The organism is Paenibacillus ilasis (assembly GCF_043195395.1).
Lineage (GTDB): Bacteria > Bacillota > Bacilli > Paenibacillales > Paenibacillaceae > Paenibacillus_AQ > Paenibacillus_AQ lautus.
In genome coordinates this window covers 170564-216452 of the sequence record NZ_JBHDJG010000001.1, presented here as the reverse complement: position 1 = coordinate 216452, position 45889 = coordinate 170564, and the positions used below count along the sequence as shown (strand labels likewise).

Below are 45889 nucleotides of genomic sequence, written 5' to 3'. Positions count from 1 at the left end.
TTCCCGGTTTCAAAGGCGAACGCCAGGTCTCCTCCACCGATACATCCTCTTTTTTTTCTGGGGTTCGGCCTCCAATCTTTCCCACAAAGAGAGCCATCCCTCTTCTCAGGGATGGCTTTTCGGGGGCTGGACGGGGAGGGGCTAAGCTGACCCGTTCAACATGGTCAGCTAGCCAGATTTATGGCCGGGCATGCTGTGAATCCCCTTTTGGTCTCACGGGCTTCCCGGCTTGGAGGGACAGCTGGTGCCCCGGTGCCGTCCCGCTTAATCAAGATTGTCGGCCTCTGTTCTAGGGAGGATGTATCCGCTCCGGTCGCTGTTGAAACCAGGAAAACAGGATGATATTTTTGCGGTATTTTCCCGGTTTCAAAGGCGAACGCCAGGTCTCCTCCACCGATACATCCTCTTTTCTTGGGCTCGGCCTCCAATCTTTCCACCCACGAAAAGAATGCCATCCCTTTCGTCTGGGATGGATTTTTGGGGGCTGGGCGGGGGAGAGGCTTAGCTGACCCGTTCGACACGGTCAGCGTGCTGGCCTATGGCCGCACAAGCTGTAAAGTCCCCTTGGAACTCACAGGCTTGCCAGCTCAAATTGAGGGGCTGTTGGTGCCCAGAACAGCCCCTCTTAATCATCCCTGTCGGCCTCCTCTCCTCCACCCGGATTGCCGGACAAGCTGTGAATCCCTTTGGGACTCACAGGCTTGCCGGCTTGGCTTCTTCGTCTCGTGTTGCAGCTCTCCTATCATCTCTGACAAATAACGCGCCGCAGGCCCTCTAAAGCGCAGCCGAGCCACTTACACGAAAAAAAGATCATGCCCACATCTATGAGCATGATCTTTTTTCTACTATATAAACACTACTCTTTTATCGTAACCGTCACGGGAGAGTATTCGGCAATCACGGTTTGTCCATGCACGGATACGCTGCCCTGCGGCGTAAGGTCTTTTTCGGTCATGATGCCCAAGGCGATGGTGAATTTGTTGAACTTGATCGGGATGTTCTTCTCCCGGCGGATCTCTTCACCGTTCACATAGAAGATGGCTTCGTCATCAGCACGGTTATACGTGATTTTGTACGTGTTGAATTCCCGCGGTGTGAAGTGTGTATCTTCCTCTTTGAAAATGCAGAAGTAACGAGTCTTGTCCGATTCCGGCACCTGCACGCCCGGAAACGGCAGGACGGCATACACGCTGGCGTATTTGTCATTCGAAGCAAAAAAGTCCAGTGCTGCGCCCGTACTGAAATCCAGCAGGTTCAAAGATACGTAGCCGTCATACAGATCGCCGGGAACCGTACCTTGGGTGCGTGCCCGAATTTGAAGCTCGAAGGTCACCTCGCCGGATTCCGGCACTTCCACCTCTTCATTGGAGTAGTACATATGCTTGGCATTATCAAGAATTTGGATTTGATCATTCTGGCGGGTGAGCGGCGCGCGCACGTACAGGATGCCGTTGCGGACGATTACGACCGCATTCGGCTCGCGATATTCCCAGAATGAACCGTCCGGCAGCGGGAAACCGCCGATCTTCCAAGTCCCGCTCTCGGACAGGATAGAGTGAAAATCACCAAAAACGCGTTGTTGTTCCATCTAATTCCCCTTCTTCCTTACAAAGTCTGAATGATTCCCTGGATAATCAATGATAGGATCAGCACGCCGCCGCAGCGCATAGTGGTCATCGTTGACGCACCCATCAGCGGTAAATACGCTTCGGAACGATTGCTGTCCTTCAGTCTTCCATAGACAAGATACAACGGAATAATCGTAAGCAGTGCAATCAATGCGTAAGGCGGGAGCGCCCCGGCCAACACGCAGGCTATCAAGGATAAGCAGGCCAACAGCAGCAGGACCCGCGAGAAGCTCAGCGCTCTTTTTTCACCCCATACCACAACCAAGGTCTTCTTCCCGGCCTGACGGTCTGCCTGCCAATGCAAAAAGTGATGATTGAACAAAATCAGCGTTGTCAGAAGCCCGATAGGCAGTGACAGCAGCAGCGCCCGGACATCCATATGTGAGGTTTGAACGTAGTATGCGCCCATCACCGGCAAAATACCAAAGGATAGCAAAATCGCAATCTCGCTGAAACCTTTGCCGCGATATCCGAATTGAATCGGCGGTGCGACATAGAAATAAGCGATCAACCCGCCAAGTCCGCCGAAGACGAAAGCCCACCAGCCACTGATCAAACTAAGGATAATTCCGCTCAGCGCAGCAATCCCGAACAGCGTCCAGGTAACGATCTCGAATTTACGGAGCGACCAGACGCCCTTCGTCAGAAAACCGGAGTTCGTGGAGATCGCATCCACATGCTCCTGTGCTTCCGTATCCGTTCCATTCTTATAATCCCACAAATCGTTCACCATATTGGAGAACAGATGGGCAGCGCCGCTCCCGATCAAGGTCAATAAAAAAAGGCCTATATGAAATTCACCTGTCCATACATAAGCCCCGAGTGCTCCCAAAGCAACCGGAATCAGCATAACGGGAATCACTTTGATTCGGGAAGCTTTTTTAAACTGTTCAAGGGCATCCACTTTGGTTATGCTCCTTTCTATAATACAGAATAGAACGCCTGCAGACAGCTACAGACGTTAACGTTGTGAAACATGGAACTTGTTTAAATAAGAATATCATAATTGTCGAACTTTGTAATCCGTTTGTTAGAACTTGGCTATGCAGCCATTATACCGATGAGCGTTCGATCAGCTTGAAGGCAAGCTCCTTGCGAATCGGCTCTTTCTGCTCCCCTTGAATATGCGCATACAACATCTTGAAGGCCTCGGAACCCATATCAAACAGTCGGTTATCAATCGTGGTGAGACCCAGCATTTTGCCGATCGGCTGGTTATCGAAACCGATGACCGCGAGCTCTTGCGGAATGGAGAGTCCTCTCTTCTCGGCTTCATAGATCAAACCGGCGGCCACATGGTCACCCGTTACCAATAAACTGCTTGGGCGTTCCTCCATAGCAGACAGCCGATCCATAATCGCCGCACCGTCTTCCAGATCGATACAACCATCCAAAATCCATTCCTGGCGGTAAGGCTCTCCAATCTCCTTAAGCACTTCTTCATATGCCACTTGGCGTGCTCTCGTGCTCGGACTGTCCAGTCTTCCCACCGTGAAGCCGATGCGTCGATGTCCCCGCTCTATCAAATATTGCATGGCACTGCGAAATGCCTCCGCATGGTTTATATATATGGAAGAAAATAATCGTTCGCCCGCATCCTGACAGCATACAATCGGTCCATAAGCGCAATAGGCTTCGATCTGTTTCGGAGTCACGGCCGACGATAAAATAATGATGCCGTCAATCTCCCGGTTACGCAGCATCTCCAGCACTTCCACTTCCTTATCCGGCACATAACCGGTTTGGCACAGGACCAGGCGATAGCTAGCGGCAAGCGCTTCTTGGCCGGCTCCCTCCATCAGCAAGGAGAAGTAGGCATGATTAATAAACGGCAGCATGATGGCAATATTCATTGTTTTACCTGTAATCAGATGAACTGCATTCATATTCCGGGCGTATTTCAGCTGTTTCATGGTATCCAACACGCGTGTCCGCTTATCTTCTCTGACATAAGGGTGGTTATTCAGTACCCGGGATACCGTCGATACCGACACGCCTGCAAGCTTGGCAATCTCTTTAATATTAGCCACAATCCATCAAGCCCCCTTCATCCACTGGTTCCTTCCTGATACTATCATGAATGCTTTCCCTATTCAAAGGGAGGCAACCCGGCAGCAGAAGGCTAATGTCAGCGTGTACGCAATACCTATGTCATCCTTTTTTTTGGTACGATTAATCTATCATCCCTACGGAGGTATCGGCATGTCTAAACTGTTCAAGATACTTGGCGTTATATGGCTCATCGGCGGTTTTATCGGAGGAGTCATCGTTCATATCATAATGGAAGGCAATTGGTTAACCGGTATCGCTTGGCTGATTAGCGGCGCTATCTCAGGCGCGCTGTTCTATACGGTAGGTGAAATCCATGAAATCGTGTGGGAAAATAATGCCCTGCTCCGGGAAGTACTGCACCGTCTTCCTGAGCAGCCTGGCGACAAAAAACCGCCCCTTGGAAATTCCAGGGCTAATCTCAGCGCACTGAAGAATTATAAGATGAACGCTAAAGATGAACAACGATAAAAAGAGACTTGATCTGGTATGCTTTTCATACTTTACACTGAGGTTGGGTGGAAACCTTCATTCATTGTCAGCGTGACCGTAAGGGCGTGATGGCAAGGGCAAGGCTTCTGCCTTTTTATCATGATTCGCGAAACTTGGACCTTGTCCATTACGTTATCCTTGTCAAAAGGAGCTGATGGATAATGGAGACGTTTGGCAGAGGCTGCCTGTACATTATTATTGGCATGGTTGGATTGTTACTGCTTGCCGTACTATTGGGGACGACGATTACGCTCCCTTGGTTTATCTTCATTCCGCTTATCATTATCGCCTTTGCTGTAGCTGCATCCAAGAGCAAGCACAAGGATGATGATTAAGTGAAACCGCGGGTAAGTCGCCGGATGCTAGAGAGGTTGTTAACGCGTTGTTTTCTGATCCATATGCGAGTTAGACCGATCAGCCCGATGATCTAGCCACTGTACACCAAAAAGACTCCCTTGAAGGGAGTCTTTATCATTCCAGATGATTCCGATCACTCTTTATCTTATCGATTTATTTCGAGATATTCTTAAATGCCTCTGTTTGCTGCTTAATGCCAACCTCCGTGGCAAATCGTTCGATGCTGGATGCTCCGAAGAATCCTTCCACGCCCTTGGTTCTGGACAATACATATGCCGCATCCTCAGGTTCGGCAATGGGACCGCCATGGCACAGTATCATAATGTCCGGGTTGACGGCTTTACCGGCATCACAGATTGCCTGAATCTTTTCAACGCAATCATCAAGTGTCAATGCGGTTTTCGCACCTATGGTGCCTTTCGTGGTAAGACCCATATGAGCAACCAGGACATCGGCTCCGGCTTCGGCCATCTTCTTCGCCTGATCGACGTCAAACACATACGGCGTTGTCACCAAATCCAACTCATGCGCCTTCCGGATCATCTCGACCTCAAGATCATAACCCATCCCCGTCTCTTCCAGATTCGCCCGGAATACGCCGTCAATCAAGCCCACCGTCGGAAAGTTCTGCACACCCGCAAAGCCTTGCTCCTTCAGCTGCTTCAGAAAAATATCCATGATCCGGAACGGATCCGTGCCGCAAACACCTGCCAACACCGGCGTATGCTTCACGACCGGCAGTACCTCATTCCCCATATCCACCACAATCTGGTTCGCATCTCCGTACGCCATCAATCCGGCGAGCGAGCCGCGCCCAGCCATCCGGTAACGGCCCGAATTGTATATAATGATCAGATCTACGCCACCGGCTTCGGCGCTCTTGGCCGATATGCCCGTTCCTGCTCCCGCGCCCAATAGTACTTTACCGGCTGCTACCTCCGATTTTAATTTCGCCAACACTTCCGCTCTTGTTGTCATTGCCATGATCTTTTCCTCCTTCAGTGTGATGCTTAATTGTGTTGCCTGTGCCAAACTCACTGCTGTTTCATCAGTTCCATCAGCTTATCGGCCGCAGCCACGGCAAAGGCTTGATCATTAATGTCCGTATTCATTTCGATCAACTCAACGGTTTTACGGTCTATGCGTTGTCTTAACGTATCAAACAGCTTCTCATCCTCTTCCGGTCCATGGAATGCTTCACCTTCTACATCGAGCATCGATACGCCCTTCAATGGGAGCATAAGCACCGTAGGACCTTGCGAACCATTCAGCTTCTCTGCCATCTTCTCGCCAAGCTGCCGGTTCTCCTCCACCGTGGTCCTCATCAGCGTAACCGAGGGGTTATGCTTGTACAGATTCCGTTCCCGAAAAGCCTCCGGCACGGTATCATAAGGGCCAAAGTTGACCATATCCAGCGCTCCCGTAGATACGACCTGCGGCACCTTGCAGCGACCGGCTGCTTCCAGCCGATGCGGACCAGCTGCCAAAACGCCGCCCACCAGCTCATCGCACCATTCCGTTGTCGTCAAATCCAGCACACCGTCTATATATCCGGCCTCAATGAGGCTTTCCATCGTTTGCCCGCCCGTACCTGTTGCGTGAAATACAAGCACTTCGTACCCGTGCGACTCCAGATGCGCCCTGGCATAATCGATGCAAGGGGTCGTGACCCCAAACATCGTTGCTGCAACCAGCGGCTTCTTATCCATCGGGGGCGCCGATTCGAACTGAACCATACCGGCAATCGCATGCGCCGCGTTCGTAAATATTTTGGTTGAAAACGAGTTCAGTCCGGATACATCCACGATGGACGGGAACATGATGATATCACTTGTCCCCACATAAGGAGCCGTATTGCCGGATGCGACCGTGGACACCATCAGTTTCGGAACGCCGATCGGCAATGCCCTCATGCCGGCTGTGACGATCGAAGTACCTCCAGTACCTCCGAATGACAGCATGGCGTCGAATTTGCCCTCTGCATACAGCTTTGGTACGATTTTTTCCATTCCTTGAGCCAATACCTCAGTCCCTGCGGAACGGTCCTTCCGAGCCGCGATCTCGCGTATATCCACACCAGCTGCCGCTGCAACCTCGATGTTGGATACATCCGGCGTGAACATCGGCTCGAACACACCGCTATGAATCGTAAACGTCTTTAATCCCAAGCCCTCGATAACGGATTTAACGTATGAAAACTCGGCACCCTTCGAATCAAATGTCCCCGCAATAGCTACCGTCTTCACCGTGCAGACCTCCTCCAAATCTCATCTCAGGATCGCTTGCACCCGTCCTGACAGGTCCGGCATAGGATCCCTACAAGACCATAATACAGCGCTTTCAAATAAAAAGGATCGTATCGATGTACGATCTTTATGTATATTTGTCTTTCATATGCTGACGATAGGATTGGGGGGAAGTTCCCGCGTATTTTTTGAAGGTTTTGCTGAAATGAACATAGTCAGGGTAGCCTACCAGCTCCGCTATTCTGCCCAGAGACAGCTTGCTGCGCTTCATGATTTCCTGCGCTTTGTGAATCCTGTATTTGGCTATATATTCCGGAAAGCTGCATCCCACTTCCCTGTTAAAAAGTGCGCTCAGATGCGTTCGTGAAACATGAATTCGCTCTGCCAGCTCGGTCATTGAAATCGGGCCCGCGTAATTCTCGGCAACATACTCCCTTACAAAAGCAACATAATCCATCGGCTCTTCGAGCCGCGTCAGCTTCTCCATCAGCTGCCGATCCTGCTCCAGATGGCCCGTTGCCTTAAAACGAAACGTTGCATCCACAATGGCTTCTTCCGTCGGCGTTCGTTCAAAGCTCGAGCCACCCACGTAGCCCATGGCTGACGTGTTGTCATACATATACTGAACATCGATCGGCGTATGGACCGGACCGCCATACACCAGCTTGATCGGCCGCCTGCCCGAGTCGTCACATACTTCAAATATGTCTCTTGCGATTTCCGCCCCCTTCTCCAGCGACCATGCTTTCGTGGTTCCCATCAACCCACCTGCCGTGACGCCCAAATGGGCGCAGATGATATCGGCTCCCGCATCCAGCATCCACTTCGTCTGCTCCGGAGTAAAAACAAAAGCCATCGTAAACATATCTTGCTCATGAGCGGCCCGGACGGCCTCCACCTCCTGCAGATAGGTGATGCCCTCTTCCTCCAAGGCTTCACGGAACTGTCCATCAATCAGTCCCACGGTCGGATAGTTGATAATGCCGGCAAAACCGCTGCCGCGGATGATTGCCAAGTAATCGGGAAGCTGAATGGTTGGATCTGTCCCGCATATGCCGAAGATTACCGGTATGTCACGGACCACCGACAGAATCTCCCGCGAGCCGAATTCCATCACCATTTCATTGCAGTTCGCATAGGGCATGAAACCCGCCAAGGAGCCGAGCCCCATCTGCCGAAATCGGCCCGAATTCAGGGCCAGTATCAGATCGGCACCGCCCCTAACCGCATATTTTGCCGAGATTCCTGCCCCTGCCGCAACGCCAATCAATCGCTCCTGCGTCTGTATTCCTTTATGTAATCGGTCTAAAATTTGTTCTCTGGTCGTTATCAAAGCTATTGGTCCCCTTATCTTCAATCTGACCGTCATGTATCATCGTTTCCTTATATCGCTAAACCTATTATAAATGAATATCAATAGAGACGTTTAGTGTAACTGTCCTGCATTCCTCGGGTAACGGACTCCTCCGTCACGCTATCCTGATTCACATGATCCGCTATGATCTTGGACGGATTCGGCAGCTGTTCGCTTGGTATCCATGAATCGGGATTCCATGCTTGCGAACGCATGAAAGCTTTTGCGCAGTGGATGTAGCATTCTTCGACCCGTACCCCGATGCCAAGCCATGGCCGTTTGCCCTGTACGCTGAGCTGATCCAAAATGTCTTCGTCCCTAACCAAGACGGCGCTGCCGTTGACACGCAAGGTCTCTTTCAAACCCGGTATGACAAACACGAGGCCGACTTTCGGGTTGGACAAGATATTCCGCAGCGAATCAAACCGTCGATTGCCCGGCCGTTCCGGAATGACCAAACAGGATTCATCCATCACATGCACAAAGCCCGCCGCATCTCCCCTGGGCGAAACATCGCAGTAACCGGATGCGTCCGAAGTAGCCATAAATAGCAACGAACTCTTGGAAATGAAGTCTTTACAATGATGATCCAATCGATCAATCGCTTTATGTTTGACCACGTGATTGGACTCGCCGAACAGGTCGCGAAGCTCCTCCTCCGATGTAATGACGGACTGAAAAGGACTTTTTGTCATCATAATCACCCTCCTATTAACTACCTCTTATACCTCTGTTATAACATTCTTTTCCGCTTTTCACTGTAACGAAAAGAAGCTCCCCGCAAGTTTAACAAACCTACGAGAAGCTTCCTCCATTCTTATAAGAAGATAAGCAGCAATATGCCAACAATAAAGCAATAATAAGCGAAATATTTCAGATTCCCGCGCGCCATGATATTCATGAACCATTTCATCGCAAAATAGGTACAGATCAGTGTTGCGATAAATGCGATCAGATAGGGAATGAACAGCGATGAAAAATCGGGATCCGATGCGATATCCGACACGCCCAGCACCATGCCTCCGAGGCTTATCGGGATGTACAGCATAAAGGAAAACCGAAGCGCCGTCTCCTGCTTCATCCCCACAGCGATTGACGTAATGACGGTCGAACCGGATCGGCTGATACCCGGGATCAGCGCAACCGCCTGGGCCAAACCTACGATAATTGCGTCCTTGAATGACAGGTCATTGTCCAGCTTGCGGCCGCGAAGGTTCCGAATCAGCCAAAGGGCGACCCCCGTAAACAGCAGCGCAATGCCAACCGTACGTACGGAAGCGAATATTTCTTCAATCTGATCTTTAAACAACAGACCAATAATGACGGCCGGAATAGTACCTACAATAATATACAGAATGAACATGAAGTCGGACTTATACTCCGGTTTTCGTGTGCGTAAATAACTTAGGCCGTTCACGATCAATCTCTGCAAATCCTTGCGATAGATAAACGCAATCGCAATCAATGAGGCCGCATTAGTCAGCATTTCGAACGACAGCCCATTCTGCTCCATGCCCATAAGTCTCTGGGCGACAATCAAATGACCGCTGGAGGATACCGGAATCGGCTCCGTCACCCCTTGCACAATCCCCAGCAGCAGGTACTTCAACCACAAGATGAAATCTTCCATTACTCTCCTACTCTCTTTACAACATTGATATGGCTTATAAAAAATACTAGTCTATCATAGCCCAAAAAAATAGCAACAATCAAACCACGCGCGGCCAAAAAAGGTATGTAAACAAGAGAAGCCCCTCTAACCACGGAATTAGAGGGGCTCCTAATCTATTGTTAAGAGGTGATTCCATCATAAGATATGTAGCTTAATGAAACCTTAAAGCTTCATTAGAGGGACATAAAAAGTGGTGAGTACCCCATTGATCACTGTGGTCACACATCGGTGCGGCTTATCCTTCACATCATCAGGATGAATATGATACTGGAATTCATTTACCTGATCCTGCAAATCGTCCAGATGGGAATCGCTAAAGAGCTCTACCTTCAATGTTTTTAAGCATGTAAGCACCCCCATTTCAAACTTCGACATAAAACGGGAGTTTCCCTGTTGGAGTTAAGTACACGGACATTTCATACCATAACATAAACTGATCTTTTATCGTCTGTTTTCCTCATACACAGGCAAGCGGAACCTAAATTATGGTATATTGTTGGAGTCGACGTTCGATTTTAATGGAATTATCATATAAACTTTTTGGTGGTGGAACAGAATTATGCAAGTCCAACGCAAACGAATCATCGGGATGACTGCCATACTGATGTTACTTTCAGCCGTTCTCTTCTACGCCATAATCTATGTGATGGAACGCCCAGGTGGACTATCCGATCGACGCATGTCACGAGCGCTGGAGCTTAACAGTATCCTTCATATCCCCCTCGGGAAGACCCCGGATAACGCGGTTGAACAGTTTAGAGGCCCATCGTCCATGTATGTCATTCACCGAGAACCCGTGAGAGGAGGTACTCTGTTATTTATGAAACGGCCTTACCAAGCGGGAAGCCATCATTTGCAGGTAGAATATGTACGAAAAACATGGATCGGTTGGAAATGGGTTTGGGGCGGCGGTTATGGAATCGGCGAATCTTCACAATCCGTAACGGCGTTAAATTACATGGGCCTTCCTGAATTAGACCATATCTCTACCCCTTTTCCCATGGTGTTCGGGGATATCCTGGACCCCTCGATAAAAAAAGTAAAAGTCAAGATCAGGGGCGAAGGTAGTTTTAACGCTAAACTGACTTCAGCTGAACCTGGAAGAATGATCTGGTTCGTGTTTGTGCCGTCGCCAGCTTCCATACCTTTTGATATTGAGGGTTATAATGAAGAAGGGACTCTCATCGCTCGCAAAACGATAACCGATCCGCGAGACAGCGGCTCGGTCCATTTAGAAATGGATTTGAAGTTAATCCGGTAAAATGAAGGGTGAAAGTTCTACAATTGCACCTTTTGCCGACTCGTCCGAGTCTGGCTGCAAATCCTCTTTAGGCACAGATGCACGAACCACCAGCACGTTGGCCGAAATGATGCTTCCCTTATATTGTGCATAGATCTTGGTTATTCCCCGCTTATGTCCGATCAGGTTTCCTTCCTCATCCACCTCGGCTATATCCGGATGATCACTGGTGAATGTGGTTTGCCTTGTGATGTCGATTTCGTTTTGGTTGATATAGTTACGCAATATGACCCTCAAGTCAAGCATCGTGCCTTCCGCAAGCGAATACTCGTAAGAATCGAGTTTGATATAGCCAGAGACAGGATCGAATTCGTCCGTGTCTTCCGGGAACACGGTAACGTTCAATCTGGCCGCGAAACCTTCATATGTTGCTTCGACATAGGTGCTCCCCGGCTCATGCCCCGTAATCCGGCCCAAGGCGTCGATTTCCACGATGGCGCTGTCCGCCGACACATAATCAGCGGTGCTGGACAAATCGCTCTTTGTGCCGTCGGAATAAACCGCTTGAAGCACGGTGGAGACGTTTGTACCTGCTTTCAATTGCTTATCCTTTTCCGTAAACGAGATGCCCGTCAGCGTACGTTCGTCAGGCGGTATGTTCACTAAAGGCGACAGCTTCATCAGCTGGAACTTAGTCACGTCCCCCCGCTTAACGGTTCCCGGAAAAATAAATCCGCCATCAGGAGTTACCGCTGCACTTCCGACGTTGTTGATGGGAGGGCCCTTAAATAATTCCCTACTGATCAACTCGCCGTTCCCATCGACGCTCAGCACATCATATTGATTTTTGTAATCCAGACTGTTTTGAGAAATATGTTGTCCCAGCATGGCATAGCCGTCTTTGGTGCGGACAAGACGTTTGAAGTATTCGGAATTCGTCCCGTCTCGATATGTTTTTTCCCATTGTACCTGTCCGTTCAGGTCCGTCTTGGTCAGTACGTTCACATGATTACGGTTGACCCTTTTTCCACTGCCAATGACATAACCACCATCTTCCGAAGCCGTCATGGAAAATGCAGACCATCTGCTATCCTGCTCTTTGAATTGTTTCGACCAGACCTCTTTGCCTTGATCATCGATTTTGACCATCAGCATCGCATCCAGGTCTCCCGATTCATATTCCGCCCGGCCTACGCTGCCAACGGCCATATACCCTCCGTCATTGGCCGGAATCATATCGTTGAACGCCACGCTGTCCGCGTAATTGTATGTGTTATACCACAACGTGTTGCCGTTTTTATCAATCTTTAAAATATAGGCTTTTTCATAGGCAACCCAGCCTACGGACCCACTCCCGGCTATAAAAAAATCGCCGTCCTCCGTTTCGACAATTGCAGTCGGGGTACTATGAATTGTATCATCCTGTACCTTCTCCCATAATACATTGCCCGATGAATCCAGTCTGATTATATACAGCTGACCAACAATCGGTACGTCTTCTGAATTCGTGTTACCGGCTACGAGATATCCGCCGTCCTTCGTCTCAATGACCCGGTATGCCATACTATTCGTAGTAGGATACATAGGCTTCTGTTCCCATTCAACCTGGCCCTCTGCATCAAGCTTTAAAATGTAAGCCTTTTGATACTTTCCAGCCTCGAAGATACCTCCAACGGCTATATAGCCGCCATCAGAAGTCGGGATCACTTCATTCCCTGCGGAGTTACTCCCGTAATCCCTGGACCATTCGACAGTTGACTGCACCGAATCGGCAGCCGCGTGGCTAAATCCGGGCATTAACCCAAACATCAGCAGCAATCCGGCAAAACACGCAATCCATAATCGTGAATATTTTCTAGACACAATCCTACCCCCATTAGCAAATGATATTTGTCAATATTTTCAATTCCCTATTATTATTCATTCGATCCTCTGGAATTGGTATCCAACAAACTTCATAATTCTCTGATGCAATGGGGCTGTTTTCCATATATGGATAAACATAAGAAATCAGGACACTTTCACTATTCGGAAGGCAAAAGTAAACCTTTCGGTTTACGAATTGCCCGGGTATCGGACAAGGATTAGGCGGTCACTATTCTTAAGTCCTAAAAAAGGATTATTAAGGTTTATTATGGGCACCATAATGTCGGTACCTGCCCATACATTTTAATACTGAAAGGAGGTCAACAACTTTGAAGAAAATCTGTATGTCTTTTCTTGCTGCGTTGAGCATTGCTTTAATGCTGGTTGTCCCTGTTTCCGCCGAAAACAATAACATGAATGCAAACGACATGAACACAAACAACGTAAACGCAAGAAGCTATAACACCAACGCAGCAAACAATGATAATGACACAGACTGGGGTTGGCTTGGATTAATCGGCTTAGCCGGTCTTGTTGGTCTAAGACGCCGTACCCCGGAGCGCCATTAATTAAAGCGAAGAACCGAGGAAACGAAGGTAAAGTCCTGCTCAATTAGAGCAGGACTTTTTTTCTCTGTAGTTCCCTTTATCTCTCATAACATTTACTCCCCATTCTCCATGTTCACTTCTCTTTACTGAAACCTCCATTTTGTCACTGCGTATGTATCATCAAGGGGCTGATTTACATGTTTTGGATTTTTTTGGGAGTCGTTATCATTATACTTTGCCGATATAACTTCAAAAATCCGGATTCCGATTGGGTTCGATGGGGGAAAAAATTACCGGACGACTACGAACAGGATGATCATGATTTATTAAAAACCCAGGTTGGTGCATCAATAGGTGGATTTTTTGGTGGTATATTGATTCTAATGGGGCTATCGACTCTGGTGCAGGGAGGTAACGCTATGCCATGGGGCACACTTTTTCTTTTTGCTATCGTCTTAATAGGCATTGGCATTCTTGCCAGAAAGTATCCGACATTCGGATGGAGAATGAATGAGGGATGGAAAGTCAAAGGAGATTCTGAACCAAGCGATACTTACATTGATTTAGTGAAATTCGGTGGATTAATTTCCATTTGCTTGGGATCGATATTTTTTGTGCTTGGAATGATGACTTTATTGCTTTGATATTTAATGCAGCGATCTTATCCGCCTTTTTCGCTTGGAACCGAGTCATAACGGATTCAAAGTCAGATTATACCCTTAAGCGTTGTTTACCCGGATAGAGGAACGCGAGATGGAGGACGTTGTCGGTAAACTGAAGGATAGCATGTATGACATGTACACGTGTTCAAATAAATTATAGTAAGTTTTACCCCCCTTTGATATACTGACATTATTACTTTAGTCATGGGTGCGTGATCAGTCAAATGTGGGATAAAGAACTGAAAATAGCCATACAGAAGAAGCAAAATGTGACGATATACCTTATTGATGGCGCAGTATTACAAGGCATACCTGATGCTTGTACAGATCGCTTAGAGATGCGGAGTGTTTATGGGCCAGTCTGGGTACCATTCGAGGAAATAAAACATGTGAGTCGATTAATACGACTAGACGTAGAAAAGAAACTACTTGGGCATAGCTAGTAGTTTCTTTTTGCTATCTATAAATGAAATGTACTTGGGTACCCCTCCAAATAGTTACCTCCCCAGCTTCCTGCTCCTCGATTGTCAGATGGATATATGATAGGCCAGCAGGGATTTTCTTACCGATGCCTTCAGTTATTCTTTTTTAAGGATAGTCAAGTTGGCATATATTTGTAAATCACTTCTCAGTAATTGTCGCTGTCTTGGTTCTATTATCCCAAGATAATTCATCCCCTCATATATACATCTATACATTGTGGCTTTATACAAGAAAAGAGACCCCGAGAGGTCTCTTTTTCATTGATATGACAGGCTTTTGGGGCCTTACTTACATCATGCCGCCCATTCCACCCATGCCGCCCATGTCAGGCATAGCTGGTTTTTCTGGTTCTGGCTTGTCAGCGATAACCGCTTCAGTTGTCAGGAACATAGCCGCAACGGAAGCTGCGTTTTGAAGAGCGGAACGCGTTACTTTCGCAGGGTCAACGATACCTGCTTCGAACATGTTCACCCAAGTGTCTGTAGCGGCGTTGTAGCCGATACCGATCTCTTCTTTTTTCAGACGCTCAACGATAACAGAACCTTCTTTACCAGCGTTTGCTGCAATCGTGCGGATTGGCTCTTCCAGAGCGCGCAGAACGATGTTCACGCCTGTTTTCTCGTCGCCTTCTACTTGCACACCAGCAACAGCGTTGTATACGTTAACGAGCGCTGTACCACCACCGGATACCATACCTTCTTCAACCGCAGCGCGGGTTGCGTTCAGGGCATCTTCGATGCGCAGTTTGCGTTCTTTCAATTCCGTTTCCGTAGCCGCGCCGACTTTGATAACCGCTACGCCGCCAGCCAATTTAGCCAGACGCTCTTGCAGTTTTTCTTTGTCGAAATCGGAAGTGGTCTCTTCCAATTGGTTGCGGATTTGCTTCACGCGAGCTTCGATGTCTTCTTTGTTGCCAGCACCATCCACGATGATGGTGTTCTCTTTGGTTACGCGCACTTGACGAGCAGTACCCAATTGATCGATGGAAGCTGTTTTCAGGTCGAGACCGAGCTCTTCCGTAATCACTTGGCCGCCAGTCAATGCAGCGATATCTTGCAGCATGGCTTTACGACGGTCACCGAAGCCAGGAGCTTTAACAGCGACAGCGTTAAACGTACCGCGCAGTTTGTTCACGATCAGCATCGCTTGCGCTTCGCCTTCGATGTCTTCCGCAATCAGAACGAGCGGTTTGCCTTGCTGTACGATTTTTTCAAGGATCGGCAGGATCTCTTGCGTGTTGGTTACTTTTTTATCAGTGATCAGGATGTATGGATTCTCAAGAACAGCTTCCATCTTATCCGTATCGGTAATCATGTATGGAGAGATGTAGCCGCGGTCGAATTGCATACCTTCTACAACTTCCAGCTCTGTCAAGAAGCCGCGGGATTCTTCAACGGTGATGACGCCGTCTTTGCCCACTTTATCCATAGCTTCTGCAATCAGTTGACCTACTTCTTCGTCAGCTGCGGATACGGAAGCGACTTGAGCGATTTCCTGGTGGTTTTTAACTTCTTTCGCGATGTTTTGAAGCTCAGCCACAGCTGCTTTAACCGCTTTGTCGATACCCTTACGGATGATCATTGGGTTAGCGCCAGCTGTTACGTTCTTCAGACCTTCACGGATCATAGCTTGTGCCAGAACCGTTGCTGTTGTTGTACCGTCACCGGCAACATCGTTGGTTTTGGTAGCTACTTCTTTAACAAGCTGAGCACCCATGTTCTCGAATGCATCTTCCAGCTCGATTTCTTTAGCGATGGTTACACCGTCATTCGTGATGAGCGGGCTTCCGAATTTCTTCTCAAGAACCACGTTACGGCCTTTCGGTCCGAGTGTTACTTTAACTGCATTTGCCAAAGCGTCTACACCGCGAAGCATTGCGCGACGGGCGTCTTCACTGAACTTAATGTCTTTTGCCATGGTATTACATACCTCCCTAGTGGATTATGAAATAGTGAACCAAAGATATATTCAGGCGTTCATTAGCCTAAGATCGCGTGGATGTCGCTTTCTTTCATAATCAAATATTCTTTACCTTCGTATTTGATTTCTGTTCCAGCGTATTTGGAGAAAATGACGCGGTCGCCTTCTTTAACTTCCAAAGGTACACGTGCGCCGTCTTTCAGGGAGCCACTGCCTACAGCAATAACTTTACCTTCTTGCGGCTTTTCTTTAGCAGAGTCAGGAAGTACAATCCCGAATGCCGTAGTTTCTTCTTGTTCGATCGGTTCTACCAATACGCGTTCACCTAAAGGTCTGATCATGAAAAAATAGCCTCCTTTAAATATGTTGTGATGCTTTTTTCAAAGCTTTATGTATTAGCACTCGACAACCCTCAGTGCTAACAACCAATTTTATGATACTCAAGTTGTCTTAAAATTTCAAGTCCTTTGCATGATTTTTTGATCATTTTTTTGCAATTGGGACTCTGATCGGGGTTGTCCCTAAACCCCCTTCTCCATTGTATCCATGGCCAGCCAAAATATGCCTGATTCGTAAGGTACAACTGTACGGCTGAAAACCAACTAACCCTCCCCTTTCGTCAAACCTTGAATAACTGCGGTCCGCCTGTACCCCATGCTGCAACCAGTGCGTTCCGAAACAAAGCATCCAGCCTTTGATCCAGATCCATATCTTGATGCTTCTTATCCTTGACCAGCAGCTCATATCCGTTCAATTTCTCTTCGATGAATGCGTTAATAATAGGAAGCTTCGGTTCAACATCCATCTCTTCACCCGAACGTTTGCGAAGAAGCAATTGATTGATCTCCTGTTTCAGTGCACTTCCCTGATCTAATAGGCGATCCGTAAGCAGCTCGAATTCCATGGGAGGCATCTCGTTATAGGTCTGAATCCAGTCGCATGCCAGAATCGGACGCAGTACGTAGAAATACTTTTTGATCTTAACGTCTCCCCCTTGCAAATACATCCGGTAATTGCCCTTGGCCATGTTCAGGTAGTGGTGCATGCAAGATTTAGGCGAGAAGGCAAGCGGTGATATGCTGCGGATTTGCTGGGCGATGCCAAGCGTCTCCTTATACTTGATGGGGGACTCCAACCACTCGAGCAGGGGAGGATTCGACTTACGAAAAAGCCCCAGTGCTTTTTTCAAATCCCAACCGCTCATATCCAGCCTGTCGCTGATCGGCCGCTCAATCACATCTCGCTTGTCGAATATGGATAAATACCAGTCCACGGGTCTGATGTAGATAAACCTTACGTCATAATCGCTGTCCATCGACGGGAAGCCCCAGGCCCTGCTGCCTGACTCGCAGGCATACAGGATAAGAACCCCTTCCTCCCGCTCAATCAGATCAAGTTCTTGCTGAATTGTCGATTTCATTTCCTGCGTTATATTCATATCCGAAATCTCTCCTTTACGTATGTGCCGTGTGATTTCCGATATTCTTATTGTCTTCCAAGCGTTCCTATTTCAACAGGGCGAAAGTATGGCGATAACAAAAGTTGTTACAATATCCTTCCTTTATGCGGTTCCATATCCTTGCTACAATAGTTACAGACAGGATCACGTACGATCTAATATATGATTTGAGGGAGGCGCCATGGCTCGGGAAAGCTTCGATAAAGAAATCCAGTTCCTTCGCATTCTGGCGCTGGCCGGAGGAGCATACAACCGGCAACAACTGGCCGATCGCCTTGGTATTTCGGTACATACCTATGATAAAACGCTCAGAAATTTAAAAAACATGATCGAAACCCTTCAGCCGCAGCTCTCAGACGAACAAAGCGCCACCTTGTCCGAGGGACTGCGCTATTCTTACCACGAAACCGCGGATCCGCTCCTGCTGCTGCTGTTCCGCGGCAAATCGCTTAAGGCCTCGGAAAGCTTAAGGCTGTCCATGATCCTCACCCAGCTGCAGCATCAGCAGTTAACCGCGAAAGAACTGATCGACCTATGCGGCGATCACTTCCCTGACGGGGAATCCCTCCCCGATGAGAAGACCATACGCGGGGATCTCAAATACCTGGAGGAAGTCGGAGTCATCGTGAAGACAGGTGCAGAACGGCCTTACCGGTATAAGGGAGCCCGTGATCTGATCGATTCATTGTCGGATGACGAGCTCCTTGATCTGTACGATTATGTCGACGTCATGTCGAACACGCAACTCCCATCCGTGCAGGGGTATATGCTGCGAGACAACTTAAAAAGGGCCTTGCGCAATCGTGACATCACTGCACACTCGGCCCCGGCCTATATTTATAAATATCATTACCCTTCACGCATATTGGATGAGGCGCATCTGCACACCATTTTTCAGGCCATCACCAAAAGAGCAAAGCTACGTTTCCTATATTTATCGCCCAAAAGCACTTCACGCTATGCTTCCCAAAATACGAATCCGCTGTTCCACAGGGAGTCTACAGGGCTTCGGGAAACGGTGCTGCCGCTGCGCGTAATCTATGACCATCAATACGGCCGTTGGTATCTGATCGGTCATAACGGCAGGCAAGGTCTCATGAAGTTTCGCATGGAGGGATTGACTCAGATCGAAGAAGGCGAAGCGGTTGAAGAGGAAGTCTTCCAACAGCGATTGGAGGAAGTACTGGCCGAATTCGAACACAGCTGGGTTACCGATACCGGTAGTCCCACCAAGGTCGTGGCCAGATTCTATAACCCGGAGGACAGCAAAGTGAACTTCGTCCTGAATCGAGTCAAGACACAGGGACAATGGGGGACTATTACCATGGAATCCGACGTTTCATTTCTATATGAAATCGAAGTGAACGGCACTAGTGAAATTAAGCCCTGGCTCCGGAGCTTTGGCTCCAGCTGCGAGGTGCTCAAGCCCCGCTCCCTTCGCCTGGAGTTCATCAAGGAATGGAAGGAGATTGCCGCTTATTATGAGCCAGAATCCGTTCGAGAAAATTTTTAATTATCAGATTATGACGCGACTTGAGGAAACCGACTCGATTGCCATAACGGCACAAGAACGGGGATGGCTCAAGATGATGCTGGTGCACCCTGAGGCAGCTAACGCCTTTACACCTAAAACCTTGAAGCGACTCGAACAAATCCTTCACATGGAGCATAGCGGTGCCGAGATGAAGGAGATTATCCTGGAGAAGGCCAAGGGACAAGAACGAAGCGTATACCATCCCCATCTTCGAACACTGCGAAGAATGATCATGCAGGATCAAGGCTTTCGCTTAAGCTACCGCACAAAGCTTGGAGAAACGCGCAGCAATCAGTCCGGCTTCCCGTACAAATTAGAGTATTCCATGATCAAACGGGAATGGATGCTGATCTGGTACAGCAAGAACCGTAGAGGGCTTATGTACACGAAGCTCGAACATATTCTATATATCCAAGGGACTTCACTCCCGTCTTTTCGAATCGACCGCATTAAGGAACGGCTGCAGAAGCTGATAGAAAATCGGGAGAAGCAAGCCCTCATTGAAATCCATCGACGATACCATGCGGAATTGTCACGGATCCTATACGCCTTCTCCTGTTTTGACAAAACCGTGCATTATGATGAAAAGTCCGACACCTACCGCATTAAGGTCTGTTATTTGGAGGATGAGTGCGACTTTCTGCTCTCCCGTATTCGCTTTCTCGGACTGCGGGTGAAAGTCGTGGAAGGAAGCACGCTGCAGGCCCGGATGCAAGAAACCGCAGCGCTGGCTCTGGGGAGATATGTTCAAGATGAAGGTTAAGACGTTATGAAATGTTTCCCTTGAAGAACGAGAACGGATGCAATGATGAAGTTGATTTCTACCCATTCGATCCTTGAACAAAAAAACAACCCGCAAACCATACTCCGTGGAGTGAGGTTATGCGGGTTGTTCTTATTCTCATGCGATCCTATTTTGCAAAACGATTATAATCTCTGTTAATCCTCTTCGTCTACCCGTACGTACCGGTTGTCCCGTTCCATATCCGCCTCTAATTGCTTGCGGTAGATCACGGAAGACAGGAACACGCTGAATTCGTAGAGAAGCAGCAGCGGAATCGTGACCAGGAAATCGGATATGAAGTCCGGCGGCGTAATGACAACCGCAATGAATACAAGAGCGAAATAAGCCACTTTGCGCATCTTACGAAGCCGCAGCGGGTTCAGAATGCGAATTCTCGTTAAGAACATCACCACAAGCGGCAGCTCAAACAGCAAAGCCAGCGGCAATACGAGATTGAACATAAAATTCAAATAATTTGTAATTCCGTACGTTTCCTGGAGCCCCATGCCCTGCGTAATCGCCGTCGTGAACGACAGTGTCATCGGAAACACGATGTAGTATCCGAATGCAATCCCCACGATGAACAGAAGAAATGCATAAGGCACATAACGAATGGCCGCTTTCTGCTCTTCTTTGCGAAGTCCCGGCTTAACGAACGCCCACAACTGATAGAAGATCAGCGGAACGGAAATGACGAGTGAGAAAATGGCAGCGATTTTCATGTAGATCCCGATACCATCCCAGAAGGAGAAGGCATGCAGTTCAAAGTTCTTGGCTTCTTCGGCCGCCGTCAAATAGTGATAGATCGGGTCCGCAACAAACAGCCCCCCGATCAGTCCTGCTACGAATACCACGAGCACGATTATAATTCGTTTGCGAAGCTCGCCCAAATGCTCCACAAGCGCCATATCTTTCACTTGCTCCGACATGTTAACCACCACCCTATATGTGACCCTGACAAAACAAAATCCCTCCCGAAGGAAGGGACTTCAAACCTTGCATTATTCCGGAAGACGCTTGTCTTCAACCTTGGTTGGTTCAGCAGCAACGGCTTGCTGGGGAGCCTCTTCTTTCTTCTTCGCCGGCGCATCGTCAGCAATAATCTCGCGGGCACCGTCCTTAAACTCCCGGAATGTTCTTCCGACCGCGCGTCCCAGTTCAGGAAGCTTGTTCGGTCCGAACAAGAGCAGCGCCAAAATGACGAGTAAAATAATACCCGGCACTCCAATTGTACTCATATCGATTCTCCTCCTCGTCCTGCTCAATGCCTTCAAAAGGACTTCAGGATGATCTAAATCCATCATGCCTTGCACTACAACAGGTGTTAACTAATGACCATAATCCGACTACAGCAGTTGAAACAAGCTCATATATCGCCATCATACCATAATGTAAATCACATATACAGTCTAGAAACGTGACAGATTATTTACATAATTATCTAATAGGATATCACTTAGAGCTGCTCGCGATACTGGCCCGTTACCATCAGCAGTGCCTCCGGAAGCTGATCCATGACCGCAGCCAGATTCTCGTGCACGCCTTTTGGCGAGCCCGGGAGATTGACAATCAAGGTGCGGCCGCGGACGCCGCATACGCCCCGAAACAGCATCGCGCTCCGATTCTTCTGCATGACGGTAGCGCGCATCGCTTCCACAATGCCGGGCACTTCGCGTTCGATGACCCGCTTGGTTGCCTCCGGGGTAACATCCCGGACCGCCAGCTCCGTTCCGCCTGTCGTGAGGACGAGATCCACTTGATAATAATCCGTCAGCTCGATCAATGCCGCGATAATTTCATCCGGCTCGTCCGGTACGATCCGGTATTCAATAATTTCTCCGCTCAGCTCTTCCTCCACCAATTCCCGGATCACTTGAGCGCTCGTATCCTCGCGTTCCCCCCGCGAACCTTTATCGCTCGCCGTCAGGATCGCCGTTTTCCACACCATCTGCCCTCTCTCCTTCCCACTCGTCCGATTCTCCTGTCTCTATTCAATGCTATGTTGTTTCTTGTATGTAATCCCCGCTCTTCCCACCGGTTTTGCTTACCAGGTAGGTAGGGCCGATGACCATGTCTTTTTGCAAGGCTTTGCACATGTCATAGACCGTCAGCGCAGCGGCGGAAGCTGCGGTCAAGGCTTCCATTTCAACGCCGGTTTTGCCTGTGGTCTTCACAGTCGTTTCTATATATAACTCATCTCTAGCATTATCGCTGAACTCCACATTCACGCCGGTCAACGGCAGCGGATGACACATCGGAATCCAGTTCGACGTATTCTTGGCAGCCATAATGGCCGCAACCTGTGCTACGGCGAGCACATCTCCTTTGCCGATCTTCCCCTCCTGGATGCGAATCAGCGTATCCGGATGCATACGGACCGTGGTCTTCGCTACCGCTGTCCGGGCCGTTACATCTTTATCACTAACATCCACCATGCGTGCTCTGCCTTGGCCATTAAAATGGCTCAATTCCATCTCTTATCCCTCCGCTGCAGTTCCGGCCTTCACGGTATGTCCCAGTTCCGTAACCAAACCGTCCAGTACCCTATCATGTTCTTCCATGGGAACATGCTCCAAGACCTGAACCTCGTAACCGATTCCCACCCACAAGGGCTTCACGATCTGACGAGAGTTGTCTTGTGCTCCCTGGTTAAGCCTGTCCGACAGCCGGTCATAATAACCGCCTCCGTACCCAAGCCTTCCGCCCTTTCTGTCAAACGCAAGCCCGGGTACCCAGATGATATCAGGTCCAGGGTGATTCCATTTCTCCGACCGCAACGGATCTGGTTCCGGAATGCCGTAGGCTCCGGGGATCAGTTCGTTCCATGCCTGAAGCTTATACAACTCCATCGAACGGTCTTGGGGCAAACTCCGCGGGACGATAACCTGAATCCCCTGCTTCCATGCCCATTCAACAAGCGGCCGGGAATCCAGTTCGGAGCGAAAGGGGACATAGATCATCATGCTCTGAAGTTGAAACCGATTCATGACCTCCGAAGCAAACTCGCAGGCTTGCTGCGACCGCTTTGCCCGCTCTTCCTCAGATAATTCATCCCTTCGCAATGCCATCGCTTTGCGCAGGGCAGCTTTTGCGGATACCCGCTTCAAATCTTCCTCAGGGTTCAACACGTGATCTTTCCTCTCACGCTTATAATTAAGTTTAGTTTACCACTGTTCCTTCCTTTAGCCAAGAATGCCGGAAGTCGCCAATCATGGTCGATTGTTCGGTCATTTTCATGTACACTTAATTTAAGATATCAGATCGTATAGACTTCAAAGCATGACCATCCTGATATCGCAAGAAAAACAGCTTCCAAAAACGGTCTGTCTTCTGAGAATGTACGTCGGTAGACGTTTTTCTTAAGAGATAAGAATGTATATACTTCAGAGGTTACCCTCCTTATCTCGCAAGAAAAACTTCCGCTATATGCGGTCTGTCTTCTGGGAATGTACGTCGGTAGACGTTTTTCTTAAGAGATAAGAATGTATATACTTCAGAGGCTACCATCCTTATCTCGCAAGAAAAACTTCCGCTATATGCGGTCTGTCTTCTGGGAATGTACGTCGGTAAGCGTTTTTCTTAAGAGATAAGAATGTATATACTTCAGAGGCTACCCTCCTTATCTCGCAAGAAAAACTTCCGCTATATGCGGTCTGTCTTCTGAGAATGTACGTCGGTAGACGTTTTTCTTAAGAGATAAGAATGTATATACTTCAGAGGCCACCCTCCTTATCTCGCAAGAAAAACTTCCGCTATATGCGGTCTGTCTTCTGAGAATGTACGTCGGTAAATGTTTTTCTTATAATGAAGAATTAATGGTACAAACATATAGAATGATGGAGGTTTCACATAACATGCTGCTGCAAGCCAATGGCATTACGAAATTATACGGAGTTACGCCCGTGCTTGACGGGATCAATCTGCAGGTGCTTGAACGCGAAAGAATCGGCCTTGTCGGAGTCAATGGAGCCGGGAAATCGACGCTGCTCAAAATATTGGCCGGCGAGATGTCTTATGATGGCGGACAAATCTTCAAGGCTAAGGAAACTACCGTTGGTTATCTTGCCCAGAACAGCGGGCTTCAGTCCGATTCGTCGATATGGAACGAGATGCTGGATGTCTTCACTCCCCTTCTGGAGATGGAGCGCGAGCTGCGTCAGATGGAGGAACAAATTGCCGACCCGAAGTCGAGCGAGGATCAAAAGAAATACCAGGAGCTTCTGGATCGTTATGCGATCCGTTCGGACTGGTTCAAGGATCAAGGCGGTTATGAGATCGAAACACGCATCCGCAGCGTGCTGCACGGCATGGGATTCGGCAGTTTCTCGCCGGATACGTCCATTGCCACATTAAGCGGCGGGCAGAAGACAAGGCTGGCCCTTGCAAAAATATTGCTGCAGGCACCCGATCTGCTCATGCTGGACGAACCGACGAACCATCTGGATATCGCCACCCTCACCTGGCTGGAGGATTATTTGCGCGGATATTCCGGCTCGTTGCTTGTCGTATCCCATGACCGCTATTTCCTGGATCGTCTGGTAACGACCATTGTGGAGATCGAACGCCGCCATTCCAAAAAATATACGGGCAACTACAGTCGGTATATTGAACTGAAGGCAGCGGAATATGAATCCCAGCTGAAGCAATACGAGAAGCAGCAGGATGAGATCTCCCGCATGGAGACCTTCATTCAGCGAAATCTGGTCCGGGCCTCTACGACCAAGCGCGCACAGAGCCGCCGCAAAGCGCTGGATAAAATGGAACGGCTCGACAGACCGCTGGGCGATTTGAAAAAAGCTCATTTTTCTTTTGAAGCCGAGTATATGTCGGGTAAGGATGTCCTTCATGTGCGGGATCTTGCGCTTGCGTTCGAACAGGACAAGCCGCTGTTCCGACAGGTTTCCTTTGATCTCAGCCGCGGGGAAACCGTAGCTTTGATCGGTCCCAACGGGGTTGGCAAATCGACGCTCCTGAAATGCCTGATCGGTACCTTGAAACCAACGGGGGGATCGCTTCAATGGGGGACAAAAGTGAAGATCGGCTACTACGATCAAGAGCAATCCGAGCTGAATCCGAGCAATACCGTTCTGGAAGAGCTATGGGGCACCTATCCGCATATGGAAGAAGCCCGTATCCGCACCGTTCTGGGCAACTTCCTCTTCAGCGGTGAAGATGTGCTCAAGAAGATCAGTTCCTTAAGCGGCGGGGAAAAGGCACGCGTCTCGCTTGCCAAGCTGATGCTCCTGGAAGCCAACATGCTCATCTTGGACGAGCCGACAAACCATTTGGACTTATTTGCAAAAGAGGTTTTGGAATCGGCACTCATGGATTACGAAGGCACTTTATTGTTCATATCCCATGACCGTTACTTCCTTAACAAAATGGCCGAGCGCATCATCGAGCTTCATCCGGACGGCATTCAACATTTCCTGGGTAATTATGACGACTATACGGAGAAAAAGCAGGAAATTCTCGATATGAATGACGAACCTTCCGAGCCGTTTGCTCGTCACACCCTGAAACAGGAAGGGAAAGCTGAAGCTGCCGTCGAGAAACAGGGAGCCGTTTCCTTTGAAGCCGAGAAGCAAGCAAAGCGGGAGGAGCGAAACCGTCAGCGCAGACTTGCAAGCCTGGAGGAGCAAATTCACTCCCTGGAATCGGACATTACTCAATTGGAAACCGAGATGACATTGCCGGAGATCTATCAGGATTATATGGCACTCCAAGAGCGGCAGCAGTCGTTAGAGGAGAAAAAGAGTCAGCTTGAGCAAATTTTTGCCGAATGGGAGTCATTGCTGGAAGATTAAAAAAAATTCACAAAAGTGTTTCAAATGGAGTTTTGCACTTATACACAAACTTATCCCCAGTAATGGTGCATAAGTTTACCATGAAAATGGCCGAAACGGCCATTTTTTTGTTGTTATACGCGCATCCTTGGTCCTATATCCAGCTTTATCCACTAAGTTATTCACATTATCCACAGTTTCCACCGGTAAATTTGAAAATCCTGTCCCCTCTTTTCAGCATCTTGCAAAAGACCGATTTATCGACATTTTTCTTGCTTATGCACATTTTTCGGCGAATATGTGGATAACGTTGTTCACAACTTGACAGAATTATATGTCTTATATAATAGGCCTCTATATAGACTTACCTCTTGTTATTTGCAAGTTATGTTGAGCTTAATTTTGAAAAAAGCGACCCTCCTCAATCCGGTTCGGAAGGTCGCTTATGCCAATGCTAAGTAAATACCAGGGGAGACTCTAAGGTTCCCCTTAACAACCTCCCTGTCTATACCGACATCAACGCCGAGTTGCATGCAGCAACATAAGCCAGACCTGCCGCCATGACGATGTCCTGGTGCACCGCCGTGCCGCGGAAGATCTTGCCGGCCTTCTCCACCGTGACCGCTGCTTCGGCATGCGCATCTTCGCCGCTGCTTAATGAGTGAAGCTCCAGATCACCAAAGCGGATGTCGCTGCTGATGCCTTGGCTGATCGCCGAAATAACGGCTTGAACAGGACCGTCCGCCACGCTGGAGTAGGTGGCTTCCGTTTGCTCGCTCAGATGGCGCAGCGTGACGGCCGCAACCCGACTGCTTCCCGTGCCGGAAATGACCTGCGTCTCGGCCAGCTCATATACCTGTGCCGGCTTGCCCAGTGTACTGCTCACCATCTGCAGCAGCTGATCATCGCTGACCACCTTCTGACGGTCAGCCGTCTCCTTGAAGGTGTCGTACAAGGACTCCATCTCGGCTCCTTCGAGCTGAACACCGTACCTGGCAAGACGATCCTTCAGCGCATGACGACCGGAATGCTTACCCAGCACGATCATGCTCCGTGGGATGCCCAGCTTTTCCGGGTCCATAATCTCGTAGGTGCTTCGATCCTTCAGCAGTCCGTCCTGGTGGATGCCGGATTCATGCTGGAAGGCGTTCCGGCCAACCACAGGCTTATTGAAGGCAATTGGAAAATGCATCGCACCGCTAACGAGACGGGATACTTCATACAGCTTCTCGGCCGTAATGCCCGTCTCCGCCCGCAGCATGTCACCCCGGGTAGATAGAGCCATGACCAGCTCCTCCAGTGCGCAGTTGCCTGTACGCTCGCCCACCCCATTCACGGTAACCTCGATTTGGCTGGCGCCGTTCTCAATAGCGGCCAGGCTGTTGGCCACAGCCAGACCGAGATCATTGTGGCAGTGGGCGCTGTAGGCGACCGTCTTTCCGCCACGGGCACCTTCCCGCACGCGTCGGAACATCTCGCCGTATTCATTCGGAAGTGCATATCCAACCGTATCGGGCAGATTGATCATCGTTGCACCCTCTTCAATGACGGCCTCCACCATCTCAATTAAGTCGTCAATACCGGTACGCGAGGCATCCATCGCCGTAAATTCCACCACGTCGCTGAACTGCTTCGCATAAGCAGTCATCTCACGTGCCCTTGCCACCACATCCGGACGGCTCATGCGCAGCTGGTGGCGTAGATGGATGTCGGAAGACGAAATAAACAGATGGATTCGCCTTCTGGCCGCGTCCTGGGTGGCCTTAACGGCAGCATCAATATCCCCTTTCACAGCACGTGCGAATCCGCATACTTCCACCTGCTGCAGCTGTATTGAGATAGCCTGCACAGCGGCAAACTCCCCGGGACTGGACACCGGAAATCCGGGCTCCATGACGTCAACGCCCAGCTCCGCCAGCTTTCCGGCCAGCGCAATCTTCTGTTCAGGCTGCAGGCTTGCTCCTGGCGCCTGTTCCCCGTCCCGCAATGTGGTATCGAATATTTGGATGGTTCTTATGGATTCACTCATTTTTGTATACTCCTCCTTGGTTAGGGTATGACCCGATTACCTACGGGCTTGTTGTCCCATCTGCTCGATATGTTCGCTTTACGTCCGCACGTCGACTTGCGTCCGCATCCCACCCTGCTGCTGCCGGCAGCAAAAAAAGCCCGCCATCTCTTCATATAAGAGACGACGGGCTTACAACCCTCCGTGGTACCACTCTAATTGACGCGCCTCGCTCGCAGCAGTTCTGCCGCGACACGTACGCGTCCGCTCACGTCCATGATCTCTTCATACCGGCCGGACATGAAGAGATGGACATCCTGATGACGGAGGAAACGCCGTAAGAGGATAAAGCCTGCATTCTTGGCAGCCGATCCATGGACCAAACCAGCCGATGCAAGATGTTCCCCTCTTCCGCTCCCGGGCGAGATTCGAAGGTTGCTGCCGCTGCGTCACACCATACCCGCAGCTCTCTGTAGACAGCTCCCTTTTACTGCTCCCGTTCATCGCGTTTACACGATATGCTGTTAGGAAAAACCTCATGATATCCGGCTCCCTTCACCGGGTATCCTGCCTCTTTTGCACCGTTTCGTTGTCATATGCCTACTTTTGCTTGATCAAATCATTAGCTGCCTAATAAGAATGCAAAAAAGCCTGTCGTCTCTTATTCAAGAGACGACAGGCTATCCTATCGCGGTACCACTCTTGTTGACTCTAAGCTCCCGGGTTCATACTGCTGTCTCCCGGATCTTAAAGCCCCCTCCATCGCCAAATCACAAATGATTTGTGCGCAGCCATTCTCACGGAGGCCATCCCGTAACAAGGTCAAACTCCGCAATTTCAATCCATGCCGGATCGGCATTTTATTGCGCAAGGTTCCCCTGCTCCGCTCCCAGGTGAGTTCAGGTCCCTCTCGTCTGCGTTGCACCGTCCCGCAGCTCTCTTCATCCAAGGTTCACCTTACTGGTCCTGTTCTTTACGTTTCAATATTCTGGAATTTGATCATGATTATACGTCCTATATAGAGACGTGTCAAGACGCTTTAGCTTAATGGTTCCGCCCAAAGTTCCAGCGACATTTGCGGGTCCGCCTTCATATCGAGCGGCGTAAAGCTCCCCTGCTTCCATTTCAAATGGGCCGCGGCGGCAATCATCGCCCCGTTATCGGTGCAATACTGAAATGGCGGAATCGTTAGCGGAATCCCTTCCTGCTCGCATCGTTCAGCCAAAACTTTACGGAGCCCGCGATTGGCGGCAACGCCACCGCACAGCAGCAGCTGTTTGGCATCGTATGCTTTGACCGCGCGAACCGCCTTCTCCACGAGCACCTCCACAACGGATTCCTGAAAGCCCCGGGCTATCGCTTCCGTCCGAACGTCCTCTCCACGCATTTTGCTCTGATTGACGACATTTAATACAGCCGACTTCAAACCGCTGAAGCTAAAGTCATAAGAATCGGGCTCCAGCCATACGCGGGGAAGATCCACGACCTCCTCGGCTTCCAAGGCCATACGGTCGACATGCGGGCCTCCGGGATACGGGAAGCCAAGCGCCCTGGCCACCTTGTCGTACGCTTCGCCAACCGCATCATCCCGCGTCCTGCCGATTAATTCAAAGCTGCCCTCGTCCTTCATGTAGACCAGCTCGGTATGGCCGCCGGAAACAACCAGCGCCATGCAAGGATAGGCGATATCGCCCACAAAGCGGTTTGCGTAAATATGGCCCGCAATATGATGCGTGCCGATCAGCGGCTTGCCCAGCGCAAAAGCCAGGCTTTTGGCAGCCATGACGCCCACGAGAAGCGCTCCGACCAAACCGGGACCCTGCGTGACGGCGATCGCCGACAAATCCTTCATTTCGATCCCGGCCTCGGCTACGGCCTGCTCAATAATTAACGTAATGCTCTCCACATGCTTGCGGGAGGCCACCTCGGGCACCACCCCGCCAAATGCCTTATGCGTTTCAATCTGGCTGGCAATGACGCTGGACAATACTTCGCAGCCATCCTTTACGACGGCAACCGAGGTTTCATCACAGCTCGTTTCTATCGCCAATATGCAGCTGTGCTGCCGGTCTATTTTTTCATCCTTCATGATAGCCTTTGACTTCCTTCCTCGCCATCGTCCTCCCGATAAGGGGGCAGATCTGCCCACATGATGAGTGCGTCTTCCTGGTTATCGGAATAATACCCCTTCCGGACACCGGCTGGTTTAAACCCTTTTTTGATATATAAACGCTGGGCAACGTCATTGGACACCCGAACCTCGAGCGTCATTTTCTCCATCCCCATATAAGCAGCGGTCTTCATCAGTTCCGTCAGCAGCCGATCGCCCCATTTGCGTCCGCGATACTGCTCCAGCAGGGCAATATTCGTGACATGCGCTTCATCCACGATCGTCCACATGCCGGCATACCCTACGGTTCGGCCTTCGTACTCCATAATCATATAACGTGCAAAATGATTCAGTTTCAGTTCATTGTGAAAAGCTTCCTCGGTCCAGGGCACGGTAAACGCTTCGCGCTCCACCTCGAGAACCTCCGGAATATCCTCCAAGGTCATCAACCGAAAGGACAAACCGTCTTCACCATCTACCGGCTTCTTCTGCTGATCCATGACGAATCCTACGCTCCCTTCACCGCTTACGCAGCAGGTTCGCTTCCGCTTCGGAAAGCTGTGTATAGTTGGGTATTAGTGTATGCACATCATCCGCTTCCCCCGCGAGCAATCTGGCCGCTCCCAAGTACCCCATCCAGCGGCCTTCAAGCGAATACGGATGAATATGCAGCCGGTCTCCAAACCACGGCTCAAGCCCTCGGGCGGTTTCGGCATGAAGCTCCACTTCCCCAATAAACCAAATGCAAACCGGGCGCTCCTCTTCAGGCAGCTTGCTGATACGTTCCTTTATGGTTTCCACCCAGGTTTGCATCAGGCGAATACCATCTGCTTCCATACGTATCGGCGCATCCCCTTGGCTCTCTGGATCGGCAGCGAATAATGCCGTGTACACTTGTCCCCGTCTTGCATCCAGCAGCGGAATGACCCAGTGGACTCCCTTCTTTGGCTCGGCTTGATGCCATCCAGACTTCAAGCCCCCCCATGCCAAGGCATGCAGGCTGGATACCCCGACAACCGGGATGTGATTAGCCCATGCCAATGTTTTGGCAGCCGTTACCGCAATCCGAATTCCGGTATAAGAACCCGGACCTACACCTACGGCAATGCCGTCCATCTGGTCCATGCCTAGGCCTGCTTCCGCAAGCGCCTGTGCCATCACCGGGTGCAGATGCACCGAGTGGTTGCGGTCCGCATTCGTGTTAACTTCCGACAGCAGCTTGTCCTGCTCCATCACGGATACCCCCAGCGATGCCGTAGACGTATCCAGCGCCAAAAACCGCTGCTGCGGCTTCGTGTCATTGTTGTTCATTCCAGCTACCCCATTTTTCATTCAAATCCCGGCACCACTCGCCATAGGGCTCGCCCTGGCTTGAAAGTGTGATAATCCGGTGCGTTTCGCCTGTCGTTTCTAGCTGGATATGCAGATACCGCTCAGGCAAGAGCTCGGTGATCAGGCTGCTCCACTCTACGAGACAAACCCCCTCACCAAAAAAATACTCATCCAGCCCGAGCTCATCCGCTTCATCAATCGACAAACGGTACACATCCATATGGTAGAGCGGCAGACGCCCCTCATATTCTTTAATAATCGTAAATGTCGGGCTATTCACAACCCCGTTCACACCAAGGTGCTGTGCAAATTGTTTGGAGAATGCCGTTTTCCCTGCTCCAAGATCCCCGTCCAGACCGATGACAGTCCCTGGCTCCGCCCTCGCGGCCAGCCAGGCAGCAAGCTGCTCCGTCTCCTCCAGACTGCTTGAAATCATTCGAAACGGGCCCTCCGTACGGCCATTGTTCACTGATAACCCACCCTTTACTTAGTTTGCCCATATCTCAAAATACTTGATCTTCATTATATCGGTCCTCCCAACCGGCTGCAAGAACATGAGTTTCGCTTCATGACTGAGATGAGAATAGAAACGTCAAACCGGGTTGCAAACACTGACACTACGTAGTCAAAGATTAAGCATTATAGTTAAACCATAACAATGATCAAGAGATTTGAGGAGGATTATTATGAACCCCACGAATGAATCGAATACAGCCCCATGTTCAGAAAAAACCATACTTCCTTTTCGCATTCAAATTCCAGAGTCGGACCTGCTTGACCTTAAGGAACGTTTGGCCCGCACTCGGTGGCCTGATGACCTGGAGGATAATCATTGGGAATATGGAACGCCGCTGTCTTACCTGAAAAAGCTATCCACCTATTGGAAGGATTCCTATGACTGGCGTAAATATGAAGCCATGCTGAATGAATTCCCCCAATTCATGACCACCATCGATGGGCAAAACATTCACTTCCTGCATGTTCGCTCCCCTGAGCCCGATGCGCTTCCTCTAATCATAACCCATGGCTGGCCAGGATCCATTGTGGAGTTCACGCATATGATTGAACCGCTCACCAATCCCGGGAAGTACGGTGGGAATCCGTCCGACGCATTTCATCTCGTAATCCCGTCCCTCCCAGGCTTCGGCTTTTCCGGGCATACAACGGAACGTGGATGGAATATCGAACGTGTCGCTAAAGCGTGGGATGAATTAATGCGCCGCCTGTGCTATGAGCGTTATGGAGCACAGGGGGGAGATACCGGGAGCATGGTTTCAGCAGAACTAGGCCGGATCGCTGCTGAGCGAATCGTAGGCGTTCATTGTAACGGTCTATCGGTGTTTCCCACCGGAGATCCGGCTGAAAGTGAGAACCTTACGGCCGCAGAGAAACTGCGCTATGATGAATTAGCCGGCGGGGGATTTGATGGTTCCGGATATGCTATCCTTCAAGCGACCAGACCCCAGACACTATCCTACGGTTTAACGGATTCCCCTGTCGGGCAGCTTGCATGGATTGTGGAGAAGTTTAAGGAGTGGACCGATCCCACGGCAGATCTTCCTGAGGATGCGGTAGACCTTGAGCTCCTTCTTACGAATGTCTCGATCTATTGGCTGACAGCTACGGCAGGCTCCTCCGCAAGAATTTATAAAGAAAGCTCCAATAATTGGGGAGCGCCGGCGCCATATTCCTCGGTCCCCACCGGCGTAGCAGTCTTTCCCAAGGATCTCTCCATTCGCAGTATGGTAGAGAAACAGTATCATGTCGTTCACTGGTCAGAGCTCGACCGTGGCGGCCATTTCGCCGCATTGGAAGCTCCTGATCTGCTGACTGACGATGTTCGACTATTTTTTAGAGAGCTTCGTTAACCACCATCAACGCAAACACACCTTGTCCGGTGTCCGGCGATATGGGACCCGTACAAGGTGTGTTTTTTTCGTGTTTATTAAACGCTTAGACGTAAGCCAAGAGCCTCTCCCCGTTAAGAAGCTATTCGCCTTCTTGCAGCCGGTCTACGTTCACAGTCAGCGTATTAGTCGGACGGGAGCCAACCTGGACGGTGGCCATCCCCTTCTGCTGATCCACATGCTCGATCCAAACCGATTCCCCTTCCAGATTGACTTTGTAAGTATCCTTGGAATTGAAAATTTCCACGGCGCGCTGTATCTCCATACGTTTAATCCTCCTTCTCCATATTTCTTGGCGATTCGTCCACGACGTCCATCGTATCGGTTGTGGAAGGGCCGATCAGCCCATTATCCAATGTGACATTGCCTCCGCCAAGGCCTTCATTGATCATCCGGTCAATATCAAACATCGTAGATTCCCGAGAGATCTCGCTCTCCTCCGAGGTCAGGCTGTTCCAATCCACCATGTCCCCGTTCACCGCTTCTGCAGCGGAATGATCCGAGGCCCTGTCCTTCTGTATCTCCTCCGACGTTTCGGTTTCTCTAGGCTCCATCATGACGAAAAATACCTCCTTATACAGGCAGAGTTCATCGTCAATATGCCACAAACCGGTTCTAATTATGCAATCTCGAGCTATAACTCATACTAGAGTCTTTTTTTGGGCACACTAATAGAGGTAGTACAAAAATTTATAGCAGTCGTTTATTACGTTTACTACACGGTCATACCCAAACATATTAGAATTTGATAGGAGGTTTCATAGAATGCATACGGTATGGAAGGGCGCGATCAGCTTTGGTCTGGTACACGTGCCCGTCAAGATGTTCTCGGCTACGGAAGATAAGGATATTTCGATGCGGTACATTCACAAGGAATGCGGCAGCCCGCTCTCTTACATCCGTAAATGTCCGGTATGTGAAGAGGAAGTTGCCTGGGAGGAAATTACGAAGGGGTACGAGTATGAGAAGGGGAAATTCGTGCTGTTCGAAAAAGAAGAATTGGAGCAGCTGGCGGAGCAGAACAGCAAAAACATTACCATTCTGGACTTTGTGGATCTGACCGAAATTGACCCGATTTATTTTCAAAAGACGTACTACCTTTCTCCGGATCAGGCAGGCGCAAACGCATATCGACTCCTGCTGGAAGCGATGAAGCAGTCCGGCAAAATCGGCATTGCCAAAATCGCCATTCGCTCGAAGAGCAGTCTGGCCGCGATCCGGGTGCTCGATGAATGCTTGTCGATCGAGACGATTTTCTACCCGGATGAGATCCGGCCGATCTCCCAGGTCCCGAATTTGCCTGAAAGAACCGAGGTTAACTCCAAGGAACTCGATATGGCCAAATTGCTGATTGACCAGCTGTCGACTCCCTTTGATCCTGAGAAATATACGGATGATTATCGCGAACGTCTGCTGGATCTGATCAACGCCAAAGTATCCGGCGAAGAAATCAAAATTGCCCCTGCTCGTCAGGAGACCAACGTTGTCGATCTGATGGCTGCTCTCCAGGCAAGCATCGAAGCCGTAAAGCCGATCGGAACGGATCCGGGCACCAAACCGAAGCCGCGTAAAACAACCCGGAAGACGGCTGCCAAAGAACCGGCTGCCAAAGTCAGCGGCGGAGAAGGCGAGCTTGACGCACCGAAGCCGAAGCGCCGGACAACCAAATCCAAGAAAACCGACTCCACATCCTGATCCGTATGGGACAATTGCAGAATCTACTGCCCAAAGAGCCGATGGCACCCATCTCAACAGATCAGATCACGACGGGCGAGGATTGGGGTTATCAACTGAAATGGGACGGGGTGCGCATACTCGCCGGAATTGACCAAAACCGCGTATCGCTATACTCCCGCAAGCTGCTCGATAAAACCTCTCTGTATCCCGAAGTCGTTCAGGCATTATCCGGCCTGCAAGAACGGCGCCTTCTTCTGGATGGCGAGGTTGTGTATTTTCATCCGGAGCTTGGTCGTCCCGTGTTTCAGAAAGTTCTTCAGCGGGAGCGTTCGCGTGCGGTCAGCACGAACGCTCCTCTGTTTACTTATGTTCTCTTTGACATTCTGGTGGACGGCGACCAAGACATGCGCAAGCTGCCATATCTTGAACGACACCACCGCCTGAAGGAGATCGTTTCCGACACGCCGGGCCTCCTGACCGCGGATCTGTTTCTTGAAGGCGAGCATTTATGGAGTTGGGCCGAAGAACGGGGATGGGAGGGCATTGTGATGAAGCGCCTCTCCTCTCCTTATCGTGAAGGCAAGAAACATCGGGATTGGTACAAGAAAAAGATTGCCGTGAACTTGACAGCCACCGCCGTCGCCATGATTATCAGGGAAGGCCGCGTGGCCAGCCTCGTCATTGCCGATGACGACGGCAACTATATCGGCCGGGCTTCCCTGGGGCTTAATGAGCAGACGAAGAAGAGGCTGCTGCAATACGCCGAGAGCCATCGTGCTGAGGCGATATGGAATACGCTTCATACCGACCTGAAGAAAGAACAGCTGGCCTGGCTTAGCCAGCCGCTTTCGGTTCAGGTCACATTTCTCGAGTGGAGTCAGGATGGCATGATGCGCCATCCCAAACTCGTATCGATTGAGGGGGTGTAAACAATATGGCTCGTACCGTCAAAGGCACCCTGACGATCGAGGGACAGGAGATTCAAATTACGAATCCCGACAAACCACTATGGCCTGAAGTCGGCATTACCAAAGCGATGTATCTGCAAAAGCTTGCGGCCATCTCCCCGTTCCTGCTCCGATACTGCCGGGGAAGGCTGCTCACGACCATCCGGTATCCGCACGGGGCCGAAGGCGAATCCTTCTATCAGAAAAATGCGCCGGAGCCGCTGCCGCCTTTTGTTCAGACCTATGTCCACGAAAATATTAACTACGTGCTGTTGAACGGACTGCCGGAGCTGCTCTGGCTGGGGAATCTGGCTGCGCTTGAGTTTCACCCTTCCCTGCATCTGGCAGGCAGCACTCTGCCCTGCGAATGGATGATTGATCTGGATCCTACGCTGCCGGAGGAGCCACGGATCATGGAAGCGACCGCGATTGTAGGGGACGTGCTGAGCTCCTTGGGCCTGTCCTCCGTCCCAAAAACCTCAGGCGCTACCGGGGTGCAGATCATCGTTCCGATTCCGGAAGGCATTACGTTCGATGAACTTCGTACGGTCGGCCAATTCGTGGGGCAATATGTAACCGAGAAGTTCCCTAAGCTGTTCACCATCGAACGGCTTAAAAAAAATCGCGGCGATAAGATCTACTTCGATTATCTTCAGCATTACAGCGGAAGGACACTCGCTGCTCCATATACCCCGCGGGCCCGGCGGCTTGGGACCGTCTCCACACCGCTCACTTGGGACGAGGTCCGTCAGGATGTTTCTCCCACGGAATTTCATCTGCTGAACATTGAAGAACGGCTAAAAGAGAAGGGCGACCTGCTTCAGAGCCTGCCTCCCCAACCGATAGAGAACGTCATCCGACATCTGAAGCCCCAAGGAAAGGGATCGTCAAAAAGGAAAGGATAACTGCTCAATATCCGGCATAAGCTCCTTGCCGGAGACTGGCGCTGCCGGTTGAGGCAGCTTCCTTGGCTGTGCAGGAGCAGCCAGGTCCCGGACTGAACGAAGATGATCGCGAGCGCCTTCCTGCGTCTCGTTCTCTTGAGAAGTCCCGCTTGCAATCGTCCCGGATTCACTCACTATGGCAGTAGATGCCCCCGTGGTCAGTCCATTCAGCTCATATTCGTTCAGCAGCCTGGCCGCCATCGATTTGAAGGAACGTACGTAATGCTCTTCGGCATATGCGCCCTGTCCATATAACTCGCGGTAAGGCTGTACCACTTCGGGAAACTGGTGTTTAAGTGTTTCGATATACCATTTCTTCACGTCACGCGACAGTCTCAGTAACGAGATCATCGCAAAAGAAACACCCCTCACCTTCGCCTGCGACAAAAGATCCCTCAGTTCCGACTCCTTATCCGTCAAAAAGGGCAGCACAGGCGCCACAAACAAGCCCGTTCGTATGCCTGCAGCCGATAATCGGTGGATCGTATCGAGCCTGCCCTCCGGATGAGGCGATGCCGGCTCCAGCTTCCGGATGATGTCCCCATTCAGCGTGTTGAGACTGATGTTAACGGACACATTCTCCATCCGGGTCAATATGTCCAAATCCCTGAGCACGAGCGGAGAACGCGTTGTAATGCTCGTGGAGATGCGGTATTTAGCGAGCAGCTTCAGGCACTCCCGCGTAATCCCCTCCTTGCCCTCGATCGGCTGATACGGATCGGTTGCCGTTCCGATCGTAACCTGTCCAATCGATCTGCGCATCGCTTCAATATCATGATCAAACTTCCTCGCCGCACTCGATAACTGCTTCTCCAGCGCTTCGGCTGCATTCGACTTCATAAAGATATGATGCTGAAACTCATCTTCCGCCCCCATACCGATAAAGGATTGAAAAGCGCGGGCATAGCAAAAGCTGCATCCATGCCCGCATCCGCGGTACGGATTAATGGACCAATCGAAGGGCATCCTCTCTTCCTTTACTCTGTTTAAAGTCTGTTTGGTCGTTACCCGTTCATATAACGTACGAGCCACTCCTCTTCCTCCCCTCTGATCCTGTATTATTACTGTATTTTGAACTATTATTATTTTAACAAACATATGTTCTTATTATAAGTGGGTTTTACTGGATTTTCAAATTAACCTCCAGCAACGCTTCATCATAATATGTTGAACTTGGTCCAATTCCGCTTTATAATTAATATATATCATGTGATATATATCGATTGTTCTACATATAATTAATCCAAGGAGTTGCAGACAGCCATGGCACCGAAAACGAAGTTCACCAAACAAGATATCGTGCTAGCCGCATTTGACATTGCCAAGACCGATGGAATCGAGTCCATTACGATTCGTAAAGTAGCTGAACGTCTGGGCAGCTCCATCGCGCCGATCTATGTCAATTTCAACGATGCTGAAGAACTGGTTCAACAGGTCGTCGAAAAGGCCTTCCAGGTGGCCAGAGGATTGATTACAGAGCAGCAATCCGGGCAGCCGTTCCGGGATATCGGCATGGCAAGTCTCCGGTTCGCCAAGGAATACCCTGTACTCTACCGGGATTTGATTATGAAGAACAATCCCCATATGAAGAATACCCCGGAACAAATTCGTGAGGTTATCGTGTTGATGAAGCAGGACCCGGAGCTTTCGGGATTTTCTGATCAGGAGCTGCAATCTATTTTATTGAAAATGCAAACCTTTCAGACAGGTCTCTGTGTCATGCTAGCCAATGATTTATTCACGGAGAGTATGGATGACATCAAGATGATCCATATGATGGACGAAGCCGCTGAAGATTTCATACGTGCCGCTCGTTTGCGGAAACAGCAGGAGAAGTGAAGCTGTATAAGGCATCGATAAATAACAATCTGTGGGAGGTATATGGAGAATGGGAAGATACCTGGAGCAGTCGCTTCTGGATGAATGCTTGGCTCGGCTCGCTAATAAAAGGAATGTGTTTAGCACGGTTTTATGCGTTGAGGACCAGATGCAATCCCTTTCCCTTGTCAGCAGCGGCGGGGAGATGCAGACCGAGGACCGCTATTTCATTGCCAGCGTGACCAAATTGTACGTGACAGCTGTACTTTTGAAATTACGGGCGGAGCAGCGGATTGGGCTCGATGATCCAATCGGCAGGTACCTTTCAAAAGAGATCATGGCGGGACTCCATATGATGGAGAACAGGGATTACACCGAAGAAATCACGGTCAAACAGTTAATGTCCAATACGTCAGGCATCCCGGACTATTTTTCCGGGGACGTCTTCTCGGATCTCATTGCCGGGCATGATCAGGCTTGGAGTCTGGACAAAACATTGGATGCAGCCAGACGGCTAAAGCCCAAATTCAAACCTGGCCAAAGAAATAAAGCCCAATATTCCGACACCAACTACAGGCTGCTTGGACAAATAATCGAGAATATCAAGGGCGAATCCATTCAGAACGTATTCAAGGAGTACATCTTCGACAAGCTGAATCTGACACAAACGTATTTTTTCGATGATCCCGAGGATACCAGCACCGTTCCTTTCTATTTTAAGAAAAAGCGTTTGGACCTTCCTTTGTACATGGCGTCCATCGGAGCGGAAGGCGGCATTGTCTCAACGGCAAGGGAAACGATGATGTTCCTGCGCTCCTTTTTTAACGGGGATTTGTTTCCGATCAGCGATTTGGATGAGCTCCAGAGGCAATGGAATTTTCTATGGGCACCTGGACCCTTTTTCTATGGCATCGGCATTTCAAGACAGCCGCTCTCTCCATTCGGCCTAGGGCGAGGACTTATCGGTCACTGGGGGCAATCCGGCGCATTTGCCTTCCATCACCCCGAATCAGGACTCTATTTCACCGGAACCGTGAACCAGGCCGTGGGTCAATCCGCGGCAGTGCAGGCGATGACAAGAATCATTCGTCAATATGGGCGAGAGAAGAAGGCGCTTCGCCTGCACGCAGATGCCCCTTAAACAAAAAAATGTTCCACCCGTGTTAACTCTCAACATGGGTGGAACATAACACTTCATGGTTATTAGTGAATGGCTTTCTTCTTAAAGCGGCCGCCCTTCACATCATGGATGTTCCCGATGGCGACAAAAGCCTGGGAGTCCCAATCTTCCACGATCGATTTGAGTTTCGCTTCTTCCAGACGGGTAATGACAACAAAGATAACCTTCTTGCTGTCCCCGGAATAAGCGCCCTCACCATCCAGATAGGTTACGCCGCGTCCCAAACGTTGGGTCAACGCATCACCGATCTCCTTATGCTTATCACTGATAATCCAAACCGATTTGGATTGATCAATGCCTTCGATTGTAATGTCAATCAGTTTAAACGCCAGGTAATAAGCAATCAACGAGTACATGGCATGATCCCAACCGAAAATAAATCCTGCGCTGCCAAGAATAAATACGTTAATGAACATCACGATTTCGCCGACGGAGAACGGTGTCTTCTTGTTGATCAGAATGGCTACGATTTCCGTTCCGTCCAAGGAGCCGCCGGACCGGATAACAAGACCAACCCCGATACCAAGCAGAACGCCGCCGAACACGGCCGCAAGCAGCGGATCGATAGTGATCGGATCGACGGGATGCAGAAAATAAGTTCCAATGGACATGATCACTACGGCGAACAGCGTGGATAATGCAAAGGTTTTCCCGATTTGTTTATACCCCATAAACAAAAACGGAAGGTTGAACAATGTCAGGAATATACCTAGCGGAACATTGGTGATATGGGAAACCATAATGGATACGCCGGTAATGCCCCCGTCAATAATTTTGTTGGGTACCAGAAAGATCTCCAGCCCTACTGCCATCAGTACCGCACCGAAAGTTAAGAACACCAGACGACGGAGAAGCTTCAAGGTGGTTGAGCCTGCCTTGGGATTCTCCGGCTTCTGCTGCTCCGCTTTCACTGGCGCAAGAATCTTCACATCACTTGACATAAATCTCCCCCGTTCAACTTATGAAAGCTAAGCTAATTTATATTTATAAGTGAAACCCTTATAAATATTCTATCATATAAACAAAAGCTGGACATAGTCTTTTCGCAGTTTATCCTGCTTTTTACTCGGATTTCCGTCATTCCCACATCTCATGTAAGTTATTCCTTTTATAATAAGGGTGACAGCATCCTGCATAAAATTTCGGCTGCTCTCTGCCATCTTCCGCGCTGACGAAATACCTCCGCGTCAATCAGTCGGCTCTGTTTGAGATCCTCCTTAAAATCCGAAACCAACCGTTCTATCGGGGCCTGATCAAACAGTACGGCTGTCAGCTCGAAATTACAGAAGAAACTCCGCATATCCATATTCGCCGTACCGACCGAGCCGAGAAGCTCGTCCACAATGAGCACCTTGGCATGGATGAACCCTTTTTCATACTCGTAGAAGGTAACTCCCGCTGCCAGCAGTTCTTCCACGTAGGACAAGCTCGCCATTTTCACAAAACGGGAATCGGCACGATCCGGAATAATGATCCGTACATCCACACCGCTCACCGCTGCCGTCTTCAGCGCCTCATATATCCCTTCATCGGGAATGAAATACGGCGTTGTGATCCATATCCGTTCTTTGGCCACGGAAATCGCCCCGAAGCACATCTCCTGGATGGCATTCCAGTTCAGATCCGGTCCGCTGCTCAATATTTGCACTTGCTCATCCCCCGTGCATTGATGCTTCGGGAACAGCCCGAAATCCGCGATGCGTTCTCCGGATGCAAGCTTCCAATCGTGCAGAAACACATTTTGCAGGAAGTACACCGCATCTCCCTTTACTTCCAGATGCGTATCGCGCCAGTAGCCCATTTTCGGGTATTCGCCCAGATAGTCGTCCCCGACGTTAATCCCGCCAAGAAAACCGATGATGCCGTCCACCACGACGATTTTACGGTGATTCCGGTAATTGATTCTGCGGCTGAACATCGAAACCATGGCGGGCAGGAAGAAATAGAACTCCACTCCCGATTCCTTGAACCGCTGAATGAACGTTTTCTTAAGTTTATAACTGCCCAGCCCGTCACAAACCAGGCGTACCTTCACGCCTTCTTGCGCCTTTCGAATCATGATATCCTGAAACTTCGTGCCGATCCGGTCATGACGAAAGATATAGAACTCCACATGGATGTGGTGTTTGGCCTGTTCCATAGCGCTCAACATAGCAGCATAAGTCTCTTCCCCGTCCGTCAACACGCGGCTCTGATTACACCCCGTGATCGGACTCTCCGACAAGTGATTGAGCAGATTGAACAAACGGTCATTATGATGAAATCCGGCATTGTTCATACCTTCCTTGTGCCGGACAACAGCGGCCCGATCCCAGAGGTGCCCCCTGAGCTCCTGAAACAGTCTGGAGCCCCGCTTGCGAATCTTCAACCGCTTCTGATAGTCCCTCGCCACAAAGAAATAGAGTACAAACCCGATCAATGGGAGGCAAAATAAAATAAACAGCCAGGCCACGGCCTTGGACGGATTCCGAAATTCCAGCAGCAGCACTGCAACCATCTGCAAAATAAAAATAATAAGTGCAACCAGAAGCCACACCATACCGGCAGCCTCCTCACCATGAAGAATAGTGGTATTTTGAACCGAATAACTACACTACATCATTGACCAATTTCATATGTATTTATTCAATTACCCAATGACGCACCATACTGAATAAGTTCTCTTATCTAATAATTTTTGACATGTTCTTCGAAAGAATAGAATACATACTAGATAAGGAGCTGGCCAAGTCTAGCGGGTACCATGATCCACAAACGATGTATGGAAGGGAGATGCCATGAAAACCACACACCGTAAACAACGCTTAACCCTGCTGGTGCTTCGGGATGCCCAGCATTCAGTCAAACAGATCCATCTGTCCAAGCCTCTCATGATAGCGGTGCCCGCGGCCGCTATTTTGTCCATCGCCGGACTGATCGTTTCCCTGCAAATCCAGTCGGCTCAAACGATCTCGGGACTGGAGCAGCAGCTGATGCTGAAAAGCCTGGAAGCTTTAAAGATGGAAGTGACAGTTACCGACAAGGATGAAGCCATAGAACGCCTAAACAAAGCTATCATTCAGCTGTCGGGTGAAGCAGAGCAAACGAAGGTCCAGATGGAGCGCGTTCAGCAGCTGGAGCAGGAGCTTCAGCAGTTTATTCAGAAGCACGGCAGCTTGTCAGGACAGACCTCCTCCATCACAGCGGAGGATAAGCAGCATGTCGGAGGGGAATTCATTGCCGTTCATGAGAATGAAATGTTAAGTCTCGCAAGGGAGACCCATGATGATTTCGAGGAGATTCAGCAGTTGATTTCACGCATGGAGCGTCATATTCCGCGCACGCTGGATCAAGCCCAGGAGACCCAAGAGAAACGTGAAGGCACGCCCTCTCTATGGCCAACCACCTCTAAACGGCTGACATCGAATTTCGGTTATCGGAGCGATCCTTTTACCGGGCGTTCGGCCTATCATGCCGGCATCGATATTGCCGGTAAAACCGGGGATCCCATCTATGCTGCAGGTGCCGGTGAGGTGACGGCAGCGGAACGCAGCGGAGCCCGGGGGCTTTATATCGTGGTCAAACATCCGAATGGTCTGGAGACCTGGTACATGCATCTGGACAGTCTGGACGTGTCGGTAGGCGATCATGTCGATCAAGGTGAAGCCATTGGCAAGCTGGGATCCTCCGGGCGAAGCACAGGCCCTCATCTTCATTTTCAGGTCGTCAAAAACAACCAGACGATTGACCCGTTGCCTTATCTGCAGTAAACACCATCCATTCATGATGAGGAGGAATGTAATATGAAAAAGAAAAACAAGAACAAACGGGCTTCCCAGCGAACGGATACGCTAATTGGACCAGGAAGCGAAGTTGAGGGCGTGCTGCAATGCGAGGAAAACCTGCGGATTGACGGCCGCTTTAACGGCTCCATTGAAAGCCAAGGCTGTGTCACCATCGGCGAAGAAGCGATTGCCCGCTCCAATATTTCCGCTCGGGAAGTCATCGTCGCCGGCAAGGTGTACGGCGATGTGACGGCGGAAAACAAACTGACTATTACGCCTACCGGGCAAATGTATGGGGATGTTTACGCCGCTTCCCTAATCGTTATGGAAGGCGGACTCCTAAATGGAGCTAGCCGAATGGAGCATCAAACCTCCAGTCAAGAAACTGCGGAGTCAACGGACACCACACTGCCGCTCCAGCGCTCGGAAGCAGGTTAACCCAGCATATGGACGGCGACCACCCGAACCCGGCAGTTTTATATCGATCGGCCAGTTCTTTCAGCCGATATAATGAAAGAGCCCCTTCCCATCCCTGTGATTCACACGGACAGAAGGAGCTCTTTTCTTATCATTAGGCTGCCACGTCTCTCTTCGTAAAGACCAACCAAGAGATGAGCATGAACAACAAGCAATAAACACCCAGAATCGTGATGGAAAAACCTAATCCTACTCCCCCCGGTCCGACAGGCGACTGGATATAGCCGCTCAGGTCGGTGTGGAGAAAGAGTAAATACTTCGCCCATTCAAACCGCTCCGGATTAAAGATAAAACCGAAAATATCCTTGGTGAACAGGACCAGCAGCGATAATCCAATCGCCAGACCGCCAGAACGAAATACCGTAGAGAGCATAAACGCAATCAGCGAGATGACCAGTGCCTGGATCGTATCCGTCAGCAGGAGAAGCAGGGAGTTGTTCATCGACGATCCCTCGAATCCACCCGATAATCCGGTGTTGCCGGAGAACAAGAGCAGCGACATGGCGATCCCCACCACGGCCGTGATTCCTGCACAGAGCAGACCGAATAGGATCAGGGAGGTGAATTTGGACAACAGAATCTTCCCTCGGCTCCACGGCCGAATCAGCAGCAATTTGATGGTGCCTCCGGCAAACTCCCCGGCCACGATGTCCGACGCGACGATCACCGTGAATATGGTACTTAGGTAGATGGTGAAACTCTCCGTCCATGTAAATACGGTCCAGACATCCATCGGCGCATTCGTAAAGTACAGCATGGTAGGCATGGCCGCATTAAACAATAGAAGAATCCCCAGCATGACCCATGTCCGTACGCGATAGTAAATTTTCATATTCTCATTGGCAACAAGACGGGTAAAGTTATTCAACAACGGATCCCCCTCCCGTCATTTCCAAAAATTGATCCTCTAGCGACCGGGTCACCGGCTGTATGGCATACACGCGTATGCCCGCCCCGACCAATACCGCGTTGATATCCGCAATCATGTTCTCGTCGCCGCGGACAATGATTCGGTGATCGTGGGCTGACACTTGGAATTCTTGGAGCAGTACTGCCGCTGCATCCGCGTTATTGACGGTAAAAGCCGTCTCTTCAAACACCCGCTCTCCCTCGGCCGTCCGCAGCTGCCGGATATCAATCAGCTTGCCGTGACGTATAATGCCAACGGTATCACACATCAGCTCCATTTCAGACAACAAATGACTGGAGACGAATACGGTCGTCCCTTCCTCCTGCGTCAATCGGCGCAAATAATCACGCAGCTCCCGAATGCCCTGCGGGTCCAAGCCATTCGTAGGCTCGTCCAGGATCAGAAGCTTCGGTCGATGCAGTAGTGCCTGTGCCACGCCGAGCCGTTGGCGCATCCCCAGCGAATAGGTCTGCACTTTCTCATGAATCCGATTCCCGAGCCCGACAAGTTCCACTACCTCATCGATTCGCTCCTTGGTAATGCCCTGCATCATGCGCGCAAAGTGCTTCAGATTGTTATATCCAGATAAAAATTTATACATTTCAGGGTTCTCGACGATCGCCCCAATCTGCGCGGCTGCCTGTTCATAATTCTTCCGTATGCTGTAACCCCCGATGGTAATATCCCCCTGGGTGATGGACATCAGCCCGACCATCATGCGAATGGTCGTTGTCT

46 protein-coding genes and 1 other annotated feature (1 of these 47 only partly in view) are annotated in these 45889 nt (G+C 50.0%); of the genes, 17 read left to right on the top strand and 29 right to left on the bottom strand.

Translation table 11 applies throughout. The features are described from left to right. Positions 1-856 precede the first annotated feature (856 nt). From ACETK5_RS01195 to ACETK5_RS01185, 3 genes are all read right to left on the bottom strand, one after another. Positions 857-1588, bottom strand: a complete 732-nt coding sequence (locus tag ACETK5_RS01195; RefSeq protein ID WP_100539095.1) for a DUF6081 family protein — start codon at positions 1586-1588, stop codon at positions 857-859. A gap of 17 nt (positions 1589-1605) precedes the next feature. Beyond that, a complete protein-coding gene (locus ACETK5_RS01190; RefSeq protein ID WP_100539096.1) occupies positions 1606-2532 on the bottom strand; it encodes a prenyltransferase in 927 nt (308 codons plus the stop codon). 148 nt (positions 2533-2680) lie between these two features. Further along, positions 2681-3658, bottom strand: coding sequence for a LacI family DNA-binding transcriptional regulator (locus ACETK5_RS01185; RefSeq protein ID WP_394054148.1), 978 nt, complete (start codon positions 3656-3658; stop codon positions 2681-2683). 172 nt (positions 3659-3830) lie between these two features. On the opposite strand from ACETK5_RS01185, the gene ACETK5_RS01180 reads away from it, so the two are divergent. Continuing rightward, the gene (locus ACETK5_RS01180; protein ID WP_394054147.1) at positions 3831-4148 is read left to right on the top strand and encodes a hypothetical protein; all 318 of its coding nucleotides are present in this window, start codon (positions 3831-3833) and stop codon (positions 4146-4148) included. Between the two features lie 182 nt (positions 4149-4330). Next, complete coding sequence (locus ACETK5_RS01175; RefSeq protein ID WP_165789689.1) at positions 4331-4504, top strand: hypothetical protein; 174 nt, start codon at positions 4331-4333, stop codon at positions 4502-4504. A 175-nt stretch (positions 4505-4679) separates the two neighbouring features. On the opposite strand, the gene ACETK5_RS01170 is transcribed toward ACETK5_RS01175, so the two are convergent. The 5 genes from ACETK5_RS01170 to ACETK5_RS01150 all read right to left on the bottom strand — a co-directional run bounded on the left by ACETK5_RS01170 (position 4680) and on the right by ACETK5_RS01150 (position 9756). Further along, positions 4680-5510 (bottom strand): phosphoenolpyruvate hydrolase family protein, encoded by an 831-nt coding sequence (locus ACETK5_RS01170; RefSeq protein ID WP_100539099.1) that lies wholly within the window; start codon positions 5508-5510, stop codon positions 4680-4682. A gap of 50 nt (positions 5511-5560) precedes the next feature. After that, on the bottom strand, positions 5561-6772 hold the full coding sequence (locus ACETK5_RS01165; protein ID WP_100539100.1) for a Tm-1-like ATP-binding domain-containing protein: 1212 nt from the start codon (positions 6770-6772) through the stop codon (positions 5561-5563). 127 nt (positions 6773-6899) lie between these two features. Further along, positions 6900-8141, bottom strand: a complete 1242-nt coding sequence (locus ACETK5_RS01160) for a phosphoenolpyruvate hydrolase family protein (protein WP_394054146.1) — start codon at positions 8139-8141, stop codon at positions 6900-6902. 44 nt (positions 8142-8185) lie between these two features. Continuing rightward, positions 8186-8821, bottom strand: coding sequence for a pyridoxamine 5'-phosphate oxidase family protein (locus ACETK5_RS01155; protein ID WP_326114219.1), 636 nt, complete (start codon positions 8819-8821; stop codon positions 8186-8188). Positions 8822-8943: 122 nt separating this feature from the next. Further along, entirely contained in the window at positions 8944-9756 is an 813-nt protein-coding gene (locus tag ACETK5_RS01150) for an undecaprenyl-diphosphate phosphatase (protein WP_394054145.1), read from the bottom strand. Positions 9757-10618: 862 nt separating this feature from the next. Between ACETK5_RS01150 and ACETK5_RS01145 the strand changes: the two genes are divergently transcribed. Further along, positions 10619-11059, top strand: coding sequence for a hypothetical protein (locus tag ACETK5_RS01145; RefSeq protein WP_394054144.1), 441 nt, complete (start codon positions 10619-10621; stop codon positions 11057-11059). On the opposite strand, the gene ACETK5_RS01140 is transcribed toward ACETK5_RS01145, so the two are convergent. Next, entirely contained in the window at positions 11048-12901 is a 1854-nt protein-coding gene (locus ACETK5_RS01140) for a hypothetical protein (RefSeq protein ID WP_394054143.1), read from the bottom strand. The genes ACETK5_RS01145 and ACETK5_RS01140 overlap by 12 nt on opposite strands. 332 nt (positions 12902-13233) lie before the next feature. Here ACETK5_RS01140 and ACETK5_RS01135 point away from each other — a divergent pair, with 332 nt between their 5' ends. Then, positions 13234-13473 carry a WGxxGxxG family protein gene (locus tag ACETK5_RS01135; protein ID WP_326096084.1) on the top strand — a complete coding sequence of 80 codons (240 nt, stop codon included), beginning with the start codon at positions 13234-13236 and terminating at the stop codon, positions 13471-13473. Positions 13474-13649: 176 nt separating this feature from the next. Continuing rightward, positions 13650-14096 carry a DUF6199 family natural product biosynthesis protein gene (locus ACETK5_RS01130; RefSeq protein ID WP_394054142.1) on the top strand — a complete coding sequence of 149 codons (447 nt, stop codon included), beginning with the start codon at positions 13650-13652 and terminating at the stop codon, positions 14094-14096. A 789-nt stretch (positions 14097-14885) separates the two neighbouring features. On the opposite strand, the gene groL is transcribed toward ACETK5_RS01130, so the two are convergent. The 3 genes from groL to ACETK5_RS01115 form a co-directional block, all read right to left on the bottom strand. Continuing rightward, on the bottom strand, positions 14886-16514 hold the full coding sequence (gene groL / locus ACETK5_RS01125) for a chaperonin GroEL (protein WP_100539115.1): 1629 nt from the start codon (positions 16512-16514) through the stop codon (positions 14886-14888). Between the two features lie 62 nt (positions 16515-16576). Next, positions 16577-16858 carry a co-chaperone GroES gene (gene groES, locus ACETK5_RS01120; protein ID WP_006212454.1) on the bottom strand — a complete coding sequence of 94 codons (282 nt, stop codon included), beginning with the start codon at positions 16856-16858 and terminating at the stop codon, positions 16577-16579. A gap of 278 nt (positions 16859-17136) precedes the next feature. Beyond that, a complete protein-coding gene (locus ACETK5_RS01115; RefSeq protein ID WP_394054141.1) occupies positions 17137-17955 on the bottom strand; it encodes a nucleotidyltransferase domain-containing protein in 819 nt (272 codons plus the stop codon). Positions 17956-18157: 202 nt separating this feature from the next. Between ACETK5_RS01115 and ACETK5_RS01110 the strand changes: the two genes are divergently transcribed. Together ACETK5_RS01110 and ACETK5_RS01105 are read left to right on the top strand one after the other, a co-directional pair. After that, on the top strand, positions 18158-19489 hold the full coding sequence (locus tag ACETK5_RS01110; RefSeq protein ID WP_394054140.1) for a helix-turn-helix transcriptional regulator: 1332 nt from the start codon (positions 18158-18160) through the stop codon (positions 19487-19489). Further along, positions 19458-20273 (top strand): WYL domain-containing protein, encoded by an 816-nt coding sequence (locus tag ACETK5_RS01105; RefSeq protein WP_100539117.1) that lies wholly within the window; start codon positions 19458-19460, stop codon positions 20271-20273. The genes ACETK5_RS01110 and ACETK5_RS01105 overlap by 32 nt, the downstream gene beginning before the upstream one ends. 176 nt (positions 20274-20449) lie before the next feature. Here ACETK5_RS01105 and tatC read toward each other — a convergent pair whose 3' ends face one another. The 5 genes from tatC to ACETK5_RS01080 form a co-directional block, all read right to left on the bottom strand. Then, positions 20450-21223, bottom strand: a complete 774-nt coding sequence (gene tatC / locus ACETK5_RS01100; protein WP_100539118.1) for a twin-arginine translocase subunit TatC — start codon at positions 21221-21223, stop codon at positions 20450-20452. A 72-nt stretch (positions 21224-21295) separates the two neighbouring features. Beyond that, on the bottom strand, positions 21296-21532 hold the full coding sequence (locus tag ACETK5_RS01095; protein WP_076324711.1) for a twin-arginine translocase TatA/TatE family subunit: 237 nt from the start codon (positions 21530-21532) through the stop codon (positions 21296-21298). Positions 21533-21750: 218 nt separating this feature from the next. Next, positions 21751-22242, bottom strand: a complete 492-nt coding sequence (locus ACETK5_RS01090; protein ID WP_076324712.1) for a MogA/MoaB family molybdenum cofactor biosynthesis protein — start codon at positions 22240-22242, stop codon at positions 21751-21753. A 49-nt stretch (positions 22243-22291) separates the two neighbouring features. Further along, positions 22292-22768, bottom strand: a complete 477-nt coding sequence (gene moaC, locus ACETK5_RS01085) for a cyclic pyranopterin monophosphate synthase MoaC (RefSeq protein WP_071222520.1) — start codon at positions 22766-22768, stop codon at positions 22292-22294. A gap of 3 nt (positions 22769-22771) precedes the next feature. After that, a complete protein-coding gene (locus ACETK5_RS01080) occupies positions 22772-23422 on the bottom strand; it encodes a 5-formyltetrahydrofolate cyclo-ligase (protein WP_243390833.1) in 651 nt (216 codons plus the stop codon). 726 nt (positions 23423-24148) lie between these two features. On the opposite strand from ACETK5_RS01080, the gene ACETK5_RS01075 reads away from it, so the two are divergent. After that, entirely contained in the window at positions 24149-26101 is a 1953-nt protein-coding gene (locus ACETK5_RS01075) for an ABC-F family ATP-binding cassette domain-containing protein (RefSeq protein ID WP_394054139.1), read from the top strand. A gap of 484 nt (positions 26102-26585) precedes the next feature. Here the strand turns inward: ACETK5_RS01075 and ACETK5_RS01070 are convergent, their stop codons facing one another. Beyond that, a complete protein-coding gene (locus ACETK5_RS01070) occupies positions 26586-28109 on the bottom strand; it encodes a 2-isopropylmalate synthase (protein ID WP_394054138.1) in 1524 nt (507 codons plus the stop codon). A gap of 27 nt (positions 28110-28136) precedes the next feature. On the opposite strand from ACETK5_RS01070, the gene ACETK5_RS01065 reads away from it, so the two are divergent. Next, positions 28137-28268 carry a hypothetical protein gene (locus tag ACETK5_RS01065; RefSeq protein ID WP_394054137.1) on the top strand — a complete coding sequence of 44 codons (132 nt, stop codon included), beginning with the start codon at positions 28137-28139 and terminating at the stop codon, positions 28266-28268. Then, positions 28265-28601 (bottom strand) — a binding site (T-box leader). Its footprint overlaps the gene before it by 4 nt. A 526-nt stretch (positions 28602-29127) precedes the next feature. On the opposite strand, the gene tsaD is transcribed toward ACETK5_RS01065, so the two are convergent. Genes tsaD through tsaE form a run of 4 tightly spaced genes read right to left on the bottom strand, consistent with a single transcriptional unit; the run spans position 29128 to position 31966 of the window. Further along, positions 29128-30177 (bottom strand): tRNA (adenosine(37)-N6)-threonylcarbamoyltransferase complex transferase subunit TsaD, encoded by a 1050-nt coding sequence (gene tsaD, locus ACETK5_RS01060; protein ID WP_100539120.1) that lies wholly within the window; start codon positions 30175-30177, stop codon positions 29128-29130. Beyond that, positions 30174-30698 (bottom strand): ribosomal protein S18-alanine N-acetyltransferase, encoded by a 525-nt coding sequence (gene rimI, locus ACETK5_RS01055; RefSeq protein WP_100539121.1) that lies wholly within the window; start codon positions 30696-30698, stop codon positions 30174-30176. The genes tsaD and rimI overlap by 4 nt, the downstream gene beginning before the upstream one ends. A gap of 19 nt (positions 30699-30717) precedes the next feature. Next, on the bottom strand, positions 30718-31509 hold the full coding sequence (gene tsaB, locus ACETK5_RS01050; RefSeq protein WP_326114196.1) for a tRNA (adenosine(37)-N6)-threonylcarbamoyltransferase complex dimerization subunit type 1 TsaB: 792 nt from the start codon (positions 31507-31509) through the stop codon (positions 30718-30720). Further along, positions 31496-31966 carry a tRNA (adenosine(37)-N6)-threonylcarbamoyltransferase complex ATPase subunit type 1 TsaE gene (tsaE, locus tag ACETK5_RS01045; RefSeq protein ID WP_100539123.1) on the bottom strand — a complete coding sequence of 157 codons (471 nt, stop codon included), beginning with the start codon at positions 31964-31966 and terminating at the stop codon, positions 31496-31498. The genes tsaB and tsaE overlap by 14 nt, the downstream gene beginning before the upstream one ends. A 250-nt stretch (positions 31967-32216) precedes the next feature. Between tsaE and ACETK5_RS01040 the strand changes: the two genes are divergently transcribed. Next, positions 32217-33398 carry an epoxide hydrolase family protein gene (locus tag ACETK5_RS01040; protein WP_394054136.1) on the top strand — a complete coding sequence of 394 codons (1182 nt, stop codon included), beginning with the start codon at positions 32217-32219 and terminating at the stop codon, positions 33396-33398. 121 nt (positions 33399-33519) lie between these two features. On the opposite strand, the gene ACETK5_RS01035 is transcribed toward ACETK5_RS01040, so the two are convergent. After that, complete coding sequence (locus ACETK5_RS01035) at positions 33520-33702, bottom strand: H-type small acid-soluble spore protein (protein WP_100539125.1); 183 nt, start codon at positions 33700-33702, stop codon at positions 33520-33522. Between the two features lie 4 nt (positions 33703-33706). Continuing rightward, positions 33707-33994 (bottom strand): hypothetical protein, encoded by a 288-nt coding sequence (locus tag ACETK5_RS01030; protein WP_100539126.1) that lies wholly within the window; start codon positions 33992-33994, stop codon positions 33707-33709. Between the two features lie 208 nt (positions 33995-34202). Here ACETK5_RS01030 and ku point away from each other — a divergent pair, with 208 nt between their 5' ends. Genes ku through ligD form a run of 3 tightly spaced genes read left to right on the top strand, consistent with a single transcriptional unit; the run spans position 34203 to position 36966 of the window. After that, positions 34203-35132, top strand: a complete 930-nt coding sequence (ku, locus tag ACETK5_RS01025) for a non-homologous end joining protein Ku (RefSeq protein ID WP_100539127.1) — start codon at positions 34203-34205, stop codon at positions 35130-35132. A gap of 5 nt (positions 35133-35137) precedes the next feature. Beyond that, a complete protein-coding gene (locus ACETK5_RS01020) occupies positions 35138-36043 on the top strand; it encodes an ATP-dependent DNA ligase (protein WP_394054135.1) in 906 nt (301 codons plus the stop codon). Between the two features lie 5 nt (positions 36044-36048). Then, entirely contained in the window at positions 36049-36966 is a 918-nt protein-coding gene (gene ligD, locus ACETK5_RS01015) for a non-homologous end-joining DNA ligase (RefSeq protein ID WP_326114194.1), read from the top strand. Here ligD and ACETK5_RS01010 read toward each other — a convergent pair. Then, positions 36949-38037 carry an SPL family radical SAM protein gene (locus tag ACETK5_RS01010; RefSeq protein ID WP_100539130.1) on the bottom strand — a complete coding sequence of 363 codons (1089 nt, stop codon included), beginning with the start codon at positions 38035-38037 and terminating at the stop codon, positions 36949-36951. The genes ligD and ACETK5_RS01010 overlap by 18 nt on opposite strands. A 231-nt stretch (positions 38038-38268) precedes the next feature. Between ACETK5_RS01010 and ACETK5_RS01005 the strand changes: the two genes are divergently transcribed. Next, positions 38269-38844: a TetR/AcrR family transcriptional regulator gene (locus ACETK5_RS01005; RefSeq protein ID WP_100539131.1), complete on the top strand. Its 576-nt coding sequence runs from the start codon at positions 38269-38271 to the stop codon at positions 38842-38844. 49 nt (positions 38845-38893) lie between these two features. After that, positions 38894-39964 (top strand): serine hydrolase domain-containing protein, encoded by a 1071-nt coding sequence (locus ACETK5_RS01000; RefSeq protein ID WP_394054134.1) that lies wholly within the window; start codon positions 38894-38896, stop codon positions 39962-39964. Between the two features lie 62 nt (positions 39965-40026). On the opposite strand, the gene ACETK5_RS00995 is transcribed toward ACETK5_RS01000, so the two are convergent. Both ACETK5_RS00995 and cls read right to left on the bottom strand, forming a co-directional pair. Continuing rightward, positions 40027-40944 (bottom strand): YitT family protein, encoded by a 918-nt coding sequence (locus ACETK5_RS00995; protein WP_100539133.1) that lies wholly within the window; start codon positions 40942-40944, stop codon positions 40027-40029. 167 nt (positions 40945-41111) lie between these two features. Then, positions 41112-42542: a cardiolipin synthase gene (gene cls, locus ACETK5_RS00990; protein ID WP_394054133.1), complete on the bottom strand. Its 1431-nt coding sequence runs from the start codon at positions 42540-42542 to the stop codon at positions 41112-41114. Between the two features lie 238 nt (positions 42543-42780). On the opposite strand from cls, the gene ACETK5_RS00985 reads away from it, so the two are divergent. Together ACETK5_RS00985 and ACETK5_RS00980 are read left to right on the top strand one after the other, a co-directional pair. After that, entirely contained in the window at positions 42781-43752 is a 972-nt protein-coding gene (locus tag ACETK5_RS00985) for a M23 family metallopeptidase (protein WP_394054132.1), read from the top strand. 33 nt (positions 43753-43785) lie between these two features. Further along, positions 43786-44205 carry a bactofilin family protein gene (locus ACETK5_RS00980; protein ID WP_326114188.1) on the top strand — a complete coding sequence of 140 codons (420 nt, stop codon included), beginning with the start codon at positions 43786-43788 and terminating at the stop codon, positions 44203-44205. A gap of 133 nt (positions 44206-44338) precedes the next feature. Here ACETK5_RS00980 and ACETK5_RS00975 read toward each other — a convergent pair whose 3' ends face one another. Then, positions 44339-45112 carry an ABC transporter permease gene (locus ACETK5_RS00975; RefSeq protein WP_394054131.1) on the bottom strand — a complete coding sequence of 258 codons (774 nt, stop codon included), beginning with the start codon at positions 45110-45112 and terminating at the stop codon, positions 44339-44341. Then, a protein-coding gene (locus ACETK5_RS00970) for an ABC transporter ATP-binding protein (RefSeq protein ID WP_326114186.1) crosses the window boundary here: on the bottom strand, positions 45105-45889 show its 3' portion. It continues 133 nt past the right edge of the window; the window shows 785 of its 918 coding nt (coding positions 134-918); its start codon lies beyond the right edge, outside the window — the gene reads right to left on this strand; the stop codon is at positions 45105-45107. The genes ACETK5_RS00975 and ACETK5_RS00970 overlap by 8 nt, the downstream gene beginning before the upstream one ends.

Coding starts and splice junctions, on each gene's coding strand:
- ACETK5_RS01195 (WP_100539095.1), bottom strand. CDS start 1,588: ATGGAACAACAACGCGTTTTTGGTGATTTTCACTCTATCCTGTCCGAG.
- moaC (WP_071222520.1), bottom strand. CDS start 22,768: ATGGAATTGAGCCATTTTAATGGCCAAGGCAGAGCACGCATGGTGGAT.
- ACETK5_RS01095 (WP_076324711.1), bottom strand. CDS start 21,532: ATGAGTACAATTGGAGTGCCGGGTATTATTTTACTCGTCATTTTGGCG.
- ACETK5_RS01030 (WP_100539126.1), bottom strand. CDS start 33,994: ATGATGGAGCCTAGAGAAACCGAAACGTCGGAGGAGATACAGAAGGAC.
- ACETK5_RS01110 (WP_394054140.1), top strand. CDS start 18,158: ATGGCTCGGGAAAGCTTCGATAAAGAAATCCAGTTCCTTCGCATTCTG.
- ACETK5_RS00985 (WP_394054132.1), top strand. CDS start 42,781: ATGAAAACCACACACCGTAAACAACGCTTAACCCTGCTGGTGCTTCGG.
- ACETK5_RS01175 (WP_165789689.1), top strand. CDS start 4,331: ATGGAGACGTTTGGCAGAGGCTGCCTGTACATTATTATTGGCATGGTT.
- groL (WP_100539115.1), bottom strand. CDS start 16,514: ATGGCAAAAGACATTAAGTTCAGTGAAGACGCCCGTCGCGCAATGCTT.
- ACETK5_RS01005 (WP_100539131.1), top strand. CDS start 38,269: ATGGCACCGAAAACGAAGTTCACCAAACAAGATATCGTGCTAGCCGCA.
- rimI (WP_100539121.1), bottom strand. CDS start 30,698: ATGGATCAGCAGAAGAAGCCGGTAGATGGTGAAGACGGTTTGTCCTTT.
- tsaE (WP_100539123.1), bottom strand. CDS start 31,966: ATGATTTCAAGCAGTCTGGAGGAGACGGAGCAGCTTGCTGCCTGGCTG.
- ACETK5_RS01075 (WP_394054139.1), top strand. CDS start 24,149: ATGCTGCTGCAAGCCAATGGCATTACGAAATTATACGGAGTTACGCCC.
- ACETK5_RS01115 (WP_394054141.1), bottom strand. CDS start 17,955: ATGAATATAACGCAGGAAATGAAATCGACAATTCAGCAAGAACTTGAT.
- ACETK5_RS01180 (WP_394054147.1), top strand. CDS start 3,831: ATGTCTAAACTGTTCAAGATACTTGGCGTTATATGGCTCATCGGCGGT.
- ACETK5_RS01070 (WP_394054138.1), bottom strand. CDS start 28,109: ATGAGTGAATCCATAAGAACCATCCAAATATTCGATACCACATTGCGG.
- ACETK5_RS01170 (WP_100539099.1), bottom strand. CDS start 5,510: ATGGCAATGACAACAAGAGCGGAAGTGTTGGCGAAATTAAAATCGGAG.
- tsaB (WP_326114196.1), bottom strand. CDS start 31,509: ATGAACAACAATGACACGAAGCCGCAGCAGCGGTTTTTGGCGCTGGAT.
- tsaD (WP_100539120.1), bottom strand. CDS start 30,177: ATGAAGGATGAAAAAATAGACCGGCAGCACAGCTGCATATTGGCGATA.
- ACETK5_RS01020 (WP_394054135.1), top strand. CDS start 35,138: ATGGGACAATTGCAGAATCTACTGCCCAAAGAGCCGATGGCACCCATC.
- groES (WP_006212454.1), bottom strand. CDS start 16,858: ATGATCAGACCTTTAGGTGAACGCGTATTGGTAGAACCGATCGAACAA.
- ligD (WP_326114194.1), top strand. CDS start 36,049: ATGGCTCGTACCGTCAAAGGCACCCTGACGATCGAGGGACAGGAGATT.
- cls (WP_394054133.1), bottom strand. CDS start 42,542: ATGGTGTGGCTTCTGGTTGCACTTATTATTTTTATTTTGCAGATGGTT.
- ACETK5_RS00995 (WP_100539133.1), bottom strand. CDS start 40,944: ATGTCAAGTGATGTGAAGATTCTTGCGCCAGTGAAAGCGGAGCAGCAG.
- ACETK5_RS01150 (WP_394054145.1), bottom strand. CDS start 9,756: ATGGAAGATTTCATCTTGTGGTTGAAGTACCTGCTGCTGGGGATTGTG.
- ACETK5_RS01090 (WP_076324712.1), bottom strand. CDS start 22,242: ATGGTGTGGAAAACGGCGATCCTGACGGCGAGCGATAAAGGTTCGCGG.
- ACETK5_RS01065 (WP_394054137.1), top strand. CDS start 28,137: ATGACCCGATTACCTACGGGCTTGTTGTCCCATCTGCTCGATATGTTC.
- tatC (WP_100539118.1), bottom strand. CDS start 21,223: ATGTCGGAGCAAGTGAAAGATATGGCGCTTGTGGAGCATTTGGGCGAG.
- ACETK5_RS01000 (WP_394054134.1), top strand. CDS start 38,894: ATGGGAAGATACCTGGAGCAGTCGCTTCTGGATGAATGCTTGGCTCGG.
- ACETK5_RS01130 (WP_394054142.1), top strand. CDS start 13,650: ATGTTTTGGATTTTTTTGGGAGTCGTTATCATTATACTTTGCCGATAT.
- ACETK5_RS01145 (WP_394054144.1), top strand. CDS start 10,619: ATGAAACGGCCTTACCAAGCGGGAAGCCATCATTTGCAGGTAGAATAT.
- ACETK5_RS01105 (WP_100539117.1), top strand. CDS start 19,458: ATGAGCCAGAATCCGTTCGAGAAAATTTTTAATTATCAGATTATGACG.
- ACETK5_RS01040 (WP_394054136.1), top strand. CDS start 32,217: ATGAACCCCACGAATGAATCGAATACAGCCCCATGTTCAGAAAAAACC.
- ACETK5_RS01160 (WP_394054146.1), bottom strand. CDS start 8,141: ATGACGGTCAGATTGAAGATAAGGGGACCAATAGCTTTGATAACGACC.
- ACETK5_RS01155 (WP_326114219.1), bottom strand. CDS start 8,821: ATGACAAAAAGTCCTTTTCAGTCCGTCATTACATCGGAGGAGGAGCTT.
- ACETK5_RS01035 (WP_100539125.1), bottom strand. CDS start 33,702: ATGGAGATACAGCGCGCCGTGGAAATTTTCAATTCCAAGGATACTTAC.
- ku (WP_100539127.1), top strand. CDS start 34,203: ATGCATACGGTATGGAAGGGCGCGATCAGCTTTGGTCTGGTACACGTG.
- ACETK5_RS00980 (WP_326114188.1), top strand. CDS start 43,786: ATGAAAAAGAAAAACAAGAACAAACGGGCTTCCCAGCGAACGGATACG.